The organism is Sphingobacterium multivorum, assembly GCF_900457465.1.
GTDB classification, from domain to species: domain Bacteria; phylum Bacteroidota; class Bacteroidia; order Sphingobacteriales; family Sphingobacteriaceae; genus Sphingobacterium; species Sphingobacterium multivorum.
Window position 1 is genome coordinate 1 of the sequence record NZ_UAUU01000006.1, and the last position, 57671, is coordinate 57671.

Genomic DNA, 57671 nt, shown 5'->3' on the forward strand with positions numbered 1-57671 from the left:
TACCTTTTGTCATTCGACCTACGATAGCATCGCCCTCTATAGAATAAGGTGCTTTTCCGCCGACAGATTTCCAGCCATTTAGCGTTTTTCCATCAAAAAGGTTCGTCCAACCTTTCTCATTACTCTTATCTGTCTGGGCATACGACATAACAGCATTGCTGACCATCGCAGCCATTAAAACAGATTTAAATAGTGTATTTCTTTTCATTGTAAAATTTAATCTTGAGTCTATTGACCCGGTTTATTTATTCATCATTGGTTCGTCAATCATAACAAGATCGGGACCATCCCATCGAAAGCCTGGAGCCAACGCTACATGTAACTTTCTAACCAGACAGGCCCATATTTACTTATCGGTTATTAATTCAATTGACTTAGTAAAACAATATATCAATTAATATAAGCGAAATGAATCAAATGATCTGATTTATTTACGAAAACGTTTGAAAATACCTATTACTTACCTTCAACCAATAACGGCGTTTTATTTTTCTCTGCACCTGGGTAACCTATATTTTGATTGATAACACCTTTAATATTGGTATTAATCGCATTAGCGGGCACAGGCCATAAGATATGGTGCACACTAATTTTCACATGTGTCCTAAATAAATTTTAGGAGTCGTTTTCTGTGTTACAACCATTGATTTTTTGCTCATTTGAATTTTGACCCCTACTTTTCATTCCGTGAAGATGTTCAGCTGTCCATTTTTTCCTTTGACCGGAGGCCTGACAAATGGATCATCTATCCATTTCCAGATGTTTATTTTCACGAAGATATTCATTCTGATAAATGCCACAAGATTGGAAAGATTCCAATCATATTTGGCCTTCTTTTGGAGGTACTTTAACAGTAATATGCCGATCAGTGAAGTCCAGATCTGTATCATCACTGCATTTTCAGAAGTCCCTATGAATGTCGATACTTTTAAGCGCTGCTTTAGATGCTTGAAGAAGACTTCGATATGCCAGCGTTGTTTATAGATGTTTGCCACCAAAGAAGCCTTCCATTTAGTATTATTGGTCAAAAAGTGGTACTCATTACCAGTGGTGCTGTCCCAAAAGTGGACCAGGCGTAACGGTTTGGAATTGTATTTATTGCAGGCAGCACCGGAAAGCTCAATGATCTCATCTTTAATGATTCCCTTTTCCAAGAGTGCTTCACTCTGATATGATTTGATAACCTTGTAATTCATGTTGGTTTTACTCCTGGTAACGAAATAACAGCCCCTGCTGTCCAAATCCCCAAGCCAGCTGTAATCCACGTAGCCACGGTCCACTACCACCACGCTTCCCTTAGAAAAACTGTAACTACCGGCCCGCTGGCTCTCATGTTACTTTTCCATCGGTAATCTGCATAAAAACAGGCAGGCAGCCATCATAATCCAGAACGGTGTGCAGTTTTACCGCACCTTTGGTGCTCCTGAATTTAGCCCAGTCAAATACAGATAGACATAAGGGGATGATGCTGGCATCCATCAGATATACTTTACGCTTTAGCTGACCAAGATCTTTGCGAAAATGGGTGTCCTTTTGCCAAAGCCTATCCAAAACAGAATAGTAAAGATCTTTGAAAAGTTCATGGGTACGGTGTGTGTTGATATAGGATATATTAGACTTACTTGGAGCTCTTACTACACCTAAGTGGTTCAGATTACCAGTGGTACTGCGTAAACCGTTACTAATATCACGAACCGAATCTGCCGAGGAAAAATGACAGAAAAGCATACTGACTAGATGCGTCCAGCTGTTGATCCCTTTCTGATGTTTGTCACTTTTGTGCTTTGAAACCAAATCTTTGAATAATTCGCGGTCGATAAGAGATAAAATCTGACTAAAAACGTTTAAATTTATCATGGCGGTGTGTTATAATTTTGCGATTTAAATATAGCAACTTTGCTATATCTAAACACCGCCACTTTTTAAACGTTTAGGACGCAAGTGACTAATTTTATATTCGGCCCACTTATGTTTTACCCCTTTATTATAGAAATTACTTTTAGCAACCACTCTATCGTACCAGAAATTAACTCCAGTTTGTTTAATGTTCGCATTCGTTCCGCCTGGGCCGCTAATCTGTTTTAAATCATAGACACGATCACCAAAAATTTCGCATGGTTTTCGGGTCTTTGCGTAGGTATAGGCAATCCTTACGAGCTCAATATGTCTGTTTTCTTCGTAATACAACTCACGTGCACGCTCATCTAATAGCTCACCGATATTGATTTCGTCTGCTGTTAGCTGTGTTGCACCGGCGCGTTGACGGACTTCGTTAATAGCCATAGCGGCCTGACCAAGATCATTTTTCCAATAGTAACTTTCGGCCAACAATAAATAGACTTCTGCAGAACGGTAAATATACCATGGGGTTTCCCCGCCTTCCCATTGTGTTTGTAATGGATCCGGCACAAATAATTTATAATGCGGCCAAGAGAACCATAGCCGAATGGAATCCTCCACACTCATTCCCACCGGTTTAACCAGATTTTTTCCATACCAGGGATTGCCCGTCTTTTTTAAGTTGGGCTCATTGTATTTCAAATCTTCCATCTTTCGCCAACTATCCCGGTTAAAGATCCCCCGCAAATCATTATCTTCTTTGCCAGGCCTCCAAATCTGATTTGTAAAATACCAGGTTGGACGCAATCGTCCTATACCACGACCATAGTTCTTATTTAAATCCAATGAAAGATCAGTTTCATCCGCTGCCAATGATAATCCTGCCCCCGTTTTTCCGTCTGGTGTTTTTATACCGCCGTTGTTCCAAAAAGGAACGCCATTACGCATTGTTCTGATACGATCAGAGCCATCAACTCCAGGATAAGAAACTACATACATTAAACCTTCGGTATTGGCACCATCTAATTTTGCTTCAACACTATGAAGGTCAAACATCAGATTGGTATTTGGTCTACTTTTATTCACCGTAAATCTACTTTTCATAAGTGGATGAATAGCAACAATTTCTTTGCCGATGGCGATTGTCCGATCAAAATCTGCCAAAGCCATACAGACCTTCATCAACAATACACCGCAGGCAGATTTGGAGGTACGTCCACGGTCTACTCTTTCGGGCACCCATTGATACGCAAATTCCAGGTCTTTTCGTAATTTCTCGAGAATACTCCAACGATCGTAGCTATAGAAATCATATTTCGGTTCATTTATTTCTTTATCAATGAAGGGCACATCACCAAACTGATGCACTAATTTGAAATAACGGTAGGCACGTTGAAAATAAGCTGCTCCTAAAATCGCGTTTTTTTCATTTTCGTCTTTAAAAGTTCCGGCATCTATTCTTGAAATAATAAGATTAGCATATTTTATTCCCTAAATCCTTCGTACCAATACCACCCCACTTTAGTTCTATCGTTGTGATTGAGATCTGCATCAGGGAGCAGTGCAATATCCATATCCATTTGTGGACCAGCTTTATCTGTTGTCCCCTCAACGGCTACTTCAGATTGGATAATCTCGGTCAAAATGGGCGCAGCATCGCCAAAAAACTCATGCCGCATATTTCTTTCACAGGCCGTTAAAGCGGAGTACATCCCTTGCGCATCGGCTAGCGCAACATCGGGCTCATAGAAAGACAGGGGTTTCGGTTTAAGCCAATCCTTACTGCACGAAAATGTAAAAACAGCCATTGAACCAATACATAAACTATATAGTATATTTTTTTTGAATTTCATGATCTAGTGATTAAAGAGTAAAGTTTAAACTTAAATTATATGTGCGGGGGGCTGGGTCGCCAACATCTGCCAATGCATCGCTTTTCCAGCTTCTTTCGGGGTCTCCAAATTTAAAATCTTTTGTCAAGTATGCTACATTTCTAATCGAAGCTGAAATACGAAGCTGCTGAATTCTTAACGATTGCAAGATAAATTTTGGCAGACTGTAAGAAAGCACCATGTTGTCCAAACGCATAAAGGACATGTTGACGTAGTTTGTACCATTATTTTTTGATCCTATACGCGCATAATCGTTGATCGGATTTTCTGGCGTCCAATGCTGTAGTGCATAGTCGGTACTCCGATCTGCAAAATTACTGTTGTTTGCAGCCTGATTAAAGTCTCCATAATGCCCCCAATTGGAATAAATTAAAAATGAAAAACTCAGCTCTTTATAACGCAATTCATTTCGAAACGACCACCTAAAACGCGGTGTTGTATACCCCTGAAATACACGGTCGGCATCCGTTAAGACCCCATCTCCATTTTGATCTACATATTTAAAATCACCAGGCTGGTTACTATATTTTGCAGCCATTTCCTCTTCCCCTAGTTGCCAGATTCCATTTCGTTGGTAGGCCCATATCCGGTCGGGATCCTGTCCAATAAACCATCTATTTTTAACATCGTCCGCTTCCCTTTGGCCGACGACATTTCCTTCACTATCTTTTACATCCACCATATCGCCATACAACTTCACAATTTTTCTCCGGTTCAACATAAAGATCGCAGTCGCATTCCAACTAAAATCGCCCCTATTCATGATGTTACTATTTAAGGTAATATCAAAACCTTTATTGGAGAGCTCACCTAGATTGGCAGCAACACTGCTAAATCCGATAATTTCTGGCAATGCGCGATCTACCAATAAATCCTGGGTTGTTGCCGTATAAAAATCCAGTGCACCACTGAGACGGCCATGGAAGACTGAAAAGTCCAAACCGGCATTATACGAACTTTTACTCTCCCATTTCAAGCCCAAATTGGCCATTCTATTTACGTATAACTGAGACGAAAGATAGAGGTTTCCACTCGCATCAATATAGGGATGTAACCCAGAGGTCATGTCGGAAAGCGCTTCGTAAAGCTCAATATCACGATTACCATTTCTTCCCCAAGAAAGTCGCAGCTTACCATAATCCAACCAGGATTTGGTATTTTTCATAAAACCTTCCGCTGTAAAATCCCAGGCAAAAGCCAGGGCTGGAAAGGTTGCCCTTGGATTTTGAGCGCCAAAGGCTGAATATCCGTCGCGTCGTACAGAAGCAGTCAGCATATAGCGATCTTTAAACGAATAAAACAAGCGAGCCATTAAGGCATCTCCGGTTTGATATTTGTCTTCGCTTTCGTTCAATGGAATTGTACCGGCCTGTAATCGATGCCAGCCCAGAATATCAGAAGGTACAAACTGAGAAGCTGTGGCCTTGGTTCGCCAAAACTGCCCTTTCTCTGCATTTTGAAGCAATGTCACTTCAAAATTATGTACATCAAAACGCCGCTTCCAACGCAATACATTATCTAACTGCCAATTGTATGTTTTTTCAAAGGAGCGTTCGCTACTTCCACCTTTTGCCTTCCACTCGGGATTTTTTGAAGAATCGTGGTTATAATACTCGTGCCAGATAAATGAAGGGGTAAAATTGGATTGCAATTCTATCCCAAATGGCAAACTAATCACACCGTACAAACTGGAATTCAATGTATTATAATTATTTTTTCGATCTCTAAATTGATTATCAAAGAATGGGTTTACGGGAGTGACATCGCCTGTCGGCAGTCTTTGATAAATACTAGAAGGATCATCAAGATTATTAGACCCGAAGGGAGAAATCACTGCTGATTGTTTCCAATCGGATTTTAGAAAGCCCTCATTTCGAACGGCGAAATTTGTATTCGCCCCGACTTTTAGATAGGATGTAATTCTAGTTTCGAGATTTAGTCGTGTTCTGAAATTTTTAAACCGACTTCCAACCACTACTCCCTCCCGATCAACATGGTTTAAGGAAAAATAGTAGTTAGTGTTCTCATTACTATTCGATACAGCAACAGCATAATCCTGCTGGATCCCCTTTTGAAAAACCAAATCCTGCCAATCCGTAATCTTATTGTTCATGTAATTTTCAATCTCCGGCGTCTTAAGCTCTAATCGAGAAAGCCAAGACCTGATCAACTGATCCTCTGTTACATTTGTAACGGGGGTCTTTTGATCGTAATTATACCAGTCCAATTGATTGGTTCCATTGAGCAATCTTGGGTCCACGAACATTTCGGGGTGAGCTTTAAGATAGTCGTCTGTCCGACGACCTACTTCAAAGTCATAGCGATATTTCAAAAACTCACCAGCATTCATCACTGCAGGCATACCTGCACTTTCCACCATACCAAAATTTCCATTGAAAGTAATGGACGGTTTTCCTTTTTTACCTCTTTTTGTCGTAATTAAGATAACGCCGTTGGCAGCTTTTGCACCGTATACAGCAGTTGCACTGGCATCTTTTAAAATATCGATTGACTGAATATCATTGGGATTAATATCAGCAAATGTTCCGTCAAAAATAACACCATCCACAACATTTAAGGGGCTACTACCAGCTTTCAATGTTCCCTTTCCCCTTACCTGTAAGCTTGCATCCCCTTTAGCCGAATTACCCTGTCCAATCACCAATCCAGCCGCATTTCCCCGCAGGAGATCCTGAACAGACCGGGGCGCCTCCTTCTCAAGCTTTTCGGTCTGCACAGAAACAATTGCACCGGTCACATCTTTCCGCTTGGCGGTTCCGTAGCCAATAACGACAACTTCATCTAGATTCTCTGTAGATTCAGAAAGAGTAATCTCTATTTCCTTACCTACTTCTACCTCAAGTTCTTTGGACAAGTACCCTGTATGGGTAAAACTTAAAGTAACTTTAGCAGTACTACGCTGCAATTTTACACTAAAGCGACCGTAGCTATCTGTTACAGTACCTGTTGAAGTTCCCTTCACCAAAACGGTGACTTTTTCCAAAAAACGCCCATCATTAGTTTTGACGACGCCCGTTAATTCTTTTCCAGTTCCTTGTGAATGAACGGTTCCTGTCGACAGCAATAGCATACACAAAAAAGAAAAACTAACGAAAATTAAACGATTAAATTTTCTCATAAATTAAGATTTATTGGTTATTAATAAATAAAACTATAAAAAGGCTAACAACAAGACCTTTTAGTCGTTCATATCAATTGGTTATTATTTAATCAACACAAAACAATAGTATTAATTAAGAAAATACAATCAAACCCACATGTGTCCTAAATAAATTTTAGGGAGCTGTTTCTGTGTTCCCAACATAGATTTTTTCCTCATTTGAATTTTGACCCTACTTTTCATTCCTGGAAGATGTGCAGCTGTCCATTTTTCCCTTTGACCGGAGGCCTTACAAAGGGATCATCTATCCATTGCCAGATATTAATTTTTACGAAGATATTCATTCTGATAAATGCCACCAGATTGGAGAGGTTCCAATCATATCTGGCCTTCTTTTGCAGATATTTTAGCAGTAATATACCGATCAGGGAAGTCCAGATCTGGATCATCACTGCATTTTCAGAAGTCCCTATGAATGTCGATACTTTTAAGCGCTGCTTTAGATGCTTGAAGAAGACTTCGATATGCCAGCGCTGTTTATATATATTAGCCACCACAGAAGCCTTCCACGCAGTATTATTGGTCAAAAAATGGTACTCATTGCCCGTGGTGCTGTCCCAAAAGTGAACCAGGCGTAGCGGCTTGCCGTTGTATTTATTGCAGGCAGGGCCAGAAAGCTCAATGAGCTCATCTTTAATGATTCCCTTTTCCAGGAGCGCTTCACTCTGATATGATTTGATAACCTTGTACTTCATGCCAGTTTTACTCCTGGTAACGAAGTAACAGCCGGTGCTGTCCAAATCCCCAAGCCAGCTATAATCCACGTAACCGCGATCCACGACCACGACGCTTCCTTTTGGAAAACTGTAGCTACCCGCACGCTGGCTCTCATGCACTTTTCCATCCGTAATCTGCATAAAGACAGGTAGGCATCCATCATAATCCAGAACGGTATGAAGTTTTACCGCACCTTTGGTGCTCCTGAATTTAGCCCAGTCAAATAGAGATAGACATAATGGGATCACGCTGGCATCCATCAGATAAACCTTTCGCTTCAATTGGGTAAGATCTTTGCGAAAATGCGTATCCTTTTGCCAGAGCTTGTCCAAAAGAGCAAAGTATAGATCTTTAAAGAGTTCATGGGGGCGATGCTTGTTGATATAAGAAATATTAGACTTACTAGGAGCTCTAATCACACCTAAATGATTCAGATTACCAGTTGTACTGCGCAAGCCATTACTGATATCCCGAACTGAATCTGCCGAGGAAAAATGGCAGAATATCATGCTCGCAAGATGCGTCCAACTGTTGATCCCTTTGCAATGTTTATCACTCTTATGTTTAGCCACCAAATCCTTGAATAATTCGCGGTCGATAAGCGATAAAATCTGACTAAAAACGTTTAAATTTACCATGGCGGTGTAATAAAATTTAGCGATTTAAATATAGCAACTTTGCTATATCAAAACACCGCCGCTTTTTTAACGTTTAGGACGCAAGTGAATCAAACCTTTTTAATTCATTTATTTACGAAAACGTTTGAATGCCTATAAAAATCAAATCACGGCATCCCAACAAAATAAAGAGGATAGTTCAGCCCTCTGGCTAAAAAACAATATATAGCAAACAAAAAGCCCTTCATAGGCTTTAAAACAAATAAAATTTAAAAATAAATTGAGACAAAAGAGCATAGTTTTGATAAAAAATGACATCTTTTTAAACTATAATTTCACTATATTTTAAATTAAAACAAATTTAAAATAAATTAAATTTAACGAAATAAATAATACAAACTTTACTAAATACAAAACCGACATGACCTAGAATTTTTTTTATGGTCAGGGAAACAAAAGTCACATACATTATTTACGTCAGGTCAAATGAAAGGATCGAAATTTGGGACAAAACCATATCGTTGATGAGTTAGCCAAAACAGGTCTCCATCATTGGGCATTAGAAGTAATCAGATTAATCTCCAATTCTACATGCCTGCCCTTCTCATTAGCTTACTTTTAACATTGCCCCACCTAGGCCGTATAATCTAGGTAACTTCACAGTGAAAACAACTAAAAAAGTTAGCCTCAACATAGACTCACGTTATTTGTAGGAGGAACTTGATGATACGATGGTCATAAAAAGGGCTCAACGACAGGGTCGTGTACGCAATTCGTATTATTTTAGAAAAGTAAATAAAAACAATCAGTAAAAAATTTGGAGAATACGAAAATTATATACAACTTTAAAGCACAAACACCTGCTCTAAACAGGCTACAAGTTAACAAAGGAAATTTTTTATTTTAAAACGAGGATTTTATCTTAGAATCGCTCATAGATAAAAGTCTAAATTAGTTTTTTTGCAGAAAAACTTACTTTTACTTAATGTACAAACAGTAGCATACAAAATATGACAACCAACCCCATTAAGGTATATACAGTAGTTTCAAAAGAAGTAAAAGAAGATCCAGATTTATTCACCAATCTGGAAGGTGTCTTCTCAACATATGAAAAAGCACAGGAATATATTGATCACTTCTTTGGTAATGCTAAATATGGTTATCGATCTATTGTTACGACCTATTTAGACCCCTTTCAGGAAGAAATCCAAAATAATGATTCTTATTATAGCATATCATCTCAATTAATAGGGCCGCATTTAGAAGTTGAGATCTGTAAAACTTCTTTTGCTGTTGTCCTCTCCGAAGTTGAACAATTGCGTATCGATCCGGCCACCTCAGAGAAACCCTTGGAATTAAACCTGCACTGTTTTGCTGCTTCTGAGGAAAAAGCAATGGAAAAATTCGAAAAATTAGCACAAGACTATGCAAAAGAACACAAGCTTCAATTTCAAATTAGCCCTTTTCGCATTGCAGATTCGGACCAATGCTATTAGCCTTCAATTGCAATGAAATTATAGCAAGAGATTCAGGGAAGTATTTTTTTACGGATTTCACTTAAATATTCTGGCGTAAATCCCAGATACGAAGCAATCAGGTATTGCGGAACACGTTGTACAAACTGCGGATATTTACGGAGCATATCATGGTAGAATTCTTCTTTAGATTTAGAGAATAGATATTTAACCCGCATTTGCGCAGCAGCATAAGCCCTTTGGTAGACAAATCGAAAATAACGCTCCATGATCGGAAATGCAGCTACCAATTTTTCTTGATTTTCTTGACTGATATAAACTAAATCTGAGGTCTCTACGGCCTGAATGTAAAATGACGTAACAAGCTTATGTTCGAAAGCCATATTGTCCGTAATCCACCAATTTTCTATGGCAAATTCAGTCGTTTGTTCGACTCCCTTTTCATTAACAAAGAATTTACGGAGAATACCTTTCAATACAAAAAAATGGTATCTACACACTTGGTCCTCCTCCAGTATATTTTCTTTTTTCGCGACCGTTTTGGTCTTAAAGTAATGCAATATTTCTTCTAATTCGACCGGATCGATAGCGACAAATTTCTTTATATGTTCTTTCAGTTTTTCCAACAGTCTGTCAATTTTTTGTACAGACAAAGCTACTCATTCATTTTATCATAAAAAATACATGCGGCACCATTTCAAATAAGCTCGAAGAGCAAGGCTGGGAAAATAAATTCAAGTAATGGATGTCATCGATATCAAAGAAAAGGACCTCATGTCCATGTTAACACCAAAATTGAAGGAATGACAGCACATTGTGACTAGTGTTCCTAAAAAGGATTCTAACAGAAAATCAGCCCGCCATTAAAATAGGCGGGCTGATTCGCATTTATGGTATCCAATACGGTTTATCAGAAAACAACCTTACTATACTAACGTAAAATTCGAACTTTTCGTACTTTATTTACTTAATCCGTAAAACCAATCTACAAAGCCGCAATCTCCTGCTAAAAAGCGCCATCTATTCCGTAATGTAGTGAACCTCATGCGCCTCTGTCAACTGCGGAACTTCCAAATTATGAAGCATTTTATCCAATACAACATCGGGCAGTGGATATTCCCGATCGTTATTCTGCGTGCGCCAAATCTTGTAGGGTTTTTCAACGTACAACAATTTCACGTAGGCTTGATAGCTGACAAAAAGATCGATCAATTGTTTTCGCATCTGGGAAGTTATATTAGTGGCATTCCAGATAAAATCCTGTCCGCAGCGTAAGTATTTTTTTGCCTGCTCTTTTGCTTCCTGTACAACCCATCCGTTTCTCTTTTTATCGGTCGGATCAATGCGATACTTGCGTCTGATGTCGTCCAGACTAATAACGGGGAGGTCGGTATTCATTGCTAAAATATGATAATCTTTGCCCATTCCCGGCAAACCTGAAAGTACAGTCACCGTGGATTTGAATATATCAAAAGGCACATAACCAACATAACTATCGTTTCCATTAAAATATGTAAATCGTGCATTTTCAGATAAAAAAGAACGCGTGGCATCCCAGCAGCCAATCTCTTTACTATACAGTTCGAACATATCCAATGCATAGAGCAAATTATCCAAATCGCCACAATACCTTCCTTTAGCATCAGCTTCGGCCAACAACTTAAGTTGACTCATATTGACACATAGTGACGCTTCCAAGGCGCTCTTCATCGGATCGGCTTTTTCCATCAACCATAATGGCAACCCATGATAGCGTACCAATGCGACAATTTCCTCCCGTAATGCAAAAGGGGTCTCCACATCACGAAATAAAATCTCCCGTGTGGTCTGTGCTCCTTTTTTGGCATGATTTGGTGAACTGATACGACCATCGGCAGCGACAACTGTCGTCGATCTCTTCTCGACATCATGCAATAAAGCGGAAGCCCAGAGGAGCTCCTGCTTTTGTTCATCCAGATTCCGATATTCAGGCAATGCTTCCAGCTGCTGTAATACCATTTGGGTATGAATCGCGACATTCCCTTCGGCATGATGTAAAGGATCCTGTTGTACCTGTTCCATATCCCTGACCCAAGAAAATTGTTTCGCTAAAGCCGACCAATCCTTATTTGTTGCTATTGTCCATTCCATGAATAATCCCTCCTTTCCCAAATCATTTTTGCTCTTCGCCATGATTTTGTCCAATGTTCGTCGGTCTGCACATGTCCTTTTCTAACGTATTTAAAAACATTGTGCTGAAATTCGCTGACGGCATATGCATCAGCATTCCTGCAGACTACCCCCTCCATCGTACATGCTTCTTCAGTTTTAGGATCAACCGATGCAAATATAGAAGACTGCATGGCCAAATTTTCGACTGAACACCGAAGGTCAAACTCGGTCAAATCCTTTACCATGTCGAGTTTCAAAACGGGTACGGTCGGCAAATCAAATAAACTGGCATAAAAAGTAACTTCTTCCCATGAAAGCCACTGATCTTTAATTCGAGCGGCAAAAACATAATAATAATGTTCAAGTTGCATATACTCAATCGAATGCACAGCATAAAGATTTTCACCAAAAAACTCCAAATCACCTAGATCGTTTTTTAATCTGGACCAATGCTCCCGAAGCTGGGCCGTCCATGGCGACGTGGTTGGAGCTGCATGAGATCGTGCAAATACTCCACGCCGTGAAAGGCAATTATTTTCGCCATCTAATTTTTCTGTAAATAACAGTTGATGGAAAGATTGCATATCCTTCCAATAATATTGATTAAAACGATCGTCGCTGCTTGTCCCTGGCGAAAATGGGAAATGATAGGTACGACCATATTTTGTTGATTCCATTTTTAAAATTTAAATCCATACTAAAAAATTGAAGACATAGGCATTGGGTAAACAAATCGGGTAAATCCCGTTGTTTACTTTCTTCCTAAATATCGACAATGCATTACATGACTTTAAATTTTAAAAATTGACAACACAAATGATCTGTTGCTACAAAAGTATACAATTTATTTTAAAAACATAAATACGCTCCCTTAACCTTTTGACAGCGCCGCCCCTTCCCTACTTTCTAATCAGCCTTGATTAGTCAAAAAACGCGTCAATTAATATAATTTCAATTCAGTGTATGTCGTTCCAATGGGAATAACCCTGTCTGCTACCCAAATTTGGGTTTTGTCGAACTTCATCATTTTACTTCGTGCGACGATAAATGCTCTGTGACAACGAACAAATTCGCCCTTCGGGAGCAGTTCCAGCAGCTCGCTAATGGTAATTCTAGAACTAACGCATTTATTATCGTTCAAATGTATTTGGGTGTAATTGCCTGATGCTTCAATATACAGGATACGGTCGAATTCAACTTTAACATGTTCATAACCATCTTTGACGAACAGATAGTCTTTGTTATGCTGTAGCTTTTTTGCCCGAAGGCTATACAATTCGCTCGCCTTGTTGCAGGCTTTCAAAAACCTGCTCATAGAAAATGGTTTAAGCAAGTAATCGATGGCGTCGAGCTCGAAACTCAATAGCGCATGCTCAGAATAAGCCGTCGTAAAAATCACCATTGGCGAAGTATTCAAACTGCGCAGAAACTCTATTCCTGAAATATCTGGCATTTTTATATCTAAAAAGATAAGGTCCACCTGCTCCTTCTGGAGATAATCAATCGCCATAAACGCATCCGTAAATGTACTTTTTAATTCAATAAAAGGGACTTTAGCTATATGGTGTTCAATAACCTGCAGTGCCACAGGTTCATCATCTATCGCGATGGCTATCATAACAATTATTGATTTAAAATCTGATCTATTTGGTCATACAGTTGTTTTCCATTACTTGGTCGAAGAGCCTTTTCCACAACTAATTTTCCTGTTTTATCAAATATAAAATATTGCGGATAATATTCGGCTTTGTCTTTTGCATTTAGCAGTAATTCCTTCCAAAAGGGCTCAATCTGTTTCCTATTTTTACGTAAATGGATTCCGGTTAAATTGTTGACGCGTATAAAGTCTTTCCAGTCCTGATCGCGATGGTCTTCATCCATATCCAAATAAACGAAGGCAATATCTTTATCCATGTATCTTTTCTTCAGTTCAGGTGTATACTTCAATTCAAACTTGCAGGGACCACACCAGGTTCCCCAAACATCCAAATAGACCACTTTTCCTTTCAATTCAGCAATCAGGTCGTCGATCGATGAGATAGGTTGATCATCTTCAATCAACCGAATGTGTTTGTTGTGTTTATTCGCCACCAAAAGAGCGTCAAGATCGGCAATATAGCTTTCAACAAGCGGCGTATGCTTATCTTTTGGAAATATCTTCCAATGTGCTCCTGCCAATGCTTTTAAATGCGTTAAGTCCTTGTCATGATATAGATTGACCAATTGTTGAAAATTGTATTTTTCTACGATAGGCTTGGAGAAATTATTTAAAGCACCGATAAACCGCCAATAATCTTTACTATAGATAGTCATTAATCTATTTGCACTGTCTAAGCTTATCCCGAAATAAGGGATTGGTTCACTAGACGGAATTTTCTCGGCCCGAATCTTAACAAATGCTTTCGTTTCCAAATAACGCAGGTAATTGTCAAGGAAAGAATAAAAAGAAGGGCCTCCAAAGTCGTCCTGTAAATTAATAAGTGCTTTTCCAAACAGCTCTAGAACCAAACTATCTGCGGTAGACTTTGGGCAATTCAGCGACACGGGCAAAATCGTTTAGATGGTTCATTCGTTGCGCGTAAAACTCAGTACGTATATAGTTTTTTAGTGAGGAAGACAATGGACTAGTTTGGATCACTTTATTGATTTGATTGCAATCCGCTAAAAAGGGAATTAACACTTGCTGTCTCAACTGAGCCAAAGAGCATTGAGCAAGATTATTTACGTTCGGGGCCTTCATAAAAAAAGGTACTGTTATAAATTCCAAATATTTAGACAAAAAAGTATTTTTGTATTCTAAAGAAGTTCAGCTACTGAACTATCTTGCGTAGTCTCGGTTTTCGGATCGAGACTACCTCTTTGGTAGTTTTCAATAAATTCAGTATCGTTTTTCCAAAGCGTATAAATCAACACTAAGAGTTTCCGCTGTATTGCCACCTGTCCAATCATTTTCGATGCCTTATTGTTTTTATTGATTCTGATATAAGTTTCTTTTAATGCTTCATTGTACCTACAGGCCACCATCGCTGGGAAATAAAGTGCATTTCTGATATATCTGTTTCCTTTCTTGGAGATCCTAGTCTTGCCTTTAATCGAGGTGCCAGATTCTCTTTGCACTACATCATAGCCTGAATAGCTAACCAATTGTTTTGAACTATGAAACTGCTCAAAACCCATTGTTTCAGCTAATATCGTTGCTACCGTAATCAATCCTACACCTTTTATCGTCAAAACCTTTCTGACATGCTCCTTCAGTACATCTTCCTTTTCGATAGCTTTCTTAATTTCTTTCAGGCATCTTTCGATTTCCTTATCTATCTCAGTAATGAGTTTTTTGTTGCTCTTGGTAATAAATACTTGGATATCATGTGCGCAGTCCTTGCTGTGACTAATATTGCCAAGTGTTGTCTTTTGTTCCTGAAGCTGAACATAGTAACGAGTTAGATTCCTGAGCTGCAAGAGTGTGCTTGGTGGTGGGGACCACAACTTATGAACTCTCTCAATACCAAACTGACTTAGAATTCGCGCATCAACTGCATCTGTTTTTGTTTTCACATTAAGACTAGAGAAATAGTGTTTTGAGGTGTTGGGAAGCACAACATGAACCCTTTTTTTGATTTTGTATAGATGGTGGGCCAGGTTCTCATAATAAACGCCTGTGGCTTCCATGAGAAATACTAGCTCCGAATCTGATACAATCAGACCTTTCACCCAACGTAATAATTGATTGAAGCCTTTACTATCATTACCAAAGTCCAGGACCTTTGAGAACGTTAATTTGCCATCTTCCGCCTGTTGACATAAACAAGCTGTAAAGGTTGATTTTGAGATATCTATCCCAATGCATTGCTTTCTAATAGCCATAATTAAGAATTTAAATCATATTGACTCAATTCTCCTTCGTCTATCCTTTTGTTTTATTCAAGCTCGCTTCGCGGCCTTAAGTACTGTTCAGACTCCTGAGAATAAAATCGTGTGGGCGAAACCTTTTTTACGGTATAACTCAAAGTTTACCTAGCCACTTCTGGCCTCACACGAACAGCCAATATATTTTGCATAACAACAATATAATGACCTTTTTAAAATTCTCAGTAAAAATAAAAGGCACTTCATCGTGTTTTATTTGCTGTATAATTTTGTTTTCTGTCAAAGCACTACCGTCTGTAAATACGATCGTAGTGTCGGTTAAATTCAGGATAAGATCTTTACCGGGGCTTAATAACAAGGTTTGAAATACACTGCTGTAATTTAGAGTCGCGGATTTTCGAGCTGTTATTGGCAGTGCGACCTCAAATGTGCCATCGCTGGCAACGGTTATCCGTTGCGAATTTTCTTTATAAAAACCAAAAACAAGAGGAATATTAATTTCCAAGGCCTTGTTTGGATCATAATTCCAAATCTTACCGCTCAATTTAAATTGAGCATGACTGCTTAGACAATACAAGGTCATAAGCAAAAAAACAAGTATTTTTTTCATTGCTGTTAATTAAGAAACCAATAAATCAGGTGAATAATTGATTAAAAGATAATGGAACTAGTTAGATTTAAATAACACTAGCCATCTTTAAATATGTAAAGTTAAATGGATAAAAAATTCATTGGCATTTTCACGTATCATCAGTTCATGTCGATCTCGATATAGCAATGAAAGACGTTGGCGTACATTCTCCAAACCGACACCACTTTTTAGTTTTTCGGGATCACGATCACTTTTCGGATTAATGCTATTACTCACATCGAAAAACAAAACCTGGTCTCGCACTTGCAAAGATATTTTAATATAAGACGATTTCTGAAGGCTTATACCATGCTTAAATGCGTTCTCAACGAAAGGGATCAGCAACATAGGGGTAATTTGATAATTTTCAAACTGCTCTTCTATTTCCGTTATAATGGTAATTTTGTCTGACATCGAAGTCCGCAGGGTCTGTAAAGCGATGTAATTATTCAGGTATTCTATTTCACGCGTCAACGAGATTTTATCTTGCGTATTTTCATGAAGCATAAACCGCATCATATCGCCCAATCGCTGAATTCCCTCCCCTGTCCGTTCGGCTTTTTCCTGTAATGCCGTGCCATACAATGTGTTTAAGGCATTAAATAAAAAGTGTGGATTTATTTGGGATTTCAGAAAAGTCAGATTTGCGTCCGACTGACCGAGCTCCGTACGTAAGGAGGCAATTTCGTTGTGACGCATTAAACGTTTTTTAAAGAGAAACCAGGAAAGCGGAACGCTAACCAATAATTGCGTGGGTAAATGAAACATGGCAACGATAAAGATCACTTCACCGTTCTGGTTAAAGAAGAATAGGGCCAATATGCTTAATGGTATAACTAAAACCAAACTCACCGCAGCGATAATCCAAAAGAAGTCGCGGAATTTCTTTTCTTTTTCATGTAATTTTGGCAACAAATAGTATAAGGAATAGATTACGATACCAACCGCAGACAACACGACCAAAGTCCATAACACCGAAAGTTGGTAATGCGAGTGAGATATGATCAAAAAAAACAATCCGATAAACCAAAAGCCAATTCCAAAGGCCAAATCCATTTTTAGCTGCTTTTGTATAGCCGGGTTTTCAACCCTGTTTTTAAGCAGATAGCTGATCAAAAATTGCATGCAGGTGTATAGAGAAATTACGATTGTCCATAGAACTGCTTGTGTTAAGGACTTAAAAAACATGCTATTGTAGCCTCTTTGAATACTATCAAAATCCATAAGCTCATAGGTATGGCTATAGGTCCGGCATACACCTAAAATCAGTCCGGATATCAAGATCAGAGCAGCTAGTAATGAATAATTCAACAGCTCCCGTTTTCTATTGATGAGCGCAGGAATAAGAACAAAATTTAATGCGAGAAACATCAAATATAGAAGCAGATAATAGCTAAACTTGGGTACAAAAAAATTAAAAAAATAAGAGTAGTTTATTTTCTGACCAATGAAATAGTTATGCATACCACTATCATCCCGATTGTTTGTATCAACAAGCAAAGCATAAACAACAGCGACAAATACGACAGTTGCCATCCAAAATTCTATTTTTCTTACGTCTTTCAATTTCATGTTATTTGTTTTGATAAGACAATATTAACTGAAATGAAAACATAACACAGAAAAATGTGACGAATACCACCAAAAATGTGATGAATCAAATGTTTCTTCATCTTATAGCTGGGATTCTATTGTTGTTCTTATAAAATAGCATTTGATTTTACTATCTTTAAGCTGAAAAGTATCAAACCAGCTTTATTAACTTTATTCAAAAAAACACTACATAATTAATCCACTGTTTCAAACATTCACGTCCGATTTTTGCGGCAACTGTTACGGGCAAATAGCGAAGATTGCACAAAGGCATTGGGCTGTCGAATGGTCATAAATACAGGTTTTAAAAAATAATTGATCATATGGATAACTATATCGTATTAAAAAGGTTTACTAGTTTAGAAGAAGCTCAGGAATGTCATCAGCTACTTTCGGATAGAGGTGTAAAAACGCGGTTGGCTGATAATCTACCCCCTGTGGATATTACATTTTCTGGAAATACGGTAGGACACCAATATGAGATTCAAATAGACCCCGCCGATTTCGCAAATGCAGAATCTATTTTAGAAGAGCAGGAAATGCAATCTCTCCCACTGGTTGGAGATGACCACTACCTGTATCAATTTTCAGACGAAGAGCTCTTCGAAATCCTGCAAAAACCCGATGAATGGAATAAATTGGACTATGCGCTTGCCAGAAAAATTTTATTAAAAAGAGGGAAAGATATTGATCAGGAAAAGCTTGATCTTTTGAAGAAGGAGCGGCTCATGCAGCTACGGGAACCGGAACCACAACAGAAGTATTGGATTATTTTTGGCTATATTTCAGCCCTTCTAGGTGGTCTTTTAGGAATTGCAATCGGGTATATGTTGTTTAGTTCCAAAAAGAGCCTACCGAATGGCGAACGGATATTTTCCTATTCTGATCATGACAGAAAACATGGGATAAACATATTCTATATCGGATTATTTGTATTCACAATATCCGTTCTCATCAGAATTCTCTGGGGCTGATAGTATAATATTGAATCCATTTATTCTTTTAGCAGAATAGATCGGTGGAGCTTCGTCATTGTGGTCATTCTGTATCCTATCACGACCCAATTAGCGTTAACAGTAGTAAATTTTTAATACTAAAAAAAAATACCGATATTTAAGATGATATCTTTATTCTTGAATTGTTTTTTGTAAACCTACAGACAAATTAGCTTTATGAATAGTTTAAAGACCACGGCCACTCATTTCCGTTATAAGAAGCATCCGGGAGATCTATTTAGAAATACGTCGGTTCAATTATTACCTCATCCCTATAAAAATCAAGAAGACTTTTGGGTATGGTTTCACCCCTTCTACCACCGCAGTGAAGACATTTCAGATTTAGGCGACCTGTACAAACAGCTTCACGATACGCCTTGCCAAGAAACGAGAGTATCATCAAAAAATGAGCTTTGTTACCCTGCGGTCGCGAAAGAACGTCTCTTTGAGGAAATAAAATCATTGGAGCAAAAAATCTATCAGGATTGCTTTGAAAACTTTTATTTGCTGATTATCGAAGGTCGTATCGAGCTGTTAGAAAGTCATCAAATTGAAAGTAAAGAATCTAGCTCTTAATATCTATTCTTTAAACCGTTATGCATTATTTGACTTGTGCGATTATAAGGGAGGACGATAAGGTACTCATCTGTCAGCGTGCAGCATCGGTGACGCATGCCTTAAAGTGGGAATTTCCTGGTCGCATTACCGAGTCCCACAAACCAATGAAAGCAAATTTGTCGCTCAAAATCAGGGAAGAGCTTAATATAGATATTCTTGTCGGAAGGCCGTTAAAGATGACGCAACAAGACTATACAAGTCCAGCACCTTGTCTCTATCCTGTTCTCTGCACCTTTTGTTCTGGCGAAGTTGCCTTTCAAAAATATGTTCAAGCATTATGGGTTTCCCCCTCAGAACTATTGCATTTTGACTGGACAGATACCGATCGACCAATTGTAGAAGAGTATACCAGATACCTTGAAGATTTAAATCCTCCATCTCGCATAAGAGAAGCTTTTTTAGAAATCCTGATTGGACTTATCGGCTTTACACTGGTCCATAAATTCTTCAATCTTTATATAGCCTTATTGATAACATTGATCTTAATCACTGTTACCGGAATTTATACCTATTACACCCGAAAAAATATAAAGAAAAGAATCCCATAAAACTTCCCTACATTTATAAAACTAAGTAACCCATAGTTTCATTTTAGCCATATTGAAGACTTAATCAAATGAAAGATTTCCCACAATTAGTCACAGAACGACTTATTCTCAACGCCATTGACACGACCGATATTCCACAGATTGTAGACTATCTGCAAGACAAGGTTTATTCGGACTTTACCTCAAATATTCCCTACCCATACCGAAAAGAAGATGCTGAATATTGGCTTAAATTAGCCGAAGAAGCGTTTGCCAATCGTAAAGGATTCACTTTTGCTATTCGAAATAAAGATAAAAAGCTGATCGGAGCTATTGGTCTGCACGATGAAGGCTCGGATAAGGCCGAGTTGGGATACTGGATTGCTATTCCTTACTGGAATAATGGTTATGTCACTGAAGCTGCAAAAGCAATCATTGAGTTTGGTTTTAAAGAACTAAACTTCAATAAAATCTTTGCGACCTACTTCCCACATAATCCAGCCTCTGGAAAAGTCATGGAAAAAATAGGCATGAAAAAAGAAGCCCTGCTAAAACAACATTTAAAGAAAGATGGCCGGTATTACGATATTCCATTATACTCTATTTTTAAAACGGATCTAGCTTTTTAATAAAAATCAATCATTTAATCCGCTAAAAAAAATGAAAAACAAAATTGGATATATTGTCGTCGTTTTTTTATTTCTCACTGGACAAACCACCTATGGTCAAGAAACAAATCGGGAAAAAGCTTCTTCAAAAGGAAAGGAAGCTATCCAACTCATGGACGATGGAAAGGTAGATGAGAGTATCCTATTATTGAAAGAAGCTCAAAATCTCGATCCGCATAGTATCACGTACCCCTATGAGCTCGGCTACGCTTATTATTTAAAAAAAGACTATAAAAAGACGATTAAGTACTTAGAAAGTATTAAAAGTGAGAAGATTACCAATGACAGAGTATATCAATTATTGGGAAATGCATACGATATGCTTGGCGAAAGTGATAAAGCTGTAGGTACTTACGAAAGTGGATTAAAAATATTTCCCAAATCAGGTCATCTTTATTTGGAAATGGGAGCCATCCAACGTGTCAAAGGAAATTTAGAAGATGCATTAGGTTATTATGAAAAGGGCATAGAGGTGGATCCGGAATTTTCTTCAAATTATTATTGGGCATCAAAGATATTTTGTATTTCCGATGAAAAGGTTTGGGGAATGATTTACGGAGAGATATTTATGAATTTAGAACGAAACACCAAAAGAACAGCTGAAATAAGTGAGCTTCTTTATGATCAATACAAAACGCAGATAAAATTGAAAAGTGACACAGCGCTTTCCGTTAGCTTTAGTAAAAACGCATTTGTCAACGCAAAAGCAGCTGATTCCAGTCAAATAAAACTGCCTTTTGGTGTAGGAGTTTATGAAACAACACTCGCGATGTCAATACTCGGTTCAAAATCTATAGATATCAATACACTAGACTCTATAAGAACTAACTTCATAAACAACTACTTCAGCAGTAAACACAACACAATATTTCCAAATGTCCTCTTCAGTTATCAAAAAAAGATCATCGATCTAGGTTACGGCGAGTCTTACAATCATTGGATATTAATGAAAGGCGACGAAGATACTTTCGAAAAATGGCTAGAAAACAATGAAGAGAAATGGACACTTTTTTCAAATTGGTTTTTGAAGAATCCCTTAAAAATAGATAGCACAAACAATTTTTTTCGCAAACAATATGATTAAACTTTCAGCACCATAGATAGCCAAATTGATATAGCAATCTATTCAAAAAAAATGAAAATTTATTTTCGTGAAATTGACTAAATTTAAGCAACCGATAATCATAAAGGATAAAACATGAAAATATTTGCATTCGCTGGGAGTAATTCTTCCACATCAATTAACAAACAATTGGTCAAATTTGTACTTAAAAGCTTCGAGGGGCACGAGATTAATTTGATCGACCTGAATGACTATAACATGCCTGTCTTTTCTGTTGACCTAGAAAAGAATGGCTTCCCACAGGAAGCGCAGCTTTTTCTAGATCATATTGCCTCCAGTGACGTTATCATTTGCTCCCTGGCGGAGAATAATCGTTCCTATAGCGTAGCATTTAAAAATGTATTCGACTGGGCATCTAGAATTAATGTTAAAGTTTTCCAAGATAAACCCATGTTGCTTATGACAACTTCACCAGGAGGTTATGGTGGTGGAAATGTAATGGCCGAAGCGCAGAAATTCTTTCCGCAGTTTGGCGCTATCATTAAAGAAACATTCTCGCTTCCCAAATTTTACGAAAATTTTGATCAGGATAATGGCGTAATCAGTCCAGAACACCTCAATAGTCTGAGGGAAAAAATAGCGGGCTTTAAGGAACAGATTTCTTCCTAACGTCAAAATCCAGTTTCATTTTTCTGGGCTTTGTATGGATTACTTCGATGCAGTGAACCAGCTGGAAAAGCTTTTTAAGGTTATTTTGCAAGGCTAAGCTACATACTGGCTTGGCCTTTCTTTGCTTATTCTTACCCTTTTGCTTACTGTTTCTCTAGTATGTTGTTACTTCTTTAGCAAAGGAACAGCAAAGGAATACCAAAGAAACAGCAAAGAAACAGCAAAGGAATACCAAAGAAACAGCAAAGGAATACCAAAGAAACAGCGAAGAAATACCAAAGAAGAAGCGAGTCAATCCCCTAGCTGTCCCAAAGAAATAGTAACGGAATAGCAGAGAAATAGCGAATAAGCTGCAAGCCCTTACCTTAGCGCCCCAAAGAGCGGCGCTATAATAGCAAACAGACCCCTAACGATAGCAGCTGTTAAAGGTTCTAATTCAAGGAGGGGTGATTTACCCCTCCTTAAAATTTATTTAAGGAGCTCTTCGAGTTTCTCTATCAACTTTACTCCTTTTAAGTTGACTCCAACAATCTTACCTTCGGGAGAGATGAGGTAATTTTGCGGGATAGCCTGAATACCGTACAATTGAGCCGCTTGATTTTGCCAACCATTCAGATCAGACACCTGAGGCCAGGTTAACCCATCTTGTTCAATCGCTTTCATCCAGTTATCTTTCTTCCCGGGTTTATCGAGTGAAACACCCAGTATCTCAAATGTTGATCCTTTAAATTTTTGATAGGCTTTCACCAGATTAGGGTTCTCTGCACGACAGGGACCGCACCATGACGCCCAAAAATCCAAAAGGACGTATTTACCTTTAAAATCCGAAAGTTTTAACGCTTTACCTTCAGGAGTTTCCTGTTCAAAATCTAAAGCTGGCTGTCCAATTCCTAGTTTTTTTGCGAGTTGAATATCTGCATTCAATTTTTTTCCGATAGCTGTTTGCCTTAATCTCGATGACAAATTGAAAAACAAAGGTTCGGTGGTAACTACATTATCATCGTAGCTGGCAACTTCCTGCAAGGCCAACAAACTGAAGTAATTGTCTGGATTATTGACGATAAAATTTCGCTGCGCCTTCTTACGTTCTGTTTCGATCTTGTCTATTTCTTGCGCAATTTGGTTGAGCGCATTCTCGTCACGATTTTTTTCCTGATACAAATCAGCTCTTTTAGACTGCTGAACCATAAGCTTTTTCTCATAGGAGTTTAAATAATCTTGATACTGCTTATAGGCTACCTGCAGTTTACCGCCTTTCACCAAGGAAGACTCGAAAGGACGTTGAACAGTGATTTGCGTATTGGGTTCCATAGGGTCTACGTAAAATGTAAGACGCTCCATCGGGCCACCTTTGCGGTTAAAGAAGGAAGCTCCATCTTTGGAATAAAATAACATGACTTGCGTTGGTTCCATAATTTCCCCCCTATAGATCACATCATTGGATCCAAAATTAATAGAGTCAATTGTCAATTTTCTGTCCACGATGTAGCGAACAAATGCTTTAGATTTTGCGGGAAATTGTTTTCCCTTTATTGTTAATTGAAAACGCTGACCTTGAGCCGATACTGTCCCAAGAAAACTTAAAACCAAGAATATAGATGTAGCTATTTTTTTCATATTGACTATTACAGTGCTTTAGCACGTGCCACAAGAGCATCGGCCAGTTTAATAATTTTTGAAGTTTCCAGTTCCGCCAATCCACGCGCAGCTTCTGCAGCTTGAACAGCTTCTTTCTTTTTTTTCAATGCGATACAAATATCGGCCAATGTTCCTTGATTGGAATAACTTGAGGGATTCAATTCGACTGCCTGTTTGGCCAGCACATAGCATTGTTTTAGGATAACTGGATTTGCAATATTTCCTTTTGCATTGGCATTGCGGCGGGCAATAAAGCTCAATCTCTCGTCCTCATTTTTGAGCAGGCCTTTTCTTAAGACATTCGTGAGGGTAACAAACTCCTTATGGGTACCATGTGCAGCGGTCCATTCTACTTTATACAGTGCAGCTTCTATTTTTTGTTCTTGATCTTTTAGGCCTTCAAAATAGGCTAGGCCAGCATTAAACTCATCTACTTTATGATCTCTAATATAGCCATACATGGCATAACGTAGCAGCTGTGCCTCTTTTTTCGCAAAATCCGCCGGCACTGCTATGCTTTTAAAATAAGCTTTGTTCGACTCAAAAAATTTTCCGTAACGATCATCCAGGCTTTGTGCCATCATTTTTATGGTCTCCCATCCGTTTGGGCTCCTCAAAAATCTATCGGTAGCCACGCTGTCCAATGCCTTTTTCGCTGCATTTGCTGCTTGACTATCGGTTTGCTCCATCACTTTAATATAGCGGATTAGAAAATTAGACTCCCGCATACCCAAATCGTACGATTTACGCAAGTTGGGGATCTGAAAATTGGGATCATTAGCTTGCGCTGCCTGTTTCAGGAAAAGATCGGCTTCCATACGAGACTGGGTTCTATAGATCAATGTCCCCTGCCCATCTAAAAATAAATACGTGGGAAAACTTCTGATTTGGTATAATTTAGCAATATCTACGCCCTCTCCTATCTCACAGTCAAATTTAGTATTGATAAACCTGCTATTAAAATAACGAGCGACTTCAGGCTGTGAAAACACATTACCTTCCATCCATTTACAAGGAGCACACCATGAGGTGAATCCATCCAGGAAAATCAGCTTATTTTCCTGTTTGGCCAATTCCTTTGCCTGACCAAAAGTGATCTTCTGAAACTGTATATGTTCTTGTGCGAGCAATAGCATCGACTGTGTAAAAGCCAGTGCTGTCAATAGTATCTTTTTCATATTTTTTTATTAAGAACCTAATCAATTTCCATGTTGATAGAAATTGATTAGGAATGAGTGTCTACATCTAATTTTTTAGCGTTCGTACTGAGGAATTCCCGGATTCAACGAAAGTACCTTTGGGGGAACCGGAAGTATCATCCGGGCATCCGTGGATTCCATTTCGAAAACTTTCCCTGCCAATGGATGTTGGATTGACTTTTTAAAATTGTCTGCTATAGCGAGTCGTTTCAAATCAATCAGCCTATCGGATGCCATAAAGGGCATCTCGCGACGTCTTTCGTCAAGTACCGTCTGTAAAACAACTTTTGGATCCGTTGAGGTTAACGCTTTATTATTCTCTATTCGGCTATTTCTTAATGTATTCAAGAAGCTTAGTGCCTCCGCCGTATTACCCGTCCGAACAGCGGCTTCTGCAGCAATCAAAAACAACTCAGGCGTATTAAATCCTGTACTAAATTCGACGTAGGGAGCAAAAAGAACCCGTCCTGGAAATTTTACAATAGTAGCACCTAAAGAAGCCTGATCGCGACAGAAAAATAATTCATAACGTTTGTCCTTTGCACCTGCTGGCAAATCTTTGGCATAAGTGTCAATCAGGTCTTTTGAGGCATAAATTCGGCATTGGGGCTACCTAGGGAACTTGTTCCTAACCGAGACCATACGGCCTCCATATTCGTTCTGGAGTCGGGAAATTGAACCGAATTATCTGTTTTTAGACAAACCCGTCCCCAAGTCGTCTTGTCTTTATTGGTATATAAACTATAATCAATGAGCGTTTTATTCACAGCAAGTGCTTGTTTTGCATTCTCAAGGGCCTCTTTGTATTTTCCCTGATAGAGATAAACCCGACTTAGAAAAGAGAAACCGACGGAACGTACTGCTTGAAATCTATTTGACTGCACTGTACTCAAATTTGGCAACGCGTCATTAAGATCGCTAACTACCTGATCATAGATCGCCTGAACAGATACACGTTCGTATTTTTGATTGATATCCTCTTTCAGCACCAAAGGTACCCCTAGATCTTTTGTTGCACTTGCAGGATTATAATGAGCGGCATAGATATTCACTAGACTAAGGTATTCAAATGCACGACCGACCTTAGCCTCAGCCCAAACCCTTTTCTTTTCGGCTTCCGATCCCTCTGTTGCTGCCAATACATTGTTAATAACAACATTGTAAGTGAATATGTGGCTATAAGCCGATTCCCAGTATGGATCATACTGGCCATCTTCAAATATCGCACCGTGAGCAAAGCTATAGAGTTGTTTTTTTACATAGTCATAATAGTCATAGCTTGCTGCCGATTGTACATCCTGAGGATCTCCGGACTGTAAATTATCTACTAAATTGTTCGGATAAACAGCGGAAGCCCTTACTAAAGATTGATCGTTTAGAAGCAATTTGTAATCATTCAGATTCTCTGGAATTGTAAAACCTTTTGGTTTAATATCCAAGTATTTGTTACAGCTATTCAATGTCAATAAACCGAATAGCAATCCTATATATATTTTTCTCATGATATTTTCTTATTAAAATCCTACAGATACACCTAAATTGTAAATTATTGGTGCTTGTATCCCTCTACTTGGACTCGTTACCGTACTATACCCAGCCCAAACCTCGGGATCAAGATTATCCTTGTTAGCGACCCAACGCCATGCATTCAATACCTGTCCTGTTAGACGCACATAAGAAAGTTTTGTCGGTGCAATCCATTGTGCAGGAAGGTTGTAGGATAATGAAATATCGCGCAATTTAATATAGTCAGCCTTCTGAACAAATTTATGTGCAGCATTGAAAATATCGGAAATATTGCCTGAAGCAGCAGAAACAAATGCGGGAGCAATATCAGGGTTACTTTCATCACCTGGGTTCTTCCAATAGTTCAACCATAATTTGTCGAAGTTATTATTGTAGTTAAGCTCCGCGTATTTACTCAAGAACTCTGGATGAACTCCCCGCATCACATGGCCACCATTGAAAATAAACATAAAGGAAAGCGTCAAATCTTTATACTTAAATCCATTTCTGAAAGAAACAGTGTAGGGAGGTACTGTCGTACCTTCATAGATTAAATCATCGACAGTCAATTTTTGCGTGGTCTCGACCAGACTACCATCAGCCTTTCGTGCCAAAGGTCGTCCCTTATCATTTAATCCCGCATAATCTATGCTATATAAACTACCCATTGGGATTCCAACCCGATTTTGGGGAGCATAATAGTAATAGTATGGGGTATTCTGTTCAACATATAGATTGGTAATCTTATTTTTGTTGTAACTAAAATTCACTGTGCTGTTCCAGCTGAAGTTTTCACGTTGAATCATCTTACCATTCAGCCCCAACTCGATCCCGCTATTCTGCATATCAGCATAATTAAGCAACACCATATCCCATCCCAAAGTTGGATCCAACGGCGTATTCCCCAATAAATCAGAAGTTTTCTTATTGTAGATATCAAGAGTAGCTGTAAGTCTATCTTTAAATAGTGAGAAATCAAAACCAACATTGAATACTTTTGTTCGCTCCCATCGCAACAATGGATTAGGCGGAGAATCAATGTAGGCTTGCATTTCACCGTTAAAGTAGTTCAGATTGTTATTCACCCTCGAAATCAAATATGGTCCATTATCCTTTGGGACATTTCCATTTACACCATAAGTCGCACGTACCGACCAACGATCTAATGGTTCACAATCAATTCTTGGCAGATGATATAAAGCGCCTATGGACCAAAGAGGTTTGTATTGATTTTTGATATTTGTTCCAAACAAATTAGATTGATCCATCCGGATGCTTCCACTCAAAGTCAACTTACGATCATAGGTATAAGATCCATTGGCATAGAAGGAAACAAATCTATCGACTAGATCCTTAAATCCAGTCTCTTTTTTCGAAATAGTATAGCTATTAAAAAGCGCCTGTGTGTTTTGGATCTGAATACCAAAAAGCTCTTCATTAATTCCTTTGTAGACTAGGCTATTTTCATCGTAACCATACTTGTAAATATTCGTATATCGGTTATTGATCTGTCTACGTTCAGCACCGGCGATTGCGACAATTTCATGTTTTCCCTGAATATTATTTTGATAATTAAATTGGCCACGTAAGGTATAGCTATTGACATCATTACGTTGTTCAGCAAATTGTCCCCCTTGCGGAATATTGCGTTTGATTGCCCCGTCCTTTCCGATTTGGGTAGCGTCATTCACCATACCTACAACCGATTGGGCATTTTTCCTATTCAATGTGCCATTATACCCTTCGGTCCGTTCACTTTGATAGGATAGGTCAAAATCCAATCCTTTAATAATTTTAAAATTGGCCGCAAAATTTAGGTTAATGTATTTATTATAAAATTTTTCGTGAATCGCGGCAACATGATTTAAAGGAATATAGGTCTCATCTTCCAGTCCTAAGGCCTTTAAACGGTCTATTTCAAATTGAGATTTTGAATTATACCATTGCGCCGGAGAACCGTCCTCATTTTCAAGCAGATAATAGGATGCTTTGCCTCCCATATAGTTATCGTAGAAATTGAAGCCAATATCCCCCTCTCTATTTTGGTTTTTCCCCAATACATTTGCGCGTAAACTAAACCAGTCGGTAAACTTAAAATTATTTTTCAGACTAAATCCCAGCTCCTTGTTTGTCGCCCGTCCCTTATTGTAATCTCCCGGCTGCGTATAATTGAGGGAATAATGGTATGTATAACGATCGGATCCGCCCGAAATAGCGAGATTATGCTGCTGATCGAATCGGGTCGTATTCAGAAATTTACCCATTTGGGTGAAGCGATCACGATTTCGATATACATCCAGCCGCTTTTCCATCTCTTCTTCCGAAATTACTCCACCTTTGCGATCGTACAAAATTCGATAAACGTCGTTCATCGCTTTTCTCGGGTCAATAACAGCGTAATCTCCTGAACGATAGTTAAACATTTCCTTTTGAAAGTTGACCAGTTCAGCGCTACTCATCTGATTGAGGTAGCTGCGGCTTGGAAGTCCTCTAAAAGAAAGCGTATTGCTATAATTAATCTTTGTTTTGCCTGCGGAGCCTATTTTTGTCGCAATAACAATAACACCGTTAGAGGAACGCACGCCATAAATGGAGGCAGCCGAAGCATCTTTCAAAACGGTTATGGAAGCAATATCATTGGGATTAATAGCTGTTAAGTCACCTTCAAAAGGCATACCGTCAACAACGATTAGCGGAGCAGCCTGTGCGTTGATGGTGGAGCGTCCACGAACCTCGATACCCAGATTATTTTTCGAATTCTGTGGACTTGAAATATTTCGCACCAAATTTAGCCCGGGCAACAATCCATCGATCCGGTCCAATAAATTAGGTTGAAGCCGTCCTTCCATGTCTTTGGCTGTCACCTGAGCAATTGAGCCTGCTGCTCTTTCTTTGCTTATTTTTTGGTATCCTGTATTGACCGTAATGTTCACTTCCTGCAATTGCTCATCCAAGGCTCTTAAGGTAATCGTACCCCAAATCGGACTTAGCTGCAATCGTAAGTGGAGCAAATCCGACCATGGTAATGTCCAAAAAGCTATTTAAACTAACGCCATTAATTTCAAAATGACCATGCTGATCTGTAACGGTTCCTTTTGGAACACCTTTTACACGAATCGTTGCACCTTGAAGTGGTCTGTTGTTATAATCGACAATAAAACCTTTTACCGTCATTAACTGATTAGTGATCGATCGTTGAGTCTGTTGAGATTTTTCGTGTACGACAATAATCTTCCCCTTGATCTCAAATCGAGATCCAAATCGTCCAATAACTTCCCAAGAGCATTTCCCAACGATTCTTTTTTAACGGTTAAGTTAACCTTTGTATCTGGATCAATAGTTGTGGCCGCCCATACATAAGAATAGCCAGTCTGCTTATTGATCTCTGAAAAAACCTTTCTCAACGACACTGATTTCTCCTGTATCGATACGTCCTGTCCATACGTTTTAGCTCCAACATGAAGCAGACAACAAGACATTAGTATGGTTGTAAGCGATATGCGCATAATGTTTCCCCTCCATTGCGGCCTACCCCAAATATCTGGGCGATCGCTGTTTTTCATTTGTTGCGTTTGATCGTATAGGGCACGACGAAGTTGTGCATAATTTTTATACATTTGTTTTAGGTTAAGAATTAAAATTCTGTTACAGTTAGAATTACTTGATCTGAAGCCCTAAATGTTGCAAGCGTTTAGGGTTTCGTCTTTTCATTTAGGTTGTTTTGTCTACATAAATGGTCTTTCCTTAAATTTAAACTTAATTTTCCCGGTACTCTCCAGTACGTTGATGATATCTTTCAGACTGCTGTTACGAGACAACATCGCTTCAAATTTTTCCGATTTTATTTGGTTATCGAGATAGACGACATCTACATTATACCAAGACGCTAACTCATCCATAATACCCCCTAAATCTCCGAATTGAACACGAAATATCCGTCTTTCAATGCATTGCGCGCGTCAAGATCAATTATTCGTCGTTCAATTTGACCGAGTTTGATATACGATTCTTCCCCTGGCAACAGTATAATCTGCCTGTCGCCCTGTCGAACCCTAACTTTACCTTCGTATAATGTCGTTTTAAAGTCTTCTATATTCTTGGTTGATTTCACATAAAAATGTGTCCCCAATACGGAGATATTGATCTTCCCTGCTTGTACCACGAAAGGTTTCAGTTTTGGAACCTCACCTTCCCATGGTAAATATTTTTTGGCAACTTCAAAATAAGCCTCCCCCACCAAACGAACCTCCCGCATACTATCTACTTCATAATAATCCAACTGCGTTTTGGCATTCATCCATACTTTGTTCCATCAGGTAATAGCATGGTCATTTTCCCACCCTTGGGTGTCGCAGCGAATAAATTATTCACTCGTGCCGCTTTATTTTTAACGGGTGATACAAACGATAATAAAAGTATCTCCTGGAGCCATCGAAATTGAATTTCCATTTCCTAGCCGTACTACCCCTGTCATTTGAGCGGGTTGAATACCTTTATCCGGAGTCTCCTGATAGACCGTATCCGAAAGATTATGTATAAAAACAACACGAGTAATCCAATCAACGCCGCGGCGATACCATAGGACAACATACGTTTATAAAAAGGTTTAGTGTATGAGGTATTGAGGTAATCTTGTTCAAAAGAGGGCAAATGATTCCTCCCAATCATAACGGGCTATCCCGTCTAAATCCGCTTGCATTTGATCTTTGTTGTCAATCAGATCACATAGCCCCTTATTTGCATCAGTTTCGGACCGCCATAAGTCCAACTGTAATTTTTCGTCATCGCGCAATCCTTCCAGCTTGGATTTGCTCAGTAAATAAATGATATGTTGGGGTATTTGCTCCATATTGCTCTATATACTTAAAACAATATTTTGATTTCGTTTCTCTAAAGAGGTGGTAGATATTTTCACAAAAACCTATGTATCAGAAGTATAAATTTTCTAATAATAGAGTAAAAGCAAAAGTAGGCAAAAAAACTGGTCAGGCTTGAGTCTTAATCTCAAAAGTTCAATTCCCCTTTTCTTTTGATTGTAAATCGTACTAGTGGTTAGTCCTAAGGAGATCGCTGCTTCCTGTGGGCTTAAATCTTCAACAATCAACTTACGCATCACTTGCTTACATTGCTCAGGCAGGGTATCAATGGCATCATGGATCGTTCGAAGCGTCTCCAAATAGATCATTTGATGGCTGATCGGTAAATCGACCAGATCGACCTGTGACGTATAAAAATTGGTTTTTTGTTGAATTCTATTTTCTTGTTGGATCCTGTTTAAAGCGGCGTTTCTACAACTTGTGTAGAGAAAACCTCGGATTGATTCAACATGATCAAAATCTATCCGGCGCTCCCAAAGCTTTAAGAATACATCCTGCACGATTTCTTCGATGGTACCTTTATCAAGATTCATCTTTTCTAAAAAATAGCACATTGGACTATAGAAAGTTTTGTACAGAAACTGTAAACCATCCCTTCTGCCCTCCCGAAAAGATTTTAAAAAATCTTGCTTGCTAAATTCTTGGTTTACCTTGTTTTTCACAATTCAATATTACTTAAATTTTAAATAAATATGAAAATTTCATTTATTGTGATCAACAGTCCCGCGCTGGCAAGCAATAGAAAACGGACAGGCCAAACCGGTTGACACAATACTATTCCATTCGGCAGCGATAGCGTAAAAGCGAAGCAAGATCGATGTATTTAGATTATAATTTCTACACGATCAATTCTGGTGATACAGACTCTTCATAGTAGGCTTCATTCCATTTTGCCAATTGGCACATAATAGGTATTAAAGCCTTGCCCTTTTCTGTCAAAGAGTACTCTACGCGTGGTGGGAGCTCCTTGTACTCTTCTCTCAAAATAACGCCATCCTCTTCCAATTCTTTTAATGAACTGGTCAAAACCTTTCGAGAAATATGTTCGATGAGCGCATCCAATTGACCAAATCGGGCTTTTCGATCGCGCAAAGTATAGATAATCACAGGCTTCCACCGGGTACCTAAAATTGCCATGGAACGCTGCATGGCACAGGAACAACTTTTAAATTCAGTCCTTTTCATTTGAATATATTCAAAATAGTTACGCGAAGGTAACTAGTTTATACTAATAATAGTTACAAATATATACTATTTAAAATATATTTGTGAAGATTCACGATTTAAAACGAGAAAAATGAGCATACAAACACTTTTTAATCCATTTGAGTACAAAAATCTAACACTCAAAAACCGCTTTGTAATGGCACCAATGACGAGAGCATTTTCGACGGATGGAATTCCCGACAGTGCTGTAGCGGGATATTACGAGCGTCGTGCCGCGGGAGATGTCGGTTTAATTTTGACGGAAGGTACCGTTATCGAACGACCTTCATCAAAGAATTTAAAGGATATCCCAAACTTTTACGGTGACCAAGCACTGGCCGGCTGGAAAAATATCGTGGATGCAGTGCACGAAAAAGGCGGAAAAATAGCCCCTCAACTATGGCATGTTGGTTATACTCCTATGCAATGGACTCCGCCCGCTGCGTTTGAAAGCCCAGATACAATGACATTAGCGGATATAGAGGCCACGATACAAGCTTACGCTGACGCTGCTAAATCTGCAAAAGACCTCGGTTTTGATGCTTTTGAAATCCATGGCGCCCATGGCTATCTGATCGACCAATTTTTCTGGGAAGGAATGAACCACAGAACAGACGAATTTGGTGGAAAAACAATTAAGGAGCGCTCTAAATTTGCGGTTGAGGTAGTCAAAGCAATGCGAAAAGCGGTTGGACCTGATTTTGTAATCATTCTACGTCTATCACAATGGAAGCAGCAAGACTACACAGCCAAGCTTGCTCCCACCCCCGCAGCGATGGAAGACTGGATCCTACCATTGACAGATGCCGGTGTCGACATTTTTCATGGAAGCCAACGTCGTTATTGGGAGCCGGAATTTGAAGGTAGCGACTTAAATTTCGCTGGATGGCTCAAAAAAATTTCAGGACAACCCACAATCACGGTTGGATCCGTAGGTCTTGACAAAGATTTTGGCGATGTATTTACAAATTCGGAGTTCAAGTCCTCTCCCGCTTCACTGGATGAACTGGTTCGTCGTTACGAACGTGGCGATTTTGACCTTGTAGCTGTAGGCAGGGCGATCTTGCAAGATCCGAATTGGGTGAAAAAAGTGCAAGCCGAAAAATACAACGAATTATCGACTTTTGAAGCGAAGAGTTTGGCGAGCTTATCTTAGTAAGCTCGAGCGATTAGGTGGATTAAAATTACGTTATTTAATATTTACGTTATTCAATAGTATAAACAGGGGCAAAAATTCACTTTCGAAGCAATTTTTGCCCTGTTTTGTAACGATAATTCAGTACCTTGTCTCCGCAAATGGATACAGACACTTGATTAAATGAAAATCACCGCAACCAAAATATATGTCATCAGCGGATTGGGTGTAGATCAACGTGTATTCAGCAAAATAGACTCTGGCTCGCTTGATCTAACCTATCTAGATTGGATTACACCAAGCCCCAATGAACCACTGTCTATTTATGCAAAAAGAATATCGACTAAAATTACTGCAAAGAACCCCATCCTCGTTGGGCTTTCCTTTGGAGGAATGCTTGCAATAGAAATTGCCAAGATTATCGAAACAAAACAAATTATCCTGCTTGCTTCAGCCAAAGGACGGCATGAATTACCCAAACTGTATCGCTTAGCAGGCAGACTCAAAATCAACAAACTGGTTCCTAGTCCGTTACTAAAGTTCCATTGTTTTCTATCAGATTACTTTTTTGGCATACGTAACAAAGAAGATTCCCGCTTGCTAAAACAGATTTTATACGATACAGACCCCATCTTTATGAACTGGGCAATACATCAAATTCTGCAATGGAAAAACAATTCGGTTCCGGACAATTTAATTCATATACATGGTAGTAGAGATCATATTATCCCCATCAAAAATGTAAAGCCCAACTTTATCATTAGGGGTGCGGGACATTTTATGACAGTCACCCATGCCCAGGAGGTTGAAAAGCTCTTGCAAGAAATCTGCTTGTAAATCACCTCCTTTTAATCACCGAGACCAATCCCAACTTTTCTAGTCGCTCAGAAAATTAAATCCAAGCGGATTCGTATCGACATGAAACACACGATATGCTGAGCAGTGTAAAAAAGTATTATTTGAAGAAAAGGACAAACAATAATTGAGAATAGAAGGTTCTTCTATGAGAGCGCGGTCTCTTTACGTAACTAAAAAATCGCTGTTTATTGCTTAATGGGACCAGTCCAAAGTAATATAGTAAGGTTAAATTATAACAAGAATATGCGAACACGGCTCATATTAAGTTTTTTATTCTGTCACATCTTTTTTCTCACTATGCTGGCACAAGTTAATGATACTACAGCCCCGAAATTGGAGGTCGCAGCAGCTTTAGGCCCGTACCGTCCGATCGGTGTGAGCGCTAGCTCCAACAATCGATTATTTGTTTCCTTCCCAAAACAAGCTAAAAATTATCAGTATGCACTTACTGAAATCATCAATGGAAAACCTGTTCCTTATCCAAATGAAGAATGGAATTTAGAAGGAAAAGAGAATTCCCACTTTGTAAATGTTCAGGATATATTTGTCGATACCGAGGACAATCTCTGGGTATTGGATTCTAAACCATCTGCTGCTGGATCAATTTTTGGCAAAGATGAAAAATCAAATCAAGGCCAGTTTAAATTATTAAAAATCAATACAAATACAAATCAAATTGAACATATTTATCGTTTCGACGACCTTGATAAAACCAAATCAGGTCTAAATGATATGCGTATTGATCACAAGCGAAATTTAGCCTATCTCTCCGATCCCGGCCAAGCGGCCATCATTATTTTAGACCTTAAAACTGGACTGACTAGAAAGGCTTTAACTGGAAGCCGTTTTACGCTGGCTGATCCTGATGTATTATTAAGCTATAATGGTATTGAAATGCGTAGTGAAAATGGAAAGCCTTTTTCTTCCAACGTGAATGGCATAGCATTGAGTCACGACTTTAAATATTTATATTTCAAAGCCATCAATCAGACCCATTTGTACTGTATTGCAACAGAATTTTTAGCCGACGCAGGGCTGACGGATCAAGAATTGGAGGCAAAAGTGGAAGACAAAGGAGAAGTCGGAATCACGCATGGCTTACTAGCAGACATTGATGGAAATATTTATCTCACATCGTCAATAGATTATAGTATTAAATATTTAAATCCTGAGGGAAATGTGAATACCCTGGTAAGGGACTCCCGAATACTATGGCCCGATTCTATGGGTATCAGCGGAGATGGACACCTCTATTTCTCTTGTGCACAGCTCTTTAAAGACCCGCAATGGAATAAGGGAGCTGACAAGGTAGAGTTGCCATATTATGTCTTTAAGGTCAAATTACCGAAATTTTGAAAAAAATGTTACAACAAGTGAAATTCTTAAGCATAAAACTCGCGCTGACACATCTACTTTTCACCTAGCTATTATTCTATGCGCAGCCTTCACAAAATTCCCTTCGAATAGTTCCCCTTTATATTTGTCCATCTTTTCTACCCACAAGAAAAGGGACTGAAATTCAGATTCATAAAAACAATAAAATCGAAGTAAAAGCACAAATCACTAAGACATGCCTCCAACTATAAAAAAACAACAGCCTGTTAGATGAAGTATAAAATTTTTAGCAAAAACTTTTTTATACTAATATTTTTAGTATATTTGAATATCAGTTTTAGACAATGCTTTTATGGAACACAGCGCAGCATATGACAATAAGGATTTACACGTAGGTGACATCGTTCGCTTTCATACCCCCCATCCCGATGAGGATCCAAATACGATTTTCATTGTACTATGGTCATACTACGATCCGGCTGGAAAATCATCACGGGCTGAAGTGGTTAAATTTGACCAACGTTCCAAACAAACACCTGTCATTCAGAAGTGGTTTATACGAGATTTAGAAAGAGTCCCCGAAGTAAGTCCAGAATTGCTGAAACAAATTGAGTTATTTATGAAAAGTAAACTTGGCAATGCTATTATCAGTAAGCTAGTCATCTAACAAATTTTAGATCTTCAAATTCGACGTAAAATATGGAAAATAAATTCAAAGAGAAGCGAGGGATGGTGTCAGGTCCGATCTGGTCTGACTGGCGAGAACAACTCCGGGAAAGTGAATTAATCGGCTTACATCAGAGACTCGAGAATCTAGAAAGAGAAATACTCCTTGATTGGCTACAATGGCATGATCCAAAAGGAAACTATACCGATCGTAAATGTATTGAAAATGGCGTGCAGCAGCTTTCCAAATTAAAGGCTGTCGCGTATATCCATAAAGAAATCCTGCGCATCCACATGAAAAGAAGATACAATGCCTTTTCGAATACACACGCACAACTCATCTTTAACAACTAAAATTTCAGATTATGGAGTCTTTTATTAAACAGATCATAGCGCATCAGCTTCCAAAAATTCTAGCTATGGAATCGCATCGCACAGATTGGCGTTATCAGCTCATGAACTTAAAAGATAAGACACTATTCGATAGATTAATGCTGATGAAAAGACAAGAATTACTTGCTTGGCTACAATGGCACGATAATGCTGGGACTTACGCTGATCACGACTGCATCCGGAGAGGTATTCCCTTATTTACGAAAACTCAAGCATTGACCACTGCTTATCAGCGGATTATGCGTGAACATGAAGGCTGGGACGGCTATATGGGAAATGAATATATCCGTGGCAGTGTACTTTAAAAAAAGACACCTTTTAAGCAGGAAATATTTTGTTCGCAGTGATATACGAGGCTAATGTCTTTAGATTAGGAAGTGCCGCTCCTATTGTATTATTAAAATAAGTATAGACTTCTTTTCCCGCTGCAATCCATTCGTTAATATAGGTACTGTATTCCAACAATAGGCTGTCCGAATAGCTTCCCTTATAGTCACCATTTGGGCCATGAAAGCGCATATAGATTATCTTTGCATCCGCATATTGAAGACGCATACCTTGCATATCCTTATCATGAATAACCAGATGCATTTCATAGGATTTTAAAAGTTCGAAAGTTTCTTCTCTATACCAGGAAAGGTCCCTAAATTCTACACATACCTGCCATTTTTCACTTCTCTTATCCTGGGCAATACAATCCAGCAGTTCAACAAGCATTCCAATAGAAGCAAATTTAAAAGATGGTGGTAATTGTATGAGCAAGCACCCTTTCTTTTGGCCGATAGCGTCAATAACAGATAGAAATCTAGCGACATCCTGTGGATCAAACTTAAGTTCTTTTTGATGCGTAATTCCCTTCCATAGTTTAAAGGTGAAACGAAAATCATCGGTCGTCTCTTCGGACCATCTTCTGACTGTTTCTTCTCTGGGAATTTTATAAAAAGAACTGTTTACTTCCAATGAGTTAAATAGTAAACTGTATACAGCCAATCGACTTTTATCCTGTAACTCCTCAGGATAATAACTTTTATTCTTGTAAGGTAAAAGGATACCGCTCGTTCCAGTAAAATATGATTTTTCCATACCCTTATAACAATCGAGCAGCATGCAATGGTTCATTTTTTCTTTCATAGACGAATTATCCTTTGTATTGGTCTGCAATTGAATTGCATATAAAAAACAATTTATCTAAGTTTGAGAAACAAGTAGTACAGCAACAGCTATTGTTAAGCAACTTGTTTTCTAGTTTATTAGTGGATAATTAATCAAGCACACTATATCAATGCAAAAAAAATCGTACCTCATTTGTTTCATTATTGGCGCCATTTTGGGCAGTTGTACCGGAAATAAAAGCAACAATACCAATACAACTTTAAGTTCCCAGTCCGAACATGCTGATGAAAATCCGACATTTACCTTTGACAATATTAAACAGCACTATACGCGGGGTGAGGATCTGATATTAAAGATGTATAGCAAAAACACATCCAAAATAGACTCTGTTATTTACGCTATAAACGATAAAAAGATTGGCCAGGTCGTCGGAAATGAGCCCTTCAATTATTCATTAAAACAGGAGAAATTTGGTAAGCAAATTATTAAAGCTGTCGTATTTAGTAATGGAAAGCGAGAAGAAAATTCGGTCAACATCGATCTATTCGCCTCTAACCCTCCGCTTTTGCTAAGTTATAGCATTGTGAATATTTATCCACATGATGCCAAAGCTTTCACACAAGGACTGGAGTTTTACGGTGATAATTTGATCGAAAGTACTGGGAATGGGGTTGGTCCAAGTGGAAATAAGGGGAAATCGAGTATCCGTATTGTTAATCCTAAAACGGGTCAGCCCATCAAAAAAAATGAATTGGATGATTCAATTTTTGGCGAAGGTGCTACCGTCCTAAATGGAAAATTATATCAATTAACCTATAAAAACAATCTAGCCTACCTCTACGATATAAACAGTCTTTCTGTTTATTAAGACACTTCCTTACTTTCAGCCAATGGAAGGTTGGGGCTTAACTTCTGACGGTAAAAACTTATTCATGTCGAATGGTTCTGATTATATCTATACACTTAATCCAAATGATTTCTCAAAAGTGGATTATATCCGTGCAGCAACGAACACGGCCATGGTGGATCAAATCAATGAAATGGAATGGGTAAAAAGGGAAAATCTATGCAAATTTCTTTATGGAGGATGTCATTGGACGAATAGACCCTAAAACAGGTACAGTGGAGGCTTTAGTCGATCTATCCAAATTACGTGAGCATGTAACACAAGCATGTGGATTTAGATGTATTAAATGGTATCGCTTACAATAAAAGATCAAACACCTTCTTTGTTACCGGGTAAAAACTGGGATAAAAATGTTCGAGATAAAGCTAACAGAATAGCTTTATCTTCATCAAAAAAAACAACATGCTGTTCCGGAAAGAACCAAATCGCACTAATTTTTGACTTTATGGTAATTCTTTCATTTTTGTTAAAGCCCTCAGTTACCATCGGTATAATTTGTGGGTGCAAATAACTGTGGTATAATCGTCCCTTGTCCCCGTATCCTTATTGGCAATCCATTGCGCATATTTATTTGCTAAAAATTCCAATCGCTGTGCTGAAAGATAATCCCGGTAAGGTATAATAGATACTTTTTTCGCCTTCTTTACCTTCCATCTGCACATACCGCCCTTTAGTTACTTTCAAGGTGACTGCGGTGTTCAAAATCACGTAGGAAAAGCTCATCCTTGTCTGCATTATCCCATTTCGGGTCACGCGGGCAACAAACCGATCCGTAACTGTCTCTTCGATAAATTGTAAGCATGCCTTTAGCTGAAATTGGTTTAACAAAATCTAATCTAGGGTTATCAAGACCAGAAAGCCGGAGACTGTCGACTTTAACCATACCGTCCTCTCTTTTTATGGAATAATAAAAATTGGTTGTCGCAGGTTCTATACACATCCCATTTTTCGAAGCTTCTTCGGCGACTTCACCATAAAACTTCCAATCGGGAACAATCAGTACAAAATGTTGAAGATCGGGATAGAATTCATTGGATTTTTTTAGTAACTCCCACTGGAATTTTAGTACTCAAAAAGAAAACGTAAGTGGAATCCGGAAACGATCTGCAAAGGAAGATCTACTAAATAATTGCCATCTTTCTGCGTTACAAAATCATTGTCGATCATTACAACCCGACCATAGTATTCACGATACCAATCGGGTTTCACAGTATCAGCTAATGAATACGGGGGTATTGACTGATGCGCTGCTATTTTGCTCTTACAGGAACAATGCCATCATAGGTAAAAATGATAAGCAAATACCACATATTTTTTCGTATTAACATGGTTATAAAATTAAAATATATTTCAACTACTTTCCTGTTTGACTATCTACTTTTATTCCAGCTTGATTCATGAAGGCTATTTGATGTCCTAAACACGACTCAGCTAAGGCTTCAATTTTCTCTTTTTCATCAGTAATCTCCCGCAACAGACTTTTCCGAGTCCCTTTTTTCTGTTCATCAATATATTTAATTAATAAAATACCATATCCATCAACGATCTCTGTCATGTAACCAACTGAAGCGATGTGAAAACTTTCGGCAGTTTTACTGTATTCGCATTTTAATCCTTTGATGTAACTACTCAAAGCGCGTGCCTCATTCAATTTCATGTGATAGGAATAGTCTGATTTATCGACATCATATTCCCCTTCTAGCAATTTTCCATAGCTCTCATCCATTTTTTCTCGACAGCTATGAAAGAGCTTAGCCATTTTCTCATTGTACCCCAAATCCAAATTACCCCTACAGGAACACATGGTAAATAGCATAAAGATTAAAGCTAGCATTCTCATTTCTTAATTTTTTTTACAAATAACAGTTTTTTAAACCAGCCTATCCGTCTCGTTTAATATTCGTGGTCGTTGTTTTAAGATTCGTTATTTTCCGTACAACCTGCTCGCTAAAAAGCAATACGCTTATCCTTACTTTGCACAAACTATTTATTTCTTTGAGAGATGAAAAGCCTACTCTTCTAAACAGGGAATCCATAAAAATCACCTTATACTGCATTATTGTAAAAAAGGTCCTTCGAAACCTACTATATTAGCCATTTAATTAATCATTTTTTAAAAAAATCAGAAAAAAAAGCTATATTTATTTAAGAATCACACATCATTTAAGGCAAAATTCTTTGTTTCTTAAAAAAAATTACGGAACTTAGAGACTATAAACCACCGAAATATGAATAACAGACCTTTAAACGGAATGACTGACGAAGAGCTTCAAACCAACAAAAAAAATGCGCTGGTAATTACATGGATGCTCACCACCATGCTCTTTATTCTATTAGGCATGGGGATCTATACGTCAATTAACAAAGGATTCAGCGCACTAATGGCGATTCCCTTCGCCTTATCTCCTATTGTTATTCTCAATTTTAAAAGAATAAAAGAAATCAATGAAGAACTCAAAATAAGAGGAGCTCAATAAACCCATCATGAAACACCTCGCATTATTCATATTCTTTCTTTCATCTCGGATATTGTATTTGGCCAAGAGATAAGTAAATCAACGACACAGACGATCACCCAATCGGGTATTGGGCTGGGTTCTGTCATTGCCGTTGTCACCTCATGGGATCGCAACAAATCCATACTATGGGCTTTAATTCATGGGATACTCGGTTGGTTATACGTCATCTATTATGCATTCACCCGCAACGAGTAACGATTTTTAACTATAATTCTCACCAGAAGAGCCAAGCCGATCATTAGCAGAATGTCTTTTCTTACATAACACAGCGATCAATTCCTTTTCTATATCTCATCCGCAATCAAACACATGAGTTCCTCACCTATTTCCAATACAGATTTTGTCGTTGAAGAAGTCAACGAATCCAGCATTACCTTAATTTCTGAATTAGTAGACCTGACTTTTAATATTGTCCAAGGAGGTGCCTCTGTAGGCTTTATGGAAGATCTAACAGTTGAGCAGGCAAAAAGATTTTGGACTGAAGTACTGAACAAGGTCAAGCAGCAAAAAACAATATTGATTATTGCAAAAGATGCTTCTACGCATCGAATCGCAGGAACCGTTCAACTCCAAATCGACCTCCCCTCAAATCAAATACATCGTGCAGATGTAGCCAAAATGTTAGTCCATACTGACTTTCGAAGAATGGGCATTGCACAAAATTTACTTCAACACATTGAAAATATAGCTATTGATCTAAATAAGACACTATTGGTACTAGATACTGTAACCGATAGCCCGGCTTATATTATGTATCAAAAATGTGGCTGGACGAAAGTCGGCGATATCCCAAATTATGCGCTCTTCCCGAATGGAACATTGTGTAGCACGACATACTTCTACAAAAACTTGATTCTGCCAACAAAATAAAAGCCTCCAAATCGATTAATATTCATTTGGAGGCTTTTCTTAATTATTTGGGAGCTTCACATATGAATCTCCATATACTTATATATCCTATTTATTTTTGTACCATATCGGTCCCGGTTTTTCGCCCATTTCTAACACCAATGTCGCTCCGGACATAATTTGTTCGTGTCTGATATAACTTGTTTCAAGAGGCTTACCATCAATCGTAATGGCTTGGATATAAATATTGGCTTTACTGACATGGTTAGCTTTCACGGTAAATTTCTTTCCATTGGACAACTTCAATTCAGCTTTTTCAAATAAAGGTGTACCAATTTCGTACTTTCCACTTATGGGATCTACAGGATAAAATCCCAATGCGCTGAATACATACCAAGCCGACATCTGCCCGCAGTCATCATTTCCACTTAATCCCGAAGGTGTATTCAAGTAAAGTTTGTTCATTACCTCGGCTGCATATTGCTGCGTTTTCCAAGGCTGTCCAACCGCATTAAATAAATAGAGTGCATGATGGCTCGGCTCGTTACCATGTGCATACTGCCCAATCATTCCTGTACTAAAAATTGGCAGCTTGCTGGTGTCGGAAGGATGAAATGTAAACATGCTATCTAGCTTCTGTCCAAAGCGATCTTGCCCACCAACAAGTTTAATCAATCCAGGAATATCATGTTGTACAGACCAAAAATATTGCCATGCATTACTTTCACAAATATGTGCACTATATTCCTCCGCATCAAACGGGGTAATAAATTTACCATGGCTATCTCGAGGTTGCATAAATGAAGTAGCCGGATTATACACATTTTTATAATTTTGAGCTCTCGCAAAAAACGCTCCTGCAATATCTTTCCTTTCCATCTTATCGGCCATCATTGCGATACAATGATCGTCATAGGCATATTCAAGTGTTCGTGATAAGGACCAGTTTTCGGCATTGTATTCATCTTTTACGTCATAGGGCACATAGCCTAATTTTTTATAAAGACCTATACCCCGGTAATTATCAATATTAGCCGTGGCAACACAGGCTTCTAACGCTTTTATTGCATCAAAATCACCAATTCCTTTTAAATATGCATCTACAATGACAGGAATGGTATGATTGCCAATCATCATATCCGTTTCACTCCCATAAATATTCCATACCGGTAGTCGGCCATGCTGTTCATAAAAGGCAATGAAGGACTTAATCATATCATTTACTCGACTAGGGTCTATATAGGTAAATAATGGATGCGAAGCTCTATAGGTGTCCCAAAGTGAGAACGTGCTATAATTGGTCCAACCTTCAGCCTGATGTACCTTCCGGTCCGCCCCCATGTAAGCACCATCAACATCACTGAAAATTGTCGGTGCCAACATTGAATGGTATAGTGCTGTATAGAATTAACCTGTTCCTCTTTGTCTTTGGTCTCGATTGCTACCCGCCCCAATTCATGGTTCCAATTTTGTTCGGCCTCTTTTAAATAATAATCAAAATCATCATTTGGAACTTCTGCTTTTAAGTTCTTTGAAGCGCCTTCCATACTTACTCCCGAAAGGGCCGTACTTAAAGTCACTTGTTCTCCAGCTGCTGTCTTGAAATCAAAACGTGCTTTGAATGCTGTACCAATACGTTTTGCACTTTTTGCCGTTGTATCAGCACTGGATAATATTGCTGAACTATCGATATGAACGGCCATAAAAGGCTTAGAAAACCGAGTTTCAAAATAAACGCGTTGGCCTCTTGCCCAGCCCTCCGAAAAACGGTAACCACGGATAGTAACAGAATCAACCACTTCGATGTGTGAATCTGTTGTAGCATCCCAATTCATTGCTTTCTTTAAGTCTAAAAATACTGCAGACTCGGCTTTTGGAAACGTATAACGTTGAATACCGCAGCGTGCCGTTGCTGTCAGCTCTACATTTATATCGTAATCAGTAAGTTTTACCTGATAGTATCCGGCGTGAGCCTTTTCGTCTTTATGCGAAAATTTGGAATGTATACCTAAGGGAGCCGGGGCTTCATGATAAGGTAAGGTAACCGGCATATAAGATATGTCGTACAAGTCGCCGGCTCCGGTTCCACTTAAATGTGTATGGCTAAAACCAGCAATCGTACTGTCAGGATAAAAGTATCCGGAAATACGGTCCCAGCCAGGCAGTCCATTATCTGGGCTAAGCTGTACCATTCCAAAAGGTGACTGTGCTCCAGGATATGTATTCCCCGTAAAATCCGTTCCGATAAAAGGATTTACATACCCAGCATAAGAAGTCTCATCGGAGTTTTTTAGTGAAGCGCAACCCATTAAGGACAAAAGGCCTGCACAGACCGCGTAATTAATATATTTCATCGTGTAGATCAGTTTTTCAATTTAGTTTGCCTAATTATCTATTTCCAGTAACGATTAGAATATCCTTGCTATTGACCAAAGTCTGATGGTTGATTTTAAATCCATTGAATGGTTTTCCATCGATAAAGATCTTTTTTATATAATCTCCGGCACCCTCTTTTTGACGTCTTATTGTCACTTTGTCGCCATTTGGATAATATTTTTTATCGAGTTGAATGGTCACTTTGTCGAAAACAGGTGTTACAACAGTATAATCTGGTCTACCTGGACAAAAAGGATAGATGCCGATCATGTTCATTAAAGCCCATGTGGACATTGTTCCCGTATCGTCATTTCCCGGTATACCCCCAGGGCTGTTCGTAAAATGCTTTTCTAAAATTTCTTTGACTAGCTTCTGGGTACGCCATTCTTCTCCTTTGATTTCTGAAAACACATGTGGATACAGCATATCTGGTTCGTTAGTAACATCAAAATACCCTTTATCAAAAGTTGCCTGCAGTCTATCCACAAATTTTTGCTTTCCGCCCATCAATTTCACCAAACCAGGGATATCAAATGGTATGGCAAAGCTATAGTTCCAAGCGTTACCTTCATGGAAACCATGATTTGGTTCAAAATTGGCGCCCATCAATGGGCTAAATGGACTTAAAAACTCGCCGTTAGGAAGAATAGGCCTGAAAGTCCCATACTCCGAAGAATAATAGTGTTTATACCCCTGTGCTCGCTTAGCAAAAAGCTGAGCATCTTTAGTTTTCCCCAATGAGGCGGCCAGTTGGGCTAGGTTCCAATCGGCAACATAATATTCAATGGCATGAGATACCGAATTATCGAATGAATCGCGCAGTGGAACATACCCATACTTCACATAGTCCGCATTGTCTGGTCTAATTTTATTTGTCGAATCCGTAGTCGTAGCCGATTTCAGAAACGCTTTGTAAGCTGTATTAACGTCAAAATCCCGAATGCCTTTCATCCATGCATCAACGATCACTGGAACTGCCGGATCGCCATCCATGGTATAGCTTTCTCGACTATACAACTCCCATTTGGGCATCCAACCGCTTTCCTTATAAATATCGATCATGGAACGTATCATACCCACCTGCTTATCAGGATAAACCAGTGACATTAGAGGCTGAACATTTCGGTACGTATCCCATAGCGAAAACACGGTGTAACGATTGTGATCTGCAACGAGCGTCTTCCGGGTTTCCATTGCCGGATATTCTCCATTTACATCCTGCAAGATATTTGGATGAATCATAGCATGATATAATGCCGTATAGAACACTGTTTTTTGGTCCTCTGTACCACCTTCGACCTGTATCTTTGACAATGCATTATTCCAAAGTGAAGCTGCGTGCTTTTGCGTTTTTTCAAAGCTAAAGTCTGCTTGCTCAGCGTCTAGATTTTTACGCGCATTTTCAACACTCACAAATGATACGGCCAGCTGTACTTCTAAGCTTTCATTTTCTTTGACGTCAAAACTAAAATACGCACCAAGATCATCGCCTGAAAGCTGATCGGTATAGTCCGTAAAAATTTTATATTTTCCGGCATCTTTATTCCAATCGTTTTCCCATTTTTCTCCGGCACGCTGGAATTTCCAATATCCTCTTTTTGACGGTTTTTTATTGACACGCATAACAAAGAAGATGGGATAAACAGCCTGATTGTTCGTGTAACAGAAAGAGCCCAACAATTTAGATCCTTCTATTTCGGTGTCACTTACATAACGAACTGTTGCTCCCGTTTCATTTGTTAACCCTTCGCCTAGATTAAGTAGGATATTTGCCTGTCCTTTTGGAAAAGTAAATTTCGACACACCTACACGGGTTGTCGCTGAAACTTCTGTCTTGATACCGTATTTCTTTAATATATTGCTATAATATCCCGGATGGGCAACCTCTTGTGTATAGGTACTCCCATATTGATGATAATCAACCTCCAATTTCCCCGAAGTTGGCATCAACAACAGACTTCCCATATCTGGACATCCTACCCCACTTAAATTAACATGAGAAAAACCTGTAAAATAACTAATGCTATGTTCATAGGGAGTAGACCACCATCTTGCATCCTTATCAAATGCATTAAGTGATGATCCCATTACATTAAACGGAGAAACATTCATCAAGCCGTTGGGAACCTGAGCACCCGGATTAGTTGTTCCATAATTACTGGTTCCAATAAACGGGTTGACATAGTCTGTAGGAAGCTTTTGGGCAGAAACGTTCTCCCAAAGAAATAATCCTAAAAGTAAAAAACGAATAGATTTGATCATATAATCTTGATAGACGACATTGTTAATTGCTTTCATTCAAGCAAACACCATAGGCCGCGCATTTTAGCGTGTACCTACAATACTACAGATAATCGCAAAGATTTACAAATCGTACTTGTCGTTATATCGATGATTTTACGTTTGTTAATAGGATTTAGCAAAACTATACATGTTAAGCAAAGAGATTTATGATTGTCAATAACAACAAAAGCCTGAAGTGGGGAACTTCAGGCTTTTACTAACTAACCAATTATTAACCTAAATTATGAAACTACTGATATAACGTCATCAAAAACGAGTTTCTTATGTTAGGCCGAATGGTTTAACCAAATTTTAACAAATCATTGTTATCATCAATGCGCATCAGGTTTGGTCCAGCAATAAATATATTTTTATTGATACAGTCCCCATTGCTTATTCGGTGTAGCGCCCATTTCTAAAACAAGCTCACCTCCTTTCAGAAGTTCCGAAGCATCAAAATAAAATGTATTAAGCGGTTTTCCATTTAATGTAGCACGTTGTATATACATATTTTTCTTATTTGCATTTTTCGCTTTGATAATAAATTGTTCACCTCTACCGTATTTACCGCCCAATTTAATCCTCACTTCCTCAAAGAGAGGGCTTCCAATTTCATAAATTGGCTTGACTCTTGTCCCGCCATCTATCTGAAATAAACCAATAGCATTCATAATATACCAAGCACTCATTTGCCCTTGGTCTTCATCTCCCAAATAAGCATTTGAAACCCCTTGGCCATAATAGCGTTCACCTATGGAGCGACTCCATTTTTGCGTCAACCAAGGCTTATTCAACCAATTAAAAATATAGGCAAAATGCATCGATTGCTGATTTCCCTGAACAACAGGATAATCCCAATATTGATCATTAGGACCATTGTAGCGCCATTTCTCACTTTCCGGAAATCCCCATTCCAATCGTTTTAAAAACACATCCTGTCCGATCATTTTAGCTAACCCAGGAATATCCTGTGGCACAAAAAAGGTCAGTTGCCATGCATTTCCTTCTACATAATGATGGTTAGCTCCCGATTTAAAAGGATCAAAATCTTTATACCATTCTCCTTTTGAATCCTTCATCCGGGCATAGCCACTACTGACATCTATCGCGTTTCTCCACCATTTTCCGCGATCATTGAAATAGTTGTACTCCTGCTCCTTTCCTAACGATTTTGCGAACTGCCCAACTGTCCAGTCGTCAAAACTATATTCCATTGAATTGGAAAACCGGCCCAAATCATAAGGAACGTACTTATATTTTAAATAGACATCCAAATCACGATTACCTGCAAAACCACCTTCAAATTTCAATGGACTTGTTGTCTGCATTTTTTTAACAGCTTCAAATGCCTTTTCAGTATCGTAGTCTCTAATCCCCATCTGGTATGCCCCAACAATTAACGGTATTTCATGTTCTGCAACCATGACGGGAATATACTCCATTCCAGCCGGTCCTTTCGCCAACCAGCCATTTGCGTCATACATCGCAAGTTGCGATCTGACCCATTTATTGGACCATTCCGGCGTAACCAAGTTCCAAAACTGATTTAAATTCCAAAAGGTATTCCAGAAAGCATCACAGCCTAAAGCGAGATCCCCTTTATGGGCTAAAGTTCGTATCACTTCATCCGAAGATCTCCATTGACCATTCACATCACTAAATGTGTTTCGGCTTGCCAAAGTGCGATACATATTTGTATAGAATTTCTCTTTTTCAAAATAGTCTGAAGACTTTATCGCCAATCTACTTAAAAGTTCATCCCAAACTTTATGTTGGTTTTCCACGACCCGATCAATCGACCATCCGAATGGCTCCGACAGTTCCGTTTTTAGATTCTCCTCCGCATTGGCTAAGCTCACATAAGAAATCCCTGTGCGCAGTTGTACAGCCTTATCTTTATGCACATCAAATTCCACGTACATTCCCGAAAATTGAGCGCTATCAGCAACCAAATCAGCCCGTTCAGTCAACCGATCGTTATGCCATGTGCCATAGTTTATGATAGGTTTGTCAAACTCCATCACAAAGTATACGACATAATCCTGTTTTGCATCCGTGGACCAAACGTTTTCAGATAATTGATTACTATATCCTACGACCTTATAGTCAGAAACCTTTTTTAGCGAGAAGTCTTTAATTTTATAATCATATTCTCCGTTAACCTTAAGATCAATCATGATACGTCCTGTGTCCGACTTATGGTAGGTATATTGTTGAAAACTGGAACGTGTACCAGCCGTCAATTTCACATCGATATCGTGATCAAGCAGATGAACAGCATAATATCCCAATGGAGCCTTTTCGCTGGTTTTATCTATCGCTGATCGATATCCTGAATTTTTACTGTACTGATCTCCGACCCGAGTCTTCAATTGACCTGCTGTCGGAAATGTACCCAATCCAGCCATTGTCCATTCATGGATATGGCTAAAAGTACCAATAGATTCGATAGAAGGTTCATAACCTGCCTGCCAGCCAATATTTTGGTTATCTGGACTTATCTTTACCATGCCAAAAGGCATCCATGGTCCCGGGGCTATCATCCATCTGGAATGTGCTGCCCCCATCATCGTGTTCACATAATCTGAAACTCCGCCCAGTCTTTTTGGGCCCCGCTTGATTGTTGAAGACTGTATTAATTGCCCATTACTATAAATTTCATACTTACTCCATATATCCTTAGCGACATAAGGCATTGGTATTTCCAATTTCGCTGCACCTTTTTCAAGTGTTTTCTCATAAATTTTCTTTCCATCTAAGACTACTTTCAACTGTTCATCATCTTTCAATTTCAAGAGATCAACCAGCATATTTTGGACGGGTTTCCCTGCATTTAAGATCTCAAATTCAGCTTGCTGTACATTTTTAACAATTACAGAACGATTGGCTATTAGCTTTACTTGCTGTGGCCCCAGCAGTTTAAAGGAATCAAATTCAACCCATCCTCCCTTTATGACAGTCATGGTAATCTGATTTCCGCCTTTCTTAATGAGATCAGCTGGTAATGGTATATTTATCGTAGAATTTCCAGATTTTAAAGGATTCTCTAACGGCTCACCATTTCCTGCCCCCCCCTCCACCTCAAAATTATAGGGCTTGCCATTGATTACGATCTGTAGTGTAGGTTTATTTTTAGGGTCACTATTGGCCAATTTAACCTGAAGTGTACACTGACCATTTTTTATACTATTGTTTAACACATAGTATAAATTCAAAAAATGTGTTCTCAGACCAGAGGTTCCTCCAGTCCCGCCCCATTCATTGGCCGGACCGGGCAATACATAGGGTAAATCCCTTGTTAAAGAAGATTGGCCGATAATAAACGCATTGTCTTCATAACCGAAATCATGTTCCAAAAATTTCTTATATCCATTCGGGGACAAGGCAAATTCGCTGCTTGAACCGTCTGAATTTCCCAATTGCCATATTGTGTGCTCCTGGCCAACAACAGACTGAGCACACATGAACAACAGACCGGCGACAAAAGAAAGTGAGAAACGTAATTTCATAAGTATCAGATTTTATAATTTTTAATTACATCAGTTGCTTTCCTCATAAACTGCACAAAACAATTCACAAAACACATTACATTGTACATACATTAATAACTTACAAAAACGTTTAAAAGCAAAACTTTATGCACAATATTACTACAAAAAAAACATATATCAAATGAAAAACAGCAAAATGTATATACATATAAAAAGAAAGAAACAAAATGAATTTATTGACACAAGTTAGCGAAAATGAAAGGTTTTGATTCTTAGAGAGGAAAGTTATATCAATTTGTAGTTTGCGCAATATCCACCGCATTTTCTAGTTTTCGGGGAAAAATTGCCTTTATTTAGAAAAGTGTTTCTACAGATTATTTATGATAAAAAAACTTAATAGAAGTTTTCTCATTGCAATATTTGCCTAGAGTCCATTATTTTAGGATTAAAACTTTGTCAAAACTCAAGTAAAGCAATAATTACTATTGGCTATTTGGATCTAATAAGTTATATTTATACAATTATTTGCTTTGAAACCTTAAAGATAAGAGTATTATCTTTTGTATTATCATTATAAACGATATTCTACCCATTTGTGTAGAAACTTATTTCATTGCTGGATAGAGATGCAATGTTTGAACAAGTTCAACTATAAACGTTGACAATGATTACGAGGTAAGGATAGGAAGGTAAAAAAAGTCTATTATTAGCGTATAAATTGAGATTACGTCCTTATTTTTGTAACTTGCACGCCAGGACAACATCGATTTTACGTGGTATTCAAAAGCGATTGCGGATCATCTTTGTATTTTACACTATGAAAATTAAGATTGAAGATTTTTTCAAGCCGGTACAAGTTAAAGACGACTTTAGCAAAGATGATTATGAGATTGTCGAAGCCTTTATAAATTTTGCCAAGTCCTTAAGCAGATTAACCTATCAGAGTATATATTTAATTGACTATTCAAAGAAAAGCTTTCTATTTGTGTCTGATAATCCAATCTTTTTGTGTGGAAGCACGCCTGGGGAAGTCATGCGAGAAGGGTATTATCACTATGTTAATAATGTACCTGAGAGTGATTTACATTTATTAAAAAAGATCAATGACGTTGGTTTTGACTTTTTTGGAAATTTAGATGCCGAAGATCGCTTAAAATACTCCATATCTTATGATTTTCATTTAAAACAACCGGGAAATAAGCCACTGTTAGTAAACCATAAACTAAAACCTCTGCTCCTGGATAAGTTTTCTAACCCCTGGATCGCCCTATGCTTAGTTTCTATGTCCTCACATGCTAACTCAGGAAACATTAGATTTAAATCTGATGAGGACGGAAAACAGTTTGAATATGACTTGGATAAAGATATTTGGGTAGAAACTCCGCGCATTAAATTGAAACCCCGTGAAAAGGACATTCTTCTTTTTTCCGCACAGGGTCTTACTATGGATCAAATAGCAGATCGACTTTATGTATCGATTGATACGGTAAAATTTCATAAAAAACAGATATTTTCAAAACTGAAAGTCAAAAGTATTACAGAGGCTACAGCATTAGCCATTGAACTATCTCTTTTTTAATCTTATTCATTATTTTTTGAACATAATAGCATTAGTTTTGACATCTCAACAAATTTTTGAATATCGGCATGATTTCCTATACTAAACTGGGAATATTTATTTTTTTCAATGAAAGTCTCCAGCCATTCCGATTTAATATAGATCGGTAATGTCTCAGAATAGAGGTAGATGATTGGATCACCAAGTTGAAAAGATTCTATCTCCAATTTTCGAAGCGTATTGACCACTTTTCGATCACATTCAGCTATAACCAATCCACTACCAAGGCTGTACGGACCATAGAATGCGTCAAAAAGCATCTTTTTCAGAATATTAATGCGATTACCTATTATCTTTCCAGAAATTACGAAACGTCCAATGTGCCAAAAATTCTTTACATCTGGAATTAACAAACTTTCTGTCTCGATATCAAATAATTTTTGAATCGGCAAACTCGTTTCCTTATCCCAAAATGTAATTCTAATGGATGCCTGAATACAGTTATCAAGCTTACTTCGAAGTACATAATAAATGGAACGATCAAAAAAAATCTGATCCTCTCCTATCAATGACTCAAAGTCAAACGCATATCCCTCTTCGGAATAACTATCCAGTTTGTAATGCTGCTGAGTCGTTACTAAATAAAAATGAATAAGTTCAGGAAGTTCGTTTTTATTAAGCTTGGTAAAATAATAGTTTTCAGGCGTCCAGTTCATGCAAATGTTATTCGATATGCAATTATAAAAATAAAGACTTTTCGTTTAAATTCCCACAGAGACAAATTTACTACACAAAAGTGTAATGAAACGAATGTTTTTTTCAACTATATTAAGTTCAACCAATCATTGATAAATAATAGGAATCTGGAAAGAATTTTACAGGTTTAGATGTCGCTAAATTAAATACAATATGACTAACCATTCCCGATAATAAATACAAACCTAATGATAATTGCGGAGGAGAAGACGTCAGCGCGATTTTACCATATTCTGCCAAAAATTCCTCAAACCATTTCGTTTTTACACCCTTTGTTTTTAAGCTATCCACAATGAATTCACCGACATTTAATTCGAATGTCTGATGGGCCTTTTCCAAAGACTGCAGATTGAGACCTTCAGGCGGAAGCACCGTTAAAAATCCGGCCCAACCCAAATTATAAGGATGTACTACCGGTATATTTCGTTTTGCCATATACTGGTCAAAGACAAAAGGAATATCAGAAGAAAAATCCAACGCATTAATGGCAACCTTATGATTTATATCGATATTATATAAATTATCTTGGTTAATAAATTCAGAAAACACTGTTATTTTGGCTTGCGGGTTAATTGAATGCAAACGTTCCTGCAAAGCAAATACTTTCTTAATACCAATATCCTTGTTTGTATAATTTTGTCTGTTTAAATTTGTCAATTCGACAACATCTCCATCGGCAATTGTCAAATTTTCGAAACCCATACGCAATAAGCACTCGGCAATGTAACTTCCTATTCCACAACCTCCTATTAACACCGGAAAGTCTTTGATATGTTGTTGATCCTCTTCTTTAATATGTATGTTATTTCGAATATACCTCAAATCCATATATAATCTCTCAATAATTTTGTATCACATAAAGATAGAATTATAATTTATATTATTATTAAAGAAATTGCTAAGTAAATTTCATAGTTGCGTAGTACAAATTAGCGGCGATTTTGCTTAATTTAGCCACCTATCTTTTGTTTTTATTTTGATTCAAAATGAATACCTTTAATAAAATCAACGTGTAAAAATGGATAATACAAGAATATATCGCATGTCATTTGCTGGTGTATACCCGCTTTATATACAAAAAGCCGAAAGAAAAGGACGTACAAAAGAAGAGGTTGACGAAATCATTTTCTGGCTTACCGGCTATAGTCCCATATCGCTACAGCAAGTAGTTGAAAATAAAACTGACTTTGAACATTTCTTTAAACAAGCACCAAGTTTAAACCCGAATGTTTCGAAGATCACGGGTGTAATCTGCGGCTATCGCATTGAAGATATTGAAGATCCGCTGGTTCAGAAAGTTCGCTATCTCGATAAATTAATTGATGAACTGGCCAAAGGGAAACCCATGGAAAAAATTTTGAGAAAGTAAACTCTGCTACGATTCGTAAATAGCGCGTACTTACTATTCCAATGCATAGATGGCACCATCAGCGGCATTAAAATAAAGCCGATTTTCATCGATCCATATTGTTGAAAAGATACTTCCCATCTGCAGGTAGTCTGCAAACAGTCTTGTAATATCATCCTCATATTTTTGTTGCAGATCGGCGCGCAGCACATTTTCATCATTTATAAACAATTGCCTATTCTTTTTACTTGACTCCGTTTGAAAAATAGGCACAACCCCTCCGTTTTTTATATCCAATTTATAAATTACACCATCCAGCGTTCCAAAAAAGGCCTCATTACCTACGATAGTGGCACTGCTAAATGTATTTAAAGGCACTTTAGGTTCAACTATTTTCACGCCGTCCATTCTATTTAAAACAAGTATACTATAGGAATCCGACATGGTTACGACAAGCTTATCGTCAAAAATACTAGGAACACTCGTCCAGCTCCCTGGTTGATGATATACCCAAAAGCCACTTCCATTCGCGGTATTAAGCGCATATACATTAAAGTCACGAGCACCAAAATAGACTGTACTGTCGGCGACTGCTGCATGGAACTGAATCTCGCCTTTTGGAAAATAACGTTCACCAACCGTTTTAAACTTCCAATGTAGGGTACCATCTTTTTTCAAACAATAAAAATAACCATCAAAACTACCAATGAAAACACGTTCTTGTGTCAGCGTTGGGGCTGCATGCACAATGCCCCCAGTCAGGAATTTCCAAACAAGTTTTCCCGATTTAGCATCTACGGCATAGACATGATGATCCCCAGATCCAAAATAAACTACACCATTTGCAACCGCAGGAGATGAGAGGAAATAGTCCCATATATCATAACTCTTTTCACCATCGGTTGAAAACTGCCATAATTTTCGACCTGTTTGGGCATCCAGGGCATACAAGTAGCCATCAGTGCTTAAAAAATACACTTTTCCGCCATCAAGAGCAACAGTCGACCGAATTTCACCGGTAGTTTTATACTTCCAAAGTATATTACCGCTCGTTTTATTCAATGCGTAAAGATTACTGTCGCAAGACCCGACAAAAACGATATCCTTCCAAACGACGGGCGAAGAAAACAGCCTTCCCTCTGTTTTGAATTTCCATTTCAACGCGGGATTTAACCTAATATTGGATTGTGCTGTATAATTTTGGCGATCTAGGCCTCTAGCCAGATGCTGCGCCCGTAATTGACAAAAACATCCCACTGCAATAAATAGGATAATAATTGGGCGCCAATCATATTTTAGTCCAAACATCGATGTACTTTTATTCAGGTTATATTATTGATAGATAAGGTATTTTTCCCTAGTCTTTCTATAATTACTTAGGCCCGGCTCCCAGCTTTTTCGGATTTCTTCTTCCGAAACACCGGCTTCAATTTGCTTGCGAAATAAACCTACGCCGACGAGCTTTTCGATACTGCCAATCTGTTTCGAAAATGATTGATCAAAAAACTTATCTTTTTCCGGAGAATTCCGATAAAGCGCTATCATCCAGGATAGGTTTATTTTTTTGCTATCGACAAGCTGCTGCAGATCATATTTACGCAGGTCTATTCCATAACATTCTTCATTCATAAACAGAGGCGATTCACTCATCCCTTTTTTACTGACGGGGACAAATGAGAAATCATATGTACCCTTATAGATTGGGCTACCGATCACAACAAAGGGATAATCGGTGCCTCTACCATGATTTACTTTTACACCTTCAAAAAGACAGGTACTTGGATATAAGAGTATGCTTTGTTCCGTATTTAAATTGGGCGAAGGATTGACTGGTAGCTTATAAAGCATACTATGATCATAATCTGCTACAGGAATAATCTTCAATTTACACTTCTTTTTAGTATTCATCCAACCTTCTCCGTTGATCATCTGGGCAAATTCAGCAGTAGTCATCCCATGCGCAATAGGAACAGGGAATTGCCCAATACCCGACTTATACTCTTCCTCCAAAATAGGACCGTCAATTAGATAAGCATTGGGATTGGGCCTGTCTAAGATCAAGAGCTCCTTATCATTTTCGGCGCAAGCCTCCATAATATCCCGAAGGGTATTAATGTTGGTATAAAACCTCACCCCCATATCCTGCACATTATAAATAAACAGATCGATATCTTTTAGATCCTTCGCTGTTGGCTTTTTCTTATTCCCGTATAAAGAGACAATAGGAATTTTAGTTGTCGGATCGACTTCATCCCCCACTTCAGTTCCATTACTTGCATTCCCTCGAAATCCATGCTCAGGCCCAAAGATTCTCACAATCTGAACCCCGCGCGCAAGCAGACTATCAACAAGGTGCCGCCCTTTAATAACCGTAGATGGATTGCCCAATATCGCAATGCGTTTATTCATTAAATAAGGAAGGTAACGCTCGGTTCGTTCTGCTCCAGTTTGTATACGATCATTACAATAATTCAACGAGATCTGCGCAGTTGCATTTCTGAATAGGAATAGAATCAAGATAGAAATAAGCACTGGTTTCATATTCATTTGGTTTATACTATTAAAATATAGGCCCTGAGCATCAAGCTATTTATCCGATTGCAAAAACTAAACTAAGGATAAAGCTTTATTTTAGCAAATCATTTGTTAAAATTGATAAACAAGTTTTATCCAGCTACCTTTGGAATATTATTGGGAGCGTGATTTGCACATGAAACAATAGATGACATTCAAAAGCTGTGGCATACTAAATTTTATACTAATAATTGATAATGGAAAAGCAGGTAAATGCGGGCGAATTTGTAGATCGTTTTATGACAGGTAGTTTGGAGCACCTTCGCTACCAACAATCGCCGATCAAGATATTTCAGCTCAGTGAAATCGCCCCTTACATTAAATTCCCTACTCCGCCAATTTTCTTGGGCTATAACCTCCTCGTCCATATAACTGAAGGTTATTTTAAACATCAGATCGGTGCCAAAGAATATGTCGTTCAGGCTCCAGCAATTCTTATCAGCAATTATGGTAATATTTCAACAATAAAGTCTGTCGATAAATCTTCGAAAGGGCATTGCGTCTTGATCAACGACAATGCGATGACGTCCATATTCAGGGAACAGGAGATTTTGAATATCTTTAACATCTCGCCCTTACTT

General features: G+C 38.3%; 57 protein-coding genes and 4 pseudogenes (1 of these 61 running past the window's edge). 21 read left to right on the forward strand and 40 right to left on the reverse strand.

The annotated features are described in order from the left end of the window. The 8 genes and pseudogenes from DTA23_RS07710 to DTA23_RS07730 all read right to left on the reverse strand — a co-directional run. A pseudogene (locus DTA23_RS07710) lies at positions 1 to 208 on the reverse strand (DUF1080 domain-containing protein); the annotation flags it as partial. A 248-nt stretch (positions 209 to 456) separates the two neighbouring features. Further along, entirely contained in the window at positions 457 to 597 is a 141-nt protein-coding gene (locus tag DTA23_RS26895) for a hypothetical protein (protein WP_172462349.1), read from the reverse strand. A gap of 83 nt (positions 598 to 680) precedes the next feature. Then, positions 681 to 1292: pseudogene (locus DTA23_RS27475) on the reverse strand (IS4 family transposase); the annotation flags it as partial. 37 nt (positions 1293 to 1329) lie between these two features. Next, positions 1330 to 1857 carry a DUF4372 domain-containing protein gene (locus DTA23_RS27480; protein ID WP_218565314.1) on the reverse strand — a complete coding sequence of 176 codons (528 nt, stop codon included), beginning with the start codon at positions 1855 to 1857 and terminating at the stop codon, positions 1330 to 1332. Positions 1858 to 1905: 48 nt separating this feature from the next. Continuing rightward, positions 1906 to 3327 carry a RagB/SusD family nutrient uptake outer membrane protein gene (locus tag DTA23_RS07720; RefSeq protein ID WP_370445073.1) on the reverse strand — a complete coding sequence of 474 codons (1422 nt, stop codon included), beginning with the start codon at positions 3325 to 3327 and terminating at the stop codon, positions 1906 to 1908. Further along, on the reverse strand, positions 3324 to 3692 hold the full coding sequence (locus DTA23_RS27485; protein ID WP_218565316.1) for a hypothetical protein: 369 nt from the start codon (positions 3690 to 3692) through the stop codon (positions 3324 to 3326). The genes DTA23_RS07720 and DTA23_RS27485 overlap by 4 nt, the downstream gene beginning before the upstream one ends. A gap of 10 nt (positions 3693 to 3702) precedes the next feature. Continuing rightward, positions 3703 to 6870 (reverse strand): SusC/RagA family TonB-linked outer membrane protein, encoded by a 3168-nt coding sequence (locus DTA23_RS07725; protein ID WP_112374330.1) that lies wholly within the window; start codon positions 6868 to 6870, stop codon positions 3703 to 3705. Between the two features lie 221 nt (positions 6871 to 7091). Continuing rightward, the gene (locus tag DTA23_RS07730; RefSeq protein ID WP_112374126.1) at positions 7092 to 8267 is read right to left on the reverse strand and encodes an IS4 family transposase; all 1176 of its coding nucleotides are present in this window, start codon (positions 8265 to 8267) and stop codon (positions 7092 to 7094) included. 989 nt (positions 8268 to 9256) lie between these two features. Here DTA23_RS07730 and DTA23_RS07735 point away from each other — a divergent pair. After that, positions 9257 to 9742: a hypothetical protein gene (locus DTA23_RS07735; protein ID WP_070569433.1), complete on the forward strand. Its 486-nt coding sequence runs from the start codon at positions 9257 to 9259 to the stop codon at positions 9740 to 9742. 32 nt (positions 9743 to 9774) lie between these two features. Here DTA23_RS07735 and DTA23_RS07740 read toward each other — a convergent pair whose 3' ends face one another. The 8 genes from DTA23_RS07740 to DTA23_RS07780 form a co-directional block, all read right to left on the reverse strand. After that, a complete protein-coding gene (locus tag DTA23_RS07740) occupies positions 9775 to 10347 on the reverse strand; it encodes a Crp/Fnr family transcriptional regulator (RefSeq protein WP_239468712.1) in 573 nt (190 codons plus the stop codon). Positions 10348 to 10741: 394 nt separating this feature from the next. After that, entirely contained in the window at positions 10742 to 11893 is a 1152-nt protein-coding gene (locus DTA23_RS07745) for an AAA family ATPase (protein ID WP_239468713.1), read from the reverse strand. Beyond that, on the reverse strand, positions 11836 to 12549 hold the full coding sequence (locus tag DTA23_RS07750; protein ID WP_112374332.1) for an RNA ligase family protein: 714 nt from the start codon (positions 12547 to 12549) through the stop codon (positions 11836 to 11838). The genes DTA23_RS07745 and DTA23_RS07750 overlap by 58 nt, the downstream gene beginning before the upstream one ends. A gap of 263 nt (positions 12550 to 12812) precedes the next feature. Continuing rightward, positions 12813 to 13490, reverse strand: coding sequence for a LytR/AlgR family response regulator transcription factor (locus DTA23_RS07755; RefSeq protein ID WP_070569424.1), 678 nt, complete (start codon positions 13488 to 13490; stop codon positions 12813 to 12815). A 5-nt stretch (positions 13491 to 13495) separates the two neighbouring features. Next, the gene (locus tag DTA23_RS07760) at positions 13496 to 14416 is read right to left on the reverse strand and encodes a TlpA family protein disulfide reductase (protein WP_146753034.1); all 921 of its coding nucleotides are present in this window, start codon (positions 14414 to 14416) and stop codon (positions 13496 to 13498) included. A 252-nt stretch (positions 14417 to 14668) separates the two neighbouring features. Further along, complete coding sequence (locus DTA23_RS07770; protein WP_112374335.1) at positions 14669 to 15736, reverse strand: IS110 family RNA-guided transposase; 1068 nt, start codon at positions 15734 to 15736, stop codon at positions 14669 to 14671. A gap of 166 nt (positions 15737 to 15902) precedes the next feature. Continuing rightward, on the reverse strand, positions 15903 to 16349 hold the full coding sequence (locus DTA23_RS07775; RefSeq protein WP_112374336.1) for a hypothetical protein: 447 nt from the start codon (positions 16347 to 16349) through the stop codon (positions 15903 to 15905). Between the two features lie 87 nt (positions 16350 to 16436). Continuing rightward, on the reverse strand, positions 16437 to 17942 hold the full coding sequence (locus DTA23_RS07780; RefSeq protein WP_112374337.1) for a sensor histidine kinase: 1506 nt from the start codon (positions 17940 to 17942) through the stop codon (positions 16437 to 16439). A 344-nt stretch (positions 17943 to 18286) separates the two neighbouring features. Between DTA23_RS07780 and DTA23_RS07785 the strand changes: the two genes are divergently transcribed. From DTA23_RS07785 to DTA23_RS07810, 6 genes are all read left to right on the forward strand, one after another. Beyond that, positions 18287 to 18937 (forward strand): hypothetical protein, encoded by a 651-nt coding sequence (locus tag DTA23_RS07785; protein WP_204990752.1) that lies wholly within the window; start codon positions 18287 to 18289, stop codon positions 18935 to 18937. A 198-nt stretch (positions 18938 to 19135) separates the two neighbouring features. Then, complete coding sequence (locus DTA23_RS07790) at positions 19136 to 19534, forward strand: hypothetical protein (protein WP_112374339.1); 399 nt, start codon at positions 19136 to 19138, stop codon at positions 19532 to 19534. A gap of 20 nt (positions 19535 to 19554) precedes the next feature. Beyond that, positions 19555 to 20124 (forward strand): NUDIX hydrolase, encoded by a 570-nt coding sequence (locus DTA23_RS07795; protein WP_112374340.1) that lies wholly within the window; start codon positions 19555 to 19557, stop codon positions 20122 to 20124. A gap of 68 nt (positions 20125 to 20192) precedes the next feature. Further along, positions 20193 to 20732 carry a GNAT family N-acetyltransferase gene (locus tag DTA23_RS07800; protein WP_112374341.1) on the forward strand — a complete coding sequence of 180 codons (540 nt, stop codon included), beginning with the start codon at positions 20193 to 20195 and terminating at the stop codon, positions 20730 to 20732. A 31-nt stretch (positions 20733 to 20763) separates the two neighbouring features. Further along, positions 20764 to 21855 carry a tetratricopeptide repeat protein gene (locus tag DTA23_RS07805; protein ID WP_112374342.1) on the forward strand — a complete coding sequence of 364 codons (1092 nt, stop codon included), beginning with the start codon at positions 20764 to 20766 and terminating at the stop codon, positions 21853 to 21855. A gap of 114 nt (positions 21856 to 21969) precedes the next feature. Next, the gene (locus DTA23_RS07810; RefSeq protein ID WP_112374343.1) at positions 21970 to 22503 is read left to right on the forward strand and encodes an NADPH-dependent FMN reductase; all 534 of its coding nucleotides are present in this window, start codon (positions 21970 to 21972) and stop codon (positions 22501 to 22503) included. A 468-nt stretch (positions 22504 to 22971) separates the two neighbouring features. Here DTA23_RS07810 and DTA23_RS07815 read toward each other — a convergent pair whose 3' ends face one another. From DTA23_RS07815 to DTA23_RS07870, 12 genes are all read right to left on the reverse strand, one after another. After that, a complete protein-coding gene (locus DTA23_RS07815) occupies positions 22972 to 24120 on the reverse strand; it encodes a peroxiredoxin family protein (RefSeq protein WP_112374344.1) in 1149 nt (382 codons plus the stop codon). 8 nt (positions 24121 to 24128) lie between these two features. After that, the gene (locus DTA23_RS07820) at positions 24129 to 25319 is read right to left on the reverse strand and encodes a thioredoxin family protein (protein WP_112374345.1); all 1191 of its coding nucleotides are present in this window, start codon (positions 25317 to 25319) and stop codon (positions 24129 to 24131) included. Positions 25320 to 25394: 75 nt separating this feature from the next. Further along, positions 25395 to 25895, reverse strand: a complete 501-nt coding sequence (locus DTA23_RS07825; protein WP_172462350.1) for a RagB/SusD family nutrient uptake outer membrane protein — start codon at positions 25893 to 25895, stop codon at positions 25395 to 25397. Positions 25896 to 25915: 20 nt separating this feature from the next. Further along, entirely contained in the window at positions 25916 to 26842 is a 927-nt protein-coding gene (locus DTA23_RS07830; RefSeq protein ID WP_112374347.1) for a RagB/SusD family nutrient uptake outer membrane protein, read from the reverse strand. Positions 26843 to 26854: 12 nt separating this feature from the next. Next, positions 26855 to 29800: a SusC/RagA family TonB-linked outer membrane protein gene (locus tag DTA23_RS07835; protein WP_172462351.1), complete on the reverse strand. Its 2946-nt coding sequence runs from the start codon at positions 29798 to 29800 to the stop codon at positions 26855 to 26857. Continuing rightward, a complete protein-coding gene (locus tag DTA23_RS07840; protein WP_112374349.1) occupies positions 29793 to 30020 on the reverse strand; it encodes a carboxypeptidase-like regulatory domain-containing protein in 228 nt (75 codons plus the stop codon). Before DTA23_RS07840 ends, DTA23_RS07835 begins: the two co-directional genes overlap by 8 nt. Continuing rightward, positions 30020 to 30463: a hypothetical protein gene (locus DTA23_RS07845; protein ID WP_112374350.1), complete on the reverse strand. Its 444-nt coding sequence runs from the start codon at positions 30461 to 30463 to the stop codon at positions 30020 to 30022. Before DTA23_RS07845 ends, DTA23_RS07840 begins: the two co-directional genes overlap by 1 nt. Before the next feature lie 108 nt (positions 30464 to 30571). After that, a complete protein-coding gene (locus DTA23_RS07850; protein ID WP_112374351.1) occupies positions 30572 to 30745 on the reverse strand; it encodes a DUF4974 domain-containing protein in 174 nt (57 codons plus the stop codon). Between the two features lie 8 nt (positions 30746 to 30753). Continuing rightward, positions 30754 to 31143 carry a FecR family protein gene (locus DTA23_RS07855; protein WP_112374352.1) on the reverse strand — a complete coding sequence of 130 codons (390 nt, stop codon included), beginning with the start codon at positions 31141 to 31143 and terminating at the stop codon, positions 30754 to 30756. Positions 31144 to 31482: 339 nt separating this feature from the next. After that, complete coding sequence (locus DTA23_RS07860) at positions 31483 to 31695, reverse strand: hypothetical protein (protein WP_112374353.1); 213 nt, start codon at positions 31693 to 31695, stop codon at positions 31483 to 31485. Between the two features lie 96 nt (positions 31696 to 31791). Then, positions 31792 to 32385, reverse strand: coding sequence for an RNA polymerase sigma factor (locus tag DTA23_RS07865; protein WP_112374354.1), 594 nt, complete (start codon positions 32383 to 32385; stop codon positions 31792 to 31794). 175 nt (positions 32386 to 32560) lie between these two features. After that, positions 32561 to 32908: a winged helix-turn-helix transcriptional regulator gene (locus DTA23_RS07870; protein ID WP_070569380.1), complete on the reverse strand. Its 348-nt coding sequence runs from the start codon at positions 32906 to 32908 to the stop codon at positions 32561 to 32563. 112 nt (positions 32909 to 33020) lie between these two features. Between DTA23_RS07870 and DTA23_RS07875 the strand changes: the two genes are divergently transcribed. From DTA23_RS07875 to DTA23_RS07900, 6 genes are all read left to right on the forward strand, one after another. Beyond that, positions 33021 to 34085, forward strand: a complete 1065-nt coding sequence (locus DTA23_RS07875) for an NADH:flavin oxidoreductase (RefSeq protein ID WP_070569377.1) — start codon at positions 33021 to 33023, stop codon at positions 34083 to 34085. Positions 34086 to 34247: 162 nt separating this feature from the next. Then, the gene (locus tag DTA23_RS07880; protein ID WP_112374355.1) at positions 34248 to 34901 is read left to right on the forward strand and encodes an alpha/beta fold hydrolase; all 654 of its coding nucleotides are present in this window, start codon (positions 34248 to 34250) and stop codon (positions 34899 to 34901) included. Between the two features lie 318 nt (positions 34902 to 35219). Then, complete coding sequence (locus tag DTA23_RS07885; protein WP_239468714.1) at positions 35220 to 36278, forward strand: SMP-30/gluconolactonase/LRE family protein; 1059 nt, start codon at positions 35220 to 35222, stop codon at positions 36276 to 36278. Between the two features lie 331 nt (positions 36279 to 36609). Further along, positions 36610 to 36924, forward strand: a complete 315-nt coding sequence (locus DTA23_RS07890; protein ID WP_070569368.1) for a hypothetical protein — start codon at positions 36610 to 36612, stop codon at positions 36922 to 36924. A 32-nt stretch (positions 36925 to 36956) separates the two neighbouring features. Further along, the gene (locus DTA23_RS07895) at positions 36957 to 37277 is read left to right on the forward strand and encodes a hypothetical protein (protein ID WP_070569365.1); all 321 of its coding nucleotides are present in this window, start codon (positions 36957 to 36959) and stop codon (positions 37275 to 37277) included. 11 nt (positions 37278 to 37288) lie between these two features. Next, positions 37289 to 37621 carry a hypothetical protein gene (locus DTA23_RS07900; RefSeq protein WP_112374357.1) on the forward strand — a complete coding sequence of 111 codons (333 nt, stop codon included), beginning with the start codon at positions 37289 to 37291 and terminating at the stop codon, positions 37619 to 37621. Between the two features lie 13 nt (positions 37622 to 37634). Here the strand turns inward: DTA23_RS07900 and DTA23_RS07905 are convergent, their stop codons facing one another. After that, positions 37635 to 38399, reverse strand: coding sequence for a DUF72 domain-containing protein (locus tag DTA23_RS07905; protein WP_070569952.1), 765 nt, complete (start codon positions 38397 to 38399; stop codon positions 37635 to 37637). Positions 38400 to 38598: 199 nt separating this feature from the next. Here DTA23_RS07905 and DTA23_RS07910 point away from each other — a divergent pair, with 199 nt between their 5' ends. The 3 genes and pseudogenes from DTA23_RS07910 to DTA23_RS30255 all read left to right on the forward strand — a co-directional run bounded on the left by DTA23_RS07910 (position 38599) and on the right by DTA23_RS30255 (position 39672). Beyond that, on the forward strand, positions 38599 to 39297 hold the full coding sequence (locus tag DTA23_RS07910) for a glutaminyl-peptide cyclotransferase (RefSeq protein WP_112374358.1): 699 nt from the start codon (positions 38599 to 38601) through the stop codon (positions 39295 to 39297). Beyond that, a pseudogene (locus tag DTA23_RS07915) lies at positions 39293 to 39469 on the forward strand (glutaminyl-peptide cyclotransferase); the annotation flags it as partial. The gene DTA23_RS07910 and the pseudogene DTA23_RS07915, both read left to right, overlap by 5 nt. Positions 39470 to 39603: 134 nt before the next feature. Then, positions 39604 to 39672 (forward strand): glutaminyl-peptide cyclotransferase, encoded by a 69-nt coding sequence (locus DTA23_RS30255; RefSeq protein ID WP_112374406.1) that lies wholly within the window; start codon positions 39604 to 39606, stop codon positions 39670 to 39672. A 143-nt stretch (positions 39673 to 39815) separates the two neighbouring features. On the opposite strand, the gene DTA23_RS26900 is transcribed toward DTA23_RS30255, so the two are convergent. The 3 genes from DTA23_RS26900 to DTA23_RS07930 form a co-directional block, all read right to left on the reverse strand. Then, positions 39816 to 39998, reverse strand: a complete 183-nt coding sequence (locus DTA23_RS26900; protein WP_146753035.1) for a hypothetical protein — start codon at positions 39996 to 39998, stop codon at positions 39816 to 39818. Between the two features lie 8 nt (positions 39999 to 40006). Then, the gene (locus DTA23_RS26905; protein ID WP_146753036.1) at positions 40007 to 40276 is read right to left on the reverse strand and encodes a hypothetical protein; all 270 of its coding nucleotides are present in this window, start codon (positions 40274 to 40276) and stop codon (positions 40007 to 40009) included. A gap of 414 nt (positions 40277 to 40690) precedes the next feature. Next, the gene (locus tag DTA23_RS07930) at positions 40691 to 41176 is read right to left on the reverse strand and encodes a hypothetical protein (protein ID WP_146753037.1); all 486 of its coding nucleotides are present in this window, start codon (positions 41174 to 41176) and stop codon (positions 40691 to 40693) included. Positions 41177 to 41564: 388 nt separating this feature from the next. Between DTA23_RS07930 and DTA23_RS07935 the strand changes: the two genes are divergently transcribed. Beyond that, positions 41565 to 41813 carry a hypothetical protein gene (locus DTA23_RS07935; protein WP_046675688.1) on the forward strand — a complete coding sequence of 83 codons (249 nt, stop codon included), beginning with the start codon at positions 41565 to 41567 and terminating at the stop codon, positions 41811 to 41813. 351 nt (positions 41814 to 42164) lie between these two features. Continuing rightward, positions 42165 to 42725, forward strand: a complete 561-nt coding sequence (locus tag DTA23_RS07945) for a GNAT family N-acetyltransferase (protein ID WP_112374362.1) — start codon at positions 42165 to 42167, stop codon at positions 42723 to 42725. 87 nt (positions 42726 to 42812) lie between these two features. Here DTA23_RS07945 and DTA23_RS27490 read toward each other — a convergent pair whose 3' ends face one another. The 4 genes and pseudogenes from DTA23_RS27490 to DTA23_RS07960 all read right to left on the reverse strand — a co-directional run bounded on the left by DTA23_RS27490 (position 42813) and on the right by DTA23_RS07960 (position 50872). Continuing rightward, positions 42813 to 44087: a GH92 family glycosyl hydrolase gene (locus DTA23_RS27490; protein ID WP_218565317.1), complete on the reverse strand. Its 1275-nt coding sequence runs from the start codon at positions 44085 to 44087 to the stop codon at positions 42813 to 42815. Between the two features lie 89 nt (positions 44088 to 44176). Then, positions 44177 to 45058: pseudogene (locus tag DTA23_RS28715) on the reverse strand (hypothetical protein); the annotation flags it as partial. A 34-nt stretch (positions 45059 to 45092) separates the two neighbouring features. After that, positions 45093 to 47378 (reverse strand): GH92 family glycosyl hydrolase, encoded by a 2286-nt coding sequence (locus DTA23_RS07955; protein WP_204990758.1) that lies wholly within the window; start codon positions 47376 to 47378, stop codon positions 45093 to 45095. Between the two features lie 356 nt (positions 47379 to 47734). Further along, positions 47735 to 50872, reverse strand: a complete 3138-nt coding sequence (locus tag DTA23_RS07960) for a GH92 family glycosyl hydrolase (RefSeq protein ID WP_112374363.1) — start codon at positions 50870 to 50872, stop codon at positions 47735 to 47737. Between the two features lie 799 nt (positions 50873 to 51671). On the opposite strand from DTA23_RS07960, the gene DTA23_RS07965 reads away from it, so the two are divergent. After that, positions 51672 to 52433: a response regulator transcription factor gene (locus DTA23_RS07965; RefSeq protein WP_070569349.1), complete on the forward strand. Its 762-nt coding sequence runs from the start codon at positions 51672 to 51674 to the stop codon at positions 52431 to 52433. Positions 52434 to 52435: 2 nt separating this feature from the next. Here the strand turns inward: DTA23_RS07965 and DTA23_RS07970 are convergent, their stop codons facing one another. Together DTA23_RS07970 and DTA23_RS07975 are read right to left on the reverse strand one after the other, a co-directional pair. Next, positions 52436 to 53128, reverse strand: coding sequence for a hypothetical protein (locus tag DTA23_RS07970; protein WP_112374364.1), 693 nt, complete (start codon positions 53126 to 53128; stop codon positions 52436 to 52438). A 118-nt stretch (positions 53129 to 53246) separates the two neighbouring features. Further along, a complete protein-coding gene (locus DTA23_RS07975) occupies positions 53247 to 53996 on the reverse strand; it encodes a HesA/MoeB/ThiF family protein (protein ID WP_112374365.1) in 750 nt (249 codons plus the stop codon). Positions 53997 to 54186: 190 nt separating this feature from the next. Here DTA23_RS07975 and DTA23_RS07980 point away from each other — a divergent pair, with 190 nt between their 5' ends. Next, positions 54187 to 54537, forward strand: a complete 351-nt coding sequence (locus DTA23_RS07980; protein WP_070569339.1) for a DUF2200 domain-containing protein — start codon at positions 54187 to 54189, stop codon at positions 54535 to 54537. Between the two features lie 33 nt (positions 54538 to 54570). Here the strand turns inward: DTA23_RS07980 and DTA23_RS07985 are convergent, their stop codons facing one another. Further along, positions 54571 to 55824 carry an outer membrane protein assembly factor BamB family protein gene (locus tag DTA23_RS07985; RefSeq protein ID WP_112374366.1) on the reverse strand — a complete coding sequence of 418 codons (1254 nt, stop codon included), beginning with the start codon at positions 55822 to 55824 and terminating at the stop codon, positions 54571 to 54573. 24 nt (positions 55825 to 55848) lie between these two features. Further along, the gene (locus DTA23_RS07990; protein ID WP_112374367.1) at positions 55849 to 57063 is read right to left on the reverse strand and encodes an exo-beta-N-acetylmuramidase NamZ family protein; all 1215 of its coding nucleotides are present in this window, start codon (positions 57061 to 57063) and stop codon (positions 55849 to 55851) included. Positions 57064 to 57287: 224 nt separating this feature from the next. On the opposite strand from DTA23_RS07990, the gene DTA23_RS07995 reads away from it, so the two are divergent. Continuing rightward, on the forward strand, positions 57288 to 57671 hold the 5' end (the start) of the coding sequence (locus tag DTA23_RS07995; RefSeq protein WP_172462352.1) for a helix-turn-helix domain-containing protein. 483 nt of this gene lie beyond the right edge of the window; 384 of the gene's 867 nt are visible here — the first part of the coding sequence; it begins with the start codon at positions 57288 to 57290; its stop codon lies beyond the right edge, outside the window.

Coding starts and splice junctions, on each gene's coding strand:
- DTA23_RS07855 (WP_112374352.1), bottom strand. CDS start 31,143: ATGAATGCCAAAACGCAGTTGGATTATTATGAAGTAGATAGTATGCGG.
- DTA23_RS07935 (WP_046675688.1), top strand. CDS start 41,565: ATGAATAACAGACCTTTAAACGGAATGACTGACGAAGAGCTTCAAACC.
- DTA23_RS07745 (WP_239468713.1), bottom strand. CDS start 11,893: ATGGCGAAGAGCAAAAATGATTTGGGAAAGGAGGGATTATTCATGGAA.
- DTA23_RS07785 (WP_204990752.1), top strand. CDS start 18,287: ATGGATAACTATATCGTATTAAAAAGGTTTACTAGTTTAGAAGAAGCT.
- DTA23_RS07990 (WP_112374367.1), bottom strand. CDS start 57,063: ATGAATATGAAACCAGTGCTTATTTCTATCTTGATTCTATTCCTATTC.
- DTA23_RS07730 (WP_112374126.1), bottom strand. CDS start 8,267: ATGGTAAATTTAAACGTTTTTAGTCAGATTTTATCGCTTATCGACCGC.
- DTA23_RS07870 (WP_070569380.1), bottom strand. CDS start 32,908: ATGAAAAGGACTGAATTTAAAAGTTGTTCCTGTGCCATGCAGCGTTCC.
- DTA23_RS07820 (WP_112374345.1), bottom strand. CDS start 25,319: ATGAAAAAGATACTATTGACAGCACTGGCTTTTACACAGTCGATGCTA.
- DTA23_RS07795 (WP_112374340.1), top strand. CDS start 19,555: ATGCATTATTTGACTTGTGCGATTATAAGGGAGGACGATAAGGTACTC.
- DTA23_RS07800 (WP_112374341.1), top strand. CDS start 20,193: ATGAAAGATTTCCCACAATTAGTCACAGAACGACTTATTCTCAACGCC.
- DTA23_RS07985 (WP_112374366.1), bottom strand. CDS start 55,824: ATGTTTGGACTAAAATATGATTGGCGCCCAATTATTATCCTATTTATT.
- DTA23_RS07880 (WP_112374355.1), top strand. CDS start 34,248: ATGAAAATCACCGCAACCAAAATATATGTCATCAGCGGATTGGGTGTA.
- DTA23_RS07755 (WP_070569424.1), bottom strand. CDS start 13,490: ATGATAGCCATCGCGATAGATGATGAACCTGTGGCACTGCAGGTTATT.
- DTA23_RS07945 (WP_112374362.1), top strand. CDS start 42,165: ATGAGTTCCTCACCTATTTCCAATACAGATTTTGTCGTTGAAGAAGTC.
- DTA23_RS27485 (WP_218565316.1), bottom strand. CDS start 3,692: ATGAAATTCAAAAAAAATATACTATATAGTTTATGTATTGGTTCAATG.
- DTA23_RS07840 (WP_112374349.1), bottom strand. CDS start 30,020: ATGACGGTAAAAGGTTTTATTGTCGATTATAACAACAGACCACTTCAA.
- DTA23_RS07830 (WP_112374347.1), bottom strand. CDS start 26,842: ATGAGAAAAATATATATAGGATTGCTATTCGGTTTATTGACATTGAAT.
- DTA23_RS07890 (WP_070569368.1), top strand. CDS start 36,610: ATGGAACACAGCGCAGCATATGACAATAAGGATTTACACGTAGGTGAC.
- DTA23_RS07900 (WP_112374357.1), top strand. CDS start 37,289: ATGGAGTCTTTTATTAAACAGATCATAGCGCATCAGCTTCCAAAAATT.
- DTA23_RS07895 (WP_070569365.1), top strand. CDS start 36,957: ATGGAAAATAAATTCAAAGAGAAGCGAGGGATGGTGTCAGGTCCGATC.
- DTA23_RS07910 (WP_112374358.1), top strand. CDS start 38,599: ATGCAAAAAAAATCGTACCTCATTTGTTTCATTATTGGCGCCATTTTG.
- DTA23_RS07860 (WP_112374353.1), bottom strand. CDS start 31,695: ATGGAGCAAATACCCCAACATATCATTTATTTACTGAGCAAATCCAAG.
- DTA23_RS07815 (WP_112374344.1), bottom strand. CDS start 24,120: ATGAAAAAAATAGCTACATCTATATTCTTGGTTTTAAGTTTTCTTGGG.
- DTA23_RS07775 (WP_112374336.1), bottom strand. CDS start 16,349: ATGAAAAAAATACTTGTTTTTTTGCTTATGACCTTGTATTGTCTAAGC.
- DTA23_RS26905 (WP_146753036.1), bottom strand. CDS start 40,276: ATGTGTATAGAACCTGCGACAACCAATTTTTATTATTCCATAAAAAGA.
- DTA23_RS07735 (WP_070569433.1), top strand. CDS start 9,257: ATGACAACCAACCCCATTAAGGTATATACAGTAGTTTCAAAAGAAGTA.
- DTA23_RS07955 (WP_204990758.1), bottom strand. CDS start 47,378: ATGAAAGCAATTAACAATGTCGTCTATCAAGATTATATGATCAAATCT.
- DTA23_RS07960 (WP_112374363.1), bottom strand. CDS start 50,872: ATGAAATTACGTTTCTCACTTTCTTTTGTCGCCGGTCTGTTGTTCATG.
- DTA23_RS07750 (WP_112374332.1), bottom strand. CDS start 12,549: ATGGAATCAACAAAATATGGTCGTACCTATCATTTCCCATTTTCGCCA.
- DTA23_RS07805 (WP_112374342.1), top strand. CDS start 20,764: ATGAAAAACAAAATTGGATATATTGTCGTCGTTTTTTTATTTCTCACT.
- DTA23_RS07790 (WP_112374339.1), top strand. CDS start 19,136: ATGAATAGTTTAAAGACCACGGCCACTCATTTCCGTTATAAGAAGCAT.
- DTA23_RS07875 (WP_070569377.1), top strand. CDS start 33,021: ATGAGCATACAAACACTTTTTAATCCATTTGAGTACAAAAATCTAACA.
- DTA23_RS07975 (WP_112374365.1), bottom strand. CDS start 53,996: ATGGATTTGAGGTATATTCGAAATAACATACATATTAAAGAAGAGGAT.
- DTA23_RS07770 (WP_112374335.1), bottom strand. CDS start 15,736: ATGGCTATTAGAAAGCAATGCATTGGGATAGATATCTCAAAATCAACC.
- DTA23_RS07850 (WP_112374351.1), bottom strand. CDS start 30,745: ATGGATGAGTTAGCGTCTTGGTATAATGTAGATGTCGTCTATCTCGAT.
- DTA23_RS27490 (WP_218565317.1), bottom strand. CDS start 44,087: ATGTTGGCACCGACAATTTTCAGTGATGTTGATGGTGCTTACATGGGG.
- DTA23_RS07905 (WP_070569952.1), bottom strand. CDS start 38,399: ATGGAAAAATCATATTTTACTGGAACGAGCGGTATCCTTTTACCTTAC.
- DTA23_RS07845 (WP_112374350.1), bottom strand. CDS start 30,463: ATGTATAAAAATTATGCACAACTTCGTCGTGCCCTATACGATCAAACG.
- DTA23_RS27480 (WP_218565314.1), bottom strand. CDS start 1,857: ATGATAAATTTAAACGTTTTTAGTCAGATTTTATCTCTTATCGACCGC.
- DTA23_RS07780 (WP_112374337.1), bottom strand. CDS start 17,942: ATGAAATTGAAAGACGTAAGAAAAATAGAATTTTGGATGGCAACTGTC.
- DTA23_RS07885 (WP_239468714.1), top strand. CDS start 35,220: ATGCTGGCACAAGTTAATGATACTACAGCCCCGAAATTGGAGGTCGCA.
- DTA23_RS07810 (WP_112374343.1), top strand. CDS start 21,970: ATGAAAATATTTGCATTCGCTGGGAGTAATTCTTCCACATCAATTAAC.
- DTA23_RS07965 (WP_070569349.1), top strand. CDS start 51,672: ATGAAAATTAAGATTGAAGATTTTTTCAAGCCGGTACAAGTTAAAGAC.
- DTA23_RS07930 (WP_146753037.1), bottom strand. CDS start 41,176: ATGAGAATGCTAGCTTTAATCTTTATGCTATTTACCATGTGTTCCTGT.
- DTA23_RS26900 (WP_146753035.1), bottom strand. CDS start 39,998: ATGTGCAGATGGAAGGTAAAGAAGGCGAAAAAAGTATCTATTATACCT.
- DTA23_RS07980 (WP_070569339.1), top strand. CDS start 54,187: ATGGATAATACAAGAATATATCGCATGTCATTTGCTGGTGTATACCCG.
- DTA23_RS07970 (WP_112374364.1), bottom strand. CDS start 53,128: ATGAACTGGACGCCTGAAAACTATTATTTTACCAAGCTTAATAAAAAC.
- DTA23_RS07725 (WP_112374330.1), bottom strand. CDS start 6,870: ATGAGAAAATTTAATCGTTTAATTTTCGTTAGTTTTTCTTTTTTGTGT.